This is a genomic window from Streptomyces sp. NPDC029138 (assembly GCF_055564375.1).
The window spans coordinates 1-56,627 of record NZ_JBVHWM010000049.1; the positions used below are offsets into that span (position 1 = coordinate 1).

The following is a 56,627-nucleotide window of genomic DNA, read 5'->3' on the forward strand; positions in this document are numbered from 1 at the left end:
AAACGCCCGGTTACATTCCGAACCCGGAAGCTAAGCCTCACAGCGCCGATGGTACTGCAGGGGGGACCCTGTGGGAGAGTAGGACACCGCCGAACAATCTTTGGAAGGACCCCTGGTCACCAGCGTTCAGCTGGGACCAGGGGTCCTTTTGTTTTTACAATGCTTGTAGTACCGAAGACAGGAGTCACCATGTCCACCAACTCGCCCGACGACCGACCGGAGCGCGACCCGCGGCGACGGGACAGTGGTGACCGGGGTGACCGTGGCGGCTTCCGCCGCGACAACGACCGGCGCGACAACGACCGCCGCAGTGGCGACCGCGGTGGCGACCGCGGTGGCTACGGCCGCCGTGACGATCGTCGTGATGACCGGCGCGACGACCGCCGTGGTGGTGGTTTCCGCCGCGAGGGCGACCAACGGGGCGCACGTCCCGGGTTCCAGCGGGATGACCGCGACCGGGGTGAGCGCGGCGGATTCCGTCGGGACGACCGGCGTGATGACAGGCGCGACGACCGCCGGGACGACCGTGGAGACCGCGGTTTCCGCCGTGACGACCGTGGTGACCGCCCCTCCTTCCGCCGTGACGACCGTGGCGACCGCCCCTCCTTCCGCCGTGACGACCGGCGTGACGACAACCGTGGCGGCTACGGCCGGCGCGACGAGAACCGCGGCGGTGGCTACGCGCGCCGTGACGACCGTCGGGATGACCGGCGCGACGACCGCGACCGTGGCGAGCGCGGCGGGTTCCGCCGCGATGACAGGCGCGACGACCGGCGCGACGACAGCCGTGGCGGCGGCTACCGCCGTGAGGGTGAGCGGGGTTCGCGCCCGGCCTTCCATCGGGACGACCGGCGTGATGACAGGCGCGACGACCGCCGGGACGACCGTGGAGACCGCGGCTTCCGCCGTGACGACCGTGGCGACCGTCCCTCCTTCCGCCGTGACGACCGCGGCGACCGCCCCTCCTTCCGCCGTGACGACGACCGTGGTGGCTTCCGCCGCGATGACCGCCGCGATGACGACCGTGGTGGCTTCCGCCGTGATGACCGCCGCGACGACCGCCGCGACGACCGCGACCGTGGTGAGCGCGGTGGGTTCCGGCGGGACGACAGCCGTGGTGACCGCGGTGGCTTCCGGGGCCGGGACAGCCGGGATGACCGCGGTGGCTTCCGGGGCCGGGACACCCGGGATGACCGTGGGAGCCGCGGGCCCCGTAGGGACGACCGCGGTGACCGTGGCGACCGCGGCGGTCGCCCCGGTGGCTTCCGGGGCCGGGACGGCCGGGACGGCCGTGACGACCGCCGTGGCGGTGGCCGGTTCCGCGATGAGCGGGACCGGGACCGGGACCGGGAGCCGATCAAGCGGCTGCCGATCCCCGAGGACGTCACCGGCGACGAGATCGACAGGGACGTCCGGCAGGAGCTCCAGAGCCTGCCCAAGACGCTCGCGGAGGACGTCGCCAAGAACCTGGTGATGGTCGCCCGGCTCATCGACGAGGATCCCGAGGGCGCCTACGGCTACTCCAGGGTGGCGCTGCGTCTGGCGTCCCGCGTGGCCGCCGTACGCGAGGCCGCCGGATTCGCCGCGTACGCGAACCAGAAGTACGGCGAGGCCCTCGCCGAGTTCCGGGCCGCCCGGCGGATGACCGGCAGCGTGGACCTGTGGCCGGTGATGGCCGACTGCGAGCGCGGGCTCGGCCGGCCGGAGAAGGCGCTGGACATGGCCGGCGCCCCGGAGGTGCACAAGCTGGACAAGGCCGGTCAGGTCGAGATGCGCCTCGTCGCCGCCGGTGCCCGGCGTGACATGGGCCAGCTGGACGCGGCCATCGTGACCCTTCAGAGCCCGGAGCTGGCCTCCAACTCGGTGCAGCCGTGGACCGCTCGCCTGCGCTACGCGTACGCGGACGCCCTGCTGGCGGCCGGCCGGGAGCGCGAGGCGCGGGAGTGGTTCGCGAAGGCCGTCGAGGCCGACCGGGACGGCAGCACGGACGCCTCCGACCGGCTCGCCGAGCTGGACGGCGTGGAGTTCGTCGACGCTCTGTCCGAGGAGGGTGAGGACGCGGCCGACGAGTCCACCGACGCCTCCCCGGAGGACGGCGACAAGGACTGACGTCAGTCACCGAGAAGAGGGCGGGTTCCCCCGGGAACCCGCCCTCTTTCGTGTGCTGTCGGCCCGTGCGGCGTCAGCCGCTGCGGCTCAGATCTCCAGTGCGCGGAGCACCAGCCCCGAGGCCGGTTTGGGGCCGAACGACGTCGACTTGCGGGGCATGGTCACGCCCTGCCGGGCCAGGTCGCGTACGACTTCCTCGCGGACCGGGTGCATCAGCACCGCCGTACCGCCGTCGCGTTCCGCCTTCTCTACGGTCGCGGCCGTGTCGTGGATGTAGGCGATGTGGGCCGGGGAGTCCTCGGGGATGTGCCAGACGTGGTCGAGCAGCGTGGCGTGCAGGACCGTGGCGTCCAGGGCGCGCCAGGCGGCCGGGCGGTCCGCCGGGACGGTCCGGGCCAGCAGGTCCGGGTCCGGGCGGTCGAGCAGGTGGAAGGCGCCGTCGCCGGCCAGCAGGAAGGCGTTGCCGGCGCAGGCCGCGTCCGCCAGTGTCTCCAGGGCCTCGGGGAGGGGTTTGTCGAGGTGTCGTACCCGGAACAGGCCGTTCACCGCCGCCAGCGCGTCCGCGACCGGCAGGCCGTGCAGCAGCCGGTGGATGGCGCGGACGCGCAGCGGGTAGCGGGCGGTGTCGACCAGGAGGACCAGGCCGTAGTCCCAGGGGCTGGGGGAGGGGTGTTCCAGGCGCAGCCGGCGGTAGGTGGCCCAGCGGTGGTGGCCGTCGGCGATCAGGGCCTGGCGGCCGGCGAGGTCGGTCTGGACGCGGGTCAGTTCGCCGGGGTCGGTGACGGACCAGAGGCGGTGCCGGAAGCCGTCCTCGGTGGTCGTGGCCAACAGGGGCGGGCGGTCCGCCGTACGCTCCACGACCTCGGCCGCGGCGCCGTCTCCCCGGTAGGTCAGCAGCAGCGGCTCGAGGTTCGCGCGCGTGGCCCGCATCAGGGCGGCGCGGTCGGCGACCACGGGCGGCATGACGTCCTCGTGCGGGAGCACCACGCCTTCGGCGGGCTCGGTGACCCGCAGGGTGCCGATGATGCCGCGCTGGAGCATGCCGTCGCCGTTGCGCTGCTCGTACACGTACAGGCCCGGCTCGGGGTCGGCGGTGAGGATGCCCTCGTCCAGCCAGCGGCGCAGGGTGTCGGCGGCCTGCTCGGTGCGGGCGCTGGGGGTGCCGGCCTGGGGCAGGATCAGCCGGACGATGTTGTACGGGTCGGCCGACTGGAGGTGGTGCAGGCCGTCGGGGCGTACGACGACGTCGTAGGGCGGGGAGGTGACGGAGGCGAGGCTGCCGACCCGGTCGGGGTCGTAACGAAGGCCTCGGAACGGGGTCAGTTCCAGGCCTCGACGCGCCGTTGCCTCCCAGTGACCGGCAGTGTTCATCCCGGCATCGTACGTGTGTCAGTGGCATGCGGGATGATCGGGGGAAAGGCGAGTGAACGAGGAGCGATGTGGACATGAGCCAGGGCGTCAGGACGAGGCCCGAGGGCAGTGGGCAGCCCCTGAGCGAGGCGTACGACACGGCGCTGCTCGATCTGGACGGGGTGGTGTACGCGGGCGGGAGCGCGATCGCGCACGCGGTCGACTCGCTGGCGGTGGCCCGGTCGGGCGGGATGCGTCTGGCGTACGTCACCAACAACGCGCTGCGGACCCCGGACGTGGTGGCCGAGCATCTGACGGAGCTGGGCATACCGACGGGCGCGGACGAGGTCATCACCTCAGCGCAGGCCGTCGCGCGGCTGATCAGCGAGCAGGTGCCGGCCGGGGCGCGGGTGCTGGTGATCGGTGGGGACGGGCTGCGGGTGGCGCTGCGCGAGCGGGGCCTGACGCCGGTGGAGTCGGCGGACGACGACCCGGCAGCGGTCGTGCAGGGCTACGGCGGGCCGGATCTGCCCTGGGGGCGGTTCGCCGAGGCGTCGTACGCGATCCGGCGTGGCGTGCCGTGGTTCGCGTCCAACACCGATCTGACGATTCCGAGCGGGCGGGGCATCGCGCCGGGCAACGGGGCGGCCGTGGAGGTCGTGCGGATCGCGACGGGTGCCGAGCCGCAGGTCGCGGGCAAGCCGCTGCCCCCGATGCACCGGGAGACGATCATCCGGACCGGGGCCGAGCGTCCGCTGGTGGTCGGGGACCGGCTGGACACGGACATCGAGGGCGCGTTCAACGGCGGGGTGGACTCGCTGCTGGTGCTGACCGGGGTCACCGACGGGGCGCAGCTGCTCGCCGCGCCGCCGCGGCACCGTCCGACGTATGTGGACGCCGATCTGCGCGGGCTGCTCACCGGGCAGCCGGAGATCACCCAGGAAGGTGACGGTTTCCGTTGCGGCGGGTGGACGGCGACGGCCGGGGCCGGTCGGCTGGAGCTGACGGGTGACGGCGAGGCGCTGGACGGGCTGCGGGCGCTGTGCGCGGCGGCGTGGACGGCGGCGGGGGAGGGTTCCTGCGCGCTGGACGGGGAGAAGGCGCTGGCCAGGCTGGGGCTCTGACGGTCCCCCAGCGGGACGCGGGCGGATGTCACAGGAACCGGGGATCGAGATCGAATGCGAGGGTAGGCTAACCTAACCTCGTGTTGGTCGACAGTCCTCCGGAACAGCGCGCGGAGACCGCCCCCGCGCCCCCAACCCGCCGGGCGGCGAGGACCCTTGGGCTCCTGCTCTCGGTCGTGCTCCTGGTGCTCGTCGCTCTGGCGAGCATCGCGATCGGGGCGAAAGCGCTGTCGCTGGACCAGGTCTGGCACGGCCTGTTCCACGACACGGGGACGTACGGCGACGTGGTCGTGGACGAGCGGCTCTCACGTACGGCCCTCGGTGTGCTGGCCGGCGCCGCCCTCGGGCTCTCGGGCGCGGTGCTCCAGGCGCTGACCCGCAACCCGCTGGCCGAGCCAGGGTTGCTCGGGATGAACGCGGGCGCCTCCGCCGCCGTCGTGACGGCCATGACCTACTTCGGCGTCACCAGCCTTGCCGGATATGTGTGGTTCGCGTTCCTCGGCGCGGCGGCGGTCGGCGCGCTGGTGTGGTTCCTCGGCGGCAGCCGGGGTGCCACCCCGGTGCGGCTCGCGCTCGCCGGTACGGCGATCAGCGCGGCCCTGTACGGCTACCTCCAGGCCGTGATGATCACGGACGGGGCGGCCCTGGGCAAGATGCGCTTCTGGACGGTGGGTTCGCTGGTGTCGGCCACCGACGCGACCATCGTGCAGGTCCTGCCGTTCCTCGCGGTCGGCACGGTCCTCGCGCTCGCCCTGGCCCGGCCGCTGAACGCCGTGGAGATGGGCGACGACACCGCCCGCGCCCTCGGCGCGAACCTCGACCGCACCCGGGCGCTGGCCATGCTGGCCGCCGTGGTGCTGTGCGGTGCCGCGACCGCCGCCTGCGGCCCGATCGTCTTCGTCGGCCTGATGGTCCCGCACGTCGTGCGCTCCTTCACGGGCCCCGACCTGCGCTGGATCCTGCCGTACGCCACGGTCCTGGCGCCCGTGCTGCTGCTCGGGGCCGATGTCATCGGCCGGGTCGTGGCCCGCCCCGCCGAGCTTCAGGTCGGCATCGTCACGGCGGTCATCGGCGGCCCGGTCTTCATCTTTCTCGTACGACGGCGGAGGACGGCCCAGCTGTGAAGACACACTCCAGGAGCCGTGCCGTACGCACCCCCGGCGGGCTCTCGCTGCGCCTGGACCCGCGTGCGCTGATCGTCGTCGTCCTGCTGCTGGCCGCCGCCTGCGCCGCCGGTGTGGCGCTGATCGGCACCGGCGACGCCAAGATCCCGGCGGCCGACGTGCTGCGGACGCTCGCCGGGAACGGCACCGCCTACCAGGACTTCATCGTCAACGAGCTGCGGCTGCCCCGGGTCCTCGTCGGCCTGCTGGTCGGCGCCTCGCTGGGCCTGGGCGGCGCGCTGTTCCAGTCCGTCTCCCGCAACCCGCTCGGCAGCCCGGACGTGCTCGGCCTGTCGCAGGGCTCGACGGCCGGCGCGCTCGTGGTGATCGTGCTGATGTCCGGCAGCGCCTCCCAGGTGACCCTGGGCGCGCTGGTCGGCGGCCTGGCGACCGGTCTCGCGATCTACGTGCTGGCCTGGAAACGGGGCGTGCACGGATACCGGCTGGTGCTGGTCGGCATTGGCGTCAACGCCATCATGACGGCGGTCAACGGCTATCTGCTCACCAAGGCGGACCTGGTCGACGCGACCCGGGCGGTGGTGTGGATGACCGGCTCCCTGGGCGGCCGGGACTGGGACCAGGTGGGGCCGCTGCTCGGGCTGTGCGCCGTCCTCGTCCCGCTGGTCCTCGCCAACGCGCGCGGCCTGCGGATGATGGAGATGGGCGACGACATCTCGAACGCGCTCGGCGTACGGGTGCAGCGCGTCCGGCTCCTGCTGATGGTCTGCGCCGTCCTGCTCGTCGCCGCCGCCACGGCCGCCGCGGGCCCCGTCAGCTTCGTCGCGCTCACCGCGCCGCAGCTCGCCCGGCGCCTGACCCGCTCGCCGGGGCCGAACCTGGTGCCCTCGCTGTGCATGGGGGCGACGCTGCTGGTCGCCGCCGACTGGGCCTCCCAGCGCGCCTTCGGCGCCGACCAGCTGCCCGTCGGCGTGGTCACCGGCGTCCTCGGCGGCGTCTACCTGCTGTGGCTGCTGGTCACCGAGCGCCGGGCGGGCCGGATATGAAGCGCGCGCAGGGCCCGGACGGGAGCGGCGCGCACCCGAACACCCCTAGGAGCACTGTGAACCGCCTGTCCGCCGAGAACGTCACCCTCGCCTACGACCAGCGGGTCATCGCCGAGCAGCTGTCGGTGGAGATCCCCGACAACTCCTTCACGGTGATCGTCGGCCCGAACGCGTGCGGCAAGTCGACGCTGCTGCGGGCGCTGTCACGGATGCTCAAGCCCAGCCACGGCCGGGTGCTGCTGGACGGGCAGGCCATCCAGTCGATGCCCGCGAAGAAGGTCGCGCGGACCCTCGGCCTGCTGCCGCAGTCGTCCGTCGCGCCCGACGGCATCACGGTCGCCGACCTGGTCGGCCGGGGCCGCTACCCGCACCAGGGCCTGCTGCGCCAGTGGTCGGCGGAGGACGAGCGGGTCGTGAGTGAGTCGATGCGGCAGACCGGGGTCGCGGAGCTGGCGGAGCGGTACGTGGACGAGCTGTCCGGCGGGCAGCGGCAGCGGGTGTGGATCGCCATGGCGCTCGCCCAGCAGACCCCGCTGCTGCTCCTGGACGAGCCGACCACGTACCTGGACATCCAGCACCAGATCGACGTCCTCGACCTGTGTGCCGAGCTGCACGAGGAGCAGGGCCGGACGCTGGTGGCGGTGCTGCACGACCTCAACCACGCCGCCCGCTACGCCACCCACCTCATCGCCCTGCGCGGCGGCACGGTGATCGCCGAGGGCTCCCCGAACGACATCGTCACGGCCGAGCTGGTGGAGGAGGTCTTCGGGCTGCGCTGCCAGGTCATCGAGGACCCGGAGACGGGGACCCCGCTGGTGGTCCCGGCGGCGCGGAAGGCGCGCGCGGAGAAGGTCACGGCGGCTTCCTGAGCAGGAGCGTCTACAGCAGCTTCCTGAGCCGGAACAGGTCCAGCAGGCTCGCCTCCAGCCGCACCCGGCCCGAGCCCCAGGCGGTCGCGAAGTTCAGCTCGCCGTCCACCAGGGCCACCAGGTCGTCCCCGGCCATGGTGAGCCGGATCTGCGCCTTCTCACGGGGTGGCCCCGGGTGGGTCTCGTCGACCTCGATCCGGCCGTCGGTCATCCGGCCCGCGAAGGTGACGTCGAGATCGGTGATGTGGCAGCTCACCGAGCGGTCGAGCGCGGCGGCCGCGCGGACGTCGCCCTCGGCCCCCTGCATGTTGTCCGAAAGCTTCCCCAGTGCGACGCGGCACTCCTCGATCGTGGCCATCGCCCACGACGGTACCCCAGCGGTTCGGGGTAGCGTCTGGGCATGAGCGAGTCCGTGTCCGAGGCCGACATCGACACCGAGGCGGCGCCCGCGTACGACCCCGCGGCGCCCGCCCCCCTGAACGTCCCGCGCACCCCCACCGGCAACGCCGAGGTCGACGCCCAGCTCGACCGACTCGCCGACGCCGACCACCTCGCCACCGACGGTCATGTCGAGGTGTACGAGGATGTGCACCGGGGGCTGCGCGACGCGCTCACCGCGCTCGACGCCCGCCCGGGACCTCCGGTGCCCCCGCCTTCGCACCCACAGGCGCCGTCACCGGCGTACCGACACAGGAGCTGAACCGAACGTGGCAGGAGTCGCACGCCGCCGTCTCGACGCGGAGCTGGTCCGCCGGAAGCTCGCCCGCTCGCGCGAGCACGCCAGCCAGCTGATCGCCGCCGGGCGGGTCACCGTCGGCAAGACCGTGGCGACCAAGCCGGCCACGCAGGTGGAGACCGCGGCGGCGATCGTCGTCCAGGCCGACGACAGCGATCCCGACTACGTCTCCCGGGGCGGGCACAAGCTCGCCGGCGCGCTGGAGGTCTTCGTGCCGCAGGGGCTCGTCGTCGAGGGCCGGCGCGCGCTGGACGCCGGGGCGTCCACCGGCGGCTTCACCGATGTCCTGCTGCGCGCGGGAGCCGCCCACGTCGTCGCGGTGGACGTCGGCTACGGACAACTCGCCTGGTCTCTCCAGAAGGATGAACGCGTCACCGTCAAGGACCGTACGAACGTACGCGAGTTGACGCTTGAGGCGATCGATGGGGAACCTGTGGATCTTGTCGTGGGCGATCTGTCCTTCATCCCGCTCGGGCTGGTGCTGCCCGCTCTGAAGCGGTGCGTGACGCCGGACGCCGACCTGGTGATGATGGTCAAGCCGCAGTTCGAGGTGGGGAAGGAGCGGCTCGGCAGCGGGGGTGTCGTACGGAGTCCGCAGCTGCGGGCGGAGGCCGTGCGCGCAGTGGCCGAGAAGGCGTGGGAGCTGGGGCTCGGGGTGCGGGGGGTCACCGCGAGCCCGCTGCCCGGCCCCTCGGGGAACGTGGAGTACTTTCTCTGGCTGCGGGCGGGGGCACCCCAGGTGGACCCGGCCGACGTCGACCGTGCAGTGGCGGAGGGGCCGCGTTGACACAGAACCTGGCGCGTACTGTTTTCCTGCTCGCCCACACCGGGCGGCCCGCGGCGATCCGCAGTGCGGAACTCGTCGTCAAGGGCCTGCTGCGGCATGGCATCGGGGTGCGGGTGCTGGAGGAGGAGGCGCGCGACCTGCCGCTCCCGGACGAGGTGGCCCTCGTCAAGGAGGCGACCGCGCAGTGCCTGGACGGGTGCGAGCTGTTGATCGTGCTGGGCGGCGACGGCACGCTGCTGCGCGGCGCCGAGTTCGCGCGGGCCTCCGGGGTGCCGATGCTGGGGGTCAACCTCGGGCGCGTCGGGTTCCTGGCGGAGGCCGAGCGGGACGACCTCGACCGGGTGGTGGACCGGGTGGTGGCGCGGTCCTACGAGGTCGAGGAGCGGATGACCGTCGACGTCGTGGTGCACCGCAACGGTGACATCGTGCACACCGACTGGGCGCTGAACGAGGCGGCCGTGCAGAAGGCCGGCGCCGAGAAGCTGCTGGAAGTCGTGCTGGAGATCGACGGGCGGCCGGTGACCGGGTTCGGGTGCGACGGCGTCGTGCTGTCCACGCCGACCGGGTCCACGGCGTACGCCTTCTCCGCCGGGGGACCGGTGGTGTGGCCGGAGGTGGAGGCACTGCTGATGGTGCCGATCAGCGCGCACGCGCTGTTCGCCAAGCCGCTGGTCACCTCGCCGGACTCCGTGCTGGCGGTGGAGGTGCTGCCGCACATCCCGCCCGGGGTCCTGTGGTGTGACGGGCGGCGGACCGTGGAGCTGCCGCCCGGGGCGCGGGTCGAGGTGCGGCGGGGGGCTGTGCCGGTACGGCTGGCCCGTCTGCACCATTCGTCCTTCACCGACCGGCTTGTCGCGAAATTCGCGTTGCCCACCACGGGATGGCGGGGAGCACCGCACCACCCCTCGGAGTGACATGGGCGGGCCATGTGCGCTCGCCGCCCCGGACCTCGTATGGTCTGTTCCGTGTTGGAGGAGATGCGGATACGGTCGCTCGGGGTCATCGACGATGCCGTTGTCGAGCTTTCGCCTGGGTTCACCGCCGTCACCGGTGAGACGGGTGCGGGCAAGACCATGGTGGTCACCAGCCTGGGGCTGCTGCTCGGTGGCCGGGCGGACCCGACGCTGGTGCGGATCGGGGCCGAGAAGGCGGTCGTGGAGGGGCGGGTCGCCGTACCCCCCGGCGCCGCGGCCGTCGTACGCGCCGAGGAGGCGGGGGCCGAGCTGGACGACGGGGCCCTGCTGATCAGCCGTACCGTTTCCGCCGAGGGCCGCTCCCGGGCGCATCTGGGCGGGCGCAGCGTGCCCGTCGGGCTGCTCGCCGAGCTGGCCGACGACCTGGTGGCCGTGCACGGGCAGACCGACCAGCAGGGGCTGCTGAAGCTGTCCCGGCAGCGGCAGGCGCTCGACCGGTACGCGGGCGACGCCGTCGCCGTGCCGCTCGCCAAGTACACCGAGGCGTACAAGCGGCTGCGGGCCGTCTCCACCGAGCTGGAGGAGATCACCACGCGCGCGCGTGAGCGGGCGCAGGAAGCCGACATGCTGCGGTACGGGCTCGACGAGATCGCCGCCGTGGAGCCCCGGGCCGGCGAGGACGTGGAGCTGGCCGAGGAGGCCGAGCGGCTGGGGCACGCCGAGGCGCTGTCGTCCGCCGCGACGGCCGCGCACGCCGCCCTCGCGGGCAATCCGGAGGACCCCGAGGGGATCGACGCCTCGACCCTCGTCGCGGGCGCGCACCGGGCCCTGGAGGCCGTGCGGTCGCACGATCCGGCGCTGGCCGCGCTCGCCGACCGGATCGGGGAGATCGGCATCCTGCTCGGTGACGTGGCCGGCGAGCTGGCGGGGTACGCCGACGATCTCGACGCCGACCCGCTGCGGCTGGCCGCCGTGGAGGAGCGCCGGGCCGCCCTGAACGCCCTGACCCGCAAGTACGGGGACGACATCGCGGCCGTCCTGGCCTGGGCCGAGCAGAGCGCCGCGCGGCTCACCGAGCTGGACGGCGACGACGAGCGGATCGAGGAGCTGACCGCCGAGCGGGACGCGCTCCGCGCCGAACTGGGCGGGCTCGCGCAGGCGCTGACGGACGCGCGCACGGAGGCCGCCGAGCGGTTCGCCGCCGCCGTGACCGCCGAGCTGGCCTCGCTGGCGATGCCCCACGCGCGCGTGTCCTTCGACATCCGGCAGACCGAGGACCCGGAGGGTGTCGAGGTCGGCGGCCGGACGGTCGCCTACGGCCCCTCGGGCGTGGACGAGGTCGAGCTGCTGCTCGCTCCGCACCCTGGCGCCCCGGCGCGGCCCATCGCCAAGGGCGCGTCCGGCGGTGAGCTGTCCCGCGTGATGCTGGCCGTGGAGGTGGTGTTCGCAGGGACCGACCCGGTGCCGACGTACCTCTTCGACGAGGTCGACGCGGGTGTCGGCGGCAAGGCGGCGGTCGAGATCGGCCGGCGGCTGGCGAAGCTCGCCAGGACCGCGCAGGTCGTCGTGGTCACCCACCTGCCCCAGGTCGCCGCGTTCGCCGACCGCCAGCTGCTGGTGGAGAAGACCAACGACGGCTCCGTCACCCGCTCCGGCGTGAAGGTCCTGGAGGGCGAGGAGCGCATCCGCGAGCTGTCCCGCATGCTGGCGGGCCAGGAGGACTCCGAAACGGCCCGCGCCCACGCGGAGGAACTCCTCGCGACCGCCAGGGCGGACCTGTAGGACCGCGCGCCCCGGGGCGGGCGCCGGCCAGGTGTCCGCCCCGGGCCCACGGGCGTCAGGCCGACGGCGCCGGTTCGGTCAGGCGCCGGCGGGCGATGTCGTAGGCCCACGCGTGCGTGGACACCTTCGTGTCGACGGCGAAGCCCTCGTCGCGCCGGCCGTCGAGCGAGCCGGCTCGGCACGACGAGGGCGCGCTGCACCGGCGTGCGCCCGCGGACGAGGCAGACGGCCCCGGCCATGCCCAGGTACTCGGCGATGGGCCGCCGCGAGGGCCGCGTCCGGCGCGCGTCCGGGGTGTGCTCGCGGGTCCTGATCCCGAGCGCGTGCAGGTCGTAGCCGTGGTCCCGGCGCCCAGCGAGAAGTCCGGGCGGCGCGTTCGACGTTGTCGTAGACGCTCAGGTCGTGGTGGATCGCCATCCCGCCCGCGCGAGCCTTCCGGGTCTGTCGCCGTGGCTTCCGCGTCATGTGCCCCTCCCGCCGTACGCCGTCCCCCCGACCCCCGCATCGTGGCAGGCGGCACTGACAACGGCCGGGCCCCGGCGGGGAGCAGTGCGCCCTTAGGGTGATGTGGTGATCGTATGTGCGGGCAGGGGGAGTGCCTTCGGGTCGGCGGCGTTGTTGGCGCGTGCGGCGTGTGCCGGGCTCCGGAAGGCCGCTCCCGGTGGGCGGGAGCGTTGGGAGCGGACGAATCATGCCGGGCGGGTCGTGGGGCTGTACGCCGGGCCGGCCGCGGTGCTGGGGGCGGCGGTCGCCGCGGGGCGGGTGCGTCCCGGGGCCGGGTTCGCGGTGCTGGCCGCCGGGGTCTGTGGGGCGTACGACGATGTCGCCGGGGATCACCGGCGGGGGTTCCGGGCACATCTGGGGGCCCTGCGGGACGGTGAGGTCACCAGTGGGGCCGTGAAGTTGTTCGGGATCTCGGCAGCGGCGCTGGTGGCGGGGGCGCTGATGAAGGAGCGTCCGCTCGACAAGCTGCTCGGCGGGGTCGTGATCGCCGGGACGGCCCACCTGGTCAACCTCCTCGACGTGCGGCCGGGGCGGGCCGCCGGCGCGGTGCTGGCGCTCGGGGCGCCGGGGCTCGTACGGAAGGGGCCGGCGGCCGAACTGGCCGCCGGGGCGATGGGGGCCGCCGCGGCTGTGCTGCCCGACGACCTCGGCGAGCGCGTGATGCTCGGGGACACGGGGGCGCACGCCCTCGGCGCCGCACTGGGGGCGGCCGTGGTGGCGGGAAACCGGCGCGCGGGGCTGCTCGCGCACGCCGTCGCTCTGGTGGCCGCCGCCCGGTACGGGGACCGGGTGAGCGCCTGGGCCCGCGCACTGTGAGCGGCTGACCTCGTCGTATGCCCGCGCACACCGTTCGGCCGTGGCGCGCCTTCCCTCACCCGTGTGGGTGATGTGCTCCGGCGCATTGCCCCGGCCCGCCGCAGGGTGCGCCCTCCCCGATGTCCCTGAACGGCCGTACGTCCTGGCATGCTTGGCAGGGAACGCGGGGCGGGCAGCGGGTCCGGACGGTCCGCCCGGGAGGCGCGCGGGGTGCGTCCTTCCGCCCCCCTGAGCCCGCTACCTTCTGTACGTTTCCTCGTGACCACCCCACGTGAACCTCGTGCCCGTCCCCCGTGAACCAGGAGCCCGGCCCCGTGAGCCCCCTGAGCAGCAACGCACCGCACGGCCAGTCGCCGCTGCGCACCGTGCAGGTGCTCGGCGGAGGCAACGCCGGCAGCAGCGCGCATGTGCGCTCCCTGGCCGAGGGGCTGGTGGCGAGGGGCGTGCGGGTCACCGTATGCGCCCCCTTCGAGGCCGATCACGCCTTCGACTTCACCGGGGTCGGTGCCGAGCACGTGCACGTGCCGCGCAGCAGCGACCCCGTCTCCGTGGCCGCGCTCCGGACGGCGTGCGCGAACGCCGACCTCGTGCACGCGCACGGCCTGCACGCCTCCTTCCGGACCGTCCTCGCGCTCAGCGGGCGCACCACCCCACTGGTGGTCACCTGGCACAACCGTGCCCACGCGGAGGGCCCGCGGGCCCATCTGCTGCGGTTGCTGGAGCGGCGCGTGATGAGGACCGCGGCCGTGGTCCTCGGCACCAGCCCCGACCTGGTCGACCGGGCCCGGCGGACCGGCGCGCGCGACGCCCGGCTCGCGGCCGTCGCCCTGCCGGGTCGGCGCCTGCCCGGCGGCCTCCTCGACGCCGACGCCCTCGACCCCCTCGACCGCGAGGACCCCGACCGGATGCGGCCCAAGACCCGGGCCGAACTCGGTGCCACGGGCCGTCCGTTGCTCATCGCGGTCGGCTCCCTGGACCGGCACCGCGGCTACGACGTCCTGCTCGACGCGGCCCGCGCGTGGCGTGACCTCGACCCGGTGCCGCTGGTGGTCGTCGCGGGGGAGGGGCCGCTGCGGCCGGTGCTGCAACGGCGGATCGAGGACGAGGAGCTGCCGGTGCGGCTCATCGGGCACCGCGAGGACGTGCCCGAGCTGCTCGCCGCCGCCGATCTGGCCCTGCTGACCAGCAGTTGGGAGTCGCGGTCCGTTCTCGCCCAGGAGGCGCTGCACGCGCGCGTGCCGCTCGTCGCCACCCGGGTCGGCGGCATCCCGGACCTCGTCGGCGACGCGGCCGAACTCGTCCCGTACGGAGATCCGGAAGCCCTCGCCGACACCGTCGTACGGCTCCTCGCGGACCCGGAGCGGTGCGCGGTGCTGCGCGAGCGCGGGACGCGGCAGGCCGCCACCTGGCCGACCGAGGACGAGACCGTCGCCCAAGTCCTCACCGTCTACGACGAGTTGACCCAGCCGAGACCACTGGCCTGACCGGCCTCAGGGCACGTGCCGGCGCGCCCGCAGGGCCAGGCTCAACGCCAGTACCGTCTGCGGGTCGTCCAGGTCGGTACCCAGCAACTCCCCGATCCGGGCGAGCCGGTTGTAGAGCGTCTGCCGGTTGAGATGCAGTTCGCGGGCCGTCTCCGCCTTGCGGCCGGCGTGCGCCAGATACGTCTCCAGGGTCGGCAGCAGCGGCGGCCTGGAGCGGTGGTCGTGGTCGCGCAGCGGGCCGATCGCCCGGTCCACGAAGGCCGCCAGATCCGGGTGGTCGCGCAGCCGCCACAGCAACAGGTCGATGTCGAGGCGCCGGGCGTCGTACCAGGGCCGGTCGGTCAGGCCCTGGGCCGCCGTCGCGGTCTCCGCCGCGTGCCGCAGCCCCGCCGAGGCCGCGGCCCAGCCGCCCGCCACCCCGACGACCACCACCGGCGGCGGCGAGCCCGGCCGGAGCATCCCGGCCCGCTCCGCCCCGGCCCGCAGCGCCGCCGCCACCCGGTCCGCGACCGCCGCCCGCTCCGACTCCGAGCGCAGCCCCAGCAACACCAGCACCCGGCCCTCCACCGGCCGCACCCCGAGCAGCACCGGCACCCCCACCGCGGCCAGCTCCTCGGAGACCGCCCGGGCCAGCACCGCCCAGCCCCCGCCGGGGGAGAGGCTGTCCCCGATCCGCATCACCACCGGCAGCAGCGGGCTGTCACCGGGCTTGAAGCCGAGCACCCGGGCCTGCGCCGGGGCGTCCTCCGCCGCGATCCGGCCCTCGGCGAGATCGGTGAGGAAGTCACCGCGCCCGCGCGCCGCCAGCTCTTCTTCCTGCCGGGCCTGCATCAGCACCACGGCCAGGATGCCCGCGGCCCGCTCGGCGGCGATCCGGTGCACCGGGGCCAGCGGTGAGCGGACCGGCAGCAGGACCAGGCGGGCGCGCACGGAACCGGCGGTGCCGGGTCCGCCGCCGGGCACGTCGACCAGTACCGACCCGGCGGGCGGCGGGGCCTCCTTGTGCGGGCCGCGCAGCCCCTCCCACACCTGGAGCGGGTCCGCGCCCTCGGGCCCGGCCCCGGCGGCGTACAGCAGCCGTCCGTCGGCGGTCTCCAGGAACACCGGGTTGCCGCTGAAGTCGGCCAGGATGTCCAGCACCTGCGGCACCCCGCCGCCGCCCAGCAGGGCCTCGGTGCAGCGCCGGTGCACCTCCTCCGCTCGCTGGAGCAGCGCGTAGTGGCCGTTGACGATCTCGGTGTGGATCTCCTCGGTGACCGTCACGAACGGCACCTCGCGGTGCAGCTGGACCAGCGGCAGCCCGGCCGCGCGGGCCGTGTCCACCAGGGCGGCGGGCAGCCGGGCGAAGCGCGGGCCCAGCTCCACCACCAGGGCGGCGATCCCGCGCTCGGCGAGGGTGCGCACGAACGCCCGCTGCTCGGCCGGCCGGGTGCCGAGGCCGTATCCGGTGGTCAGCAGCAGCTCGCCGCCCTTGAGCAGTGAGGCGATGTTCGGGACCTCCCCCGCGTGCACCCAGCGCACGGTGCGGCCGAGCCGGTCGCCGCCCGCCAGCACCTCCGGCAGCCCGCTGCGCAGTCCGGGCAGCTCCAGCGCCCGCTGCACGGTGATTCCGGCGCCCTGGGTGTCGGATCGGTGGTCCGTACGGCTGTCCATGCGGCGACGCTACCTGCGGGAACGCCCTCAGGACAGCTCCCCCTGGGACAGCCGGCCCAGGACAGCGGGCGCAGGACGGCCGGTGCAGGACAGCTCGTGTCTAGACCGGCCGGATGTTGTGGTTGAACCGGAACACGTTGTCCGGGTCGTACCGCCGCTTCACCTTCGCCAGGCGCAGGGTGTTCCCGGCGCCCAGGCCCGCGCGGACCCGCTCGGGGCCCTCGTCGCCGATGAAGTTGAGGTACACGGCACCCGTGCTCCACCGCCGCAGGCCGGCGCGCACGTCCCGCACCCAGGTGATCGACCGCTCGTCGTCGGCCGGGTCCGCCCAGATCGCGAACGGGTGCGCCGCCCAGGGCGCGTCCCGGTACGGCACCGGGTACTCGTGCGGACCGGCCGCGACGGCCCCGCCCTGCGGGAAGAGCAGATGCTGGGTGGGGGTCGGCACCGGCATGCCGTCCGCGCGGGCGCAGAAGACGTCCACCGCCTCGTCCGGCAGCCCGGTCAGATACTCCGCCGACCAGTAGTTCCGCAGCCCCGCCGGCTGGTCGAGCATGCACTGCGCATCGGCGTACGGCATGTCACCGGCCAGCTCCACCTCGTGCGGCAGCGCGAGCAGCGGCTCGGCGAGCTTGCGCAGCTCGTCCTCGCCGCCGGTGTAGGTCAGCAGGGCCGCGCACAGCGGCGTGCCCGCCAGCTCCGGGGGTGTGAACTCCTCGGGCGGGCCGGCGAGGTACAGCGCCGCGCCGCCCATCTCGTCCGGCCCGGTGCGGATGACCTCCCGGAAGGTGCGGAGCACGTCCGGTCCGAGATCCGGCAGGTACAGCAGCAGGACGATCGAGAACTCCGGCAGCTCGTGCAGCCGCAGGGTGAGCGCGGTGGCGACGCCGAAGTTGCCGCCCCCGCCGTGCAGCGCCCAGAACAGCTCGGGGTTCTCGTCGGCGCTCGCGTGCAGCCGCTCGGCGTCGGCGGTCACCAGCTCCACGGCGATGAGGTTGTCGACGGCGAGGCCGAAGGCGCGGTCCAGCCAGCCGGTGCCGCCGCCGAGGACGAAGCCGCCGACGCCGGTGGTGGAGGCCCGCCCGCCGGTGGTCGCGAGACGGTACGGCTCGGTGGCCCGGTCGAGATGGCTCATCGTGGCACCGCCCTCGATGCGGACCGCCTCGGCCGCCGGGTCGACGGTCACCCGGTGCATCCGGCGCAGGTCCACCACGAGCGCGCCGTCGCCCAGTGCGGTACCGGCCACGCTGTGGCCGCCGCCGCGCACCGCGATGTGCAGGTCCAGCTCCCTGGCGAAGCGCACGGCCCGCACCACATCGGTCGCGTCCGCGCACTGCGCGATCACCGCCGGCCGCCGGTCGACCCTCGCGTTGAAGACCGCACGGGCCTCCTCGTAGCCCAGGTCCCCCGGCGCGAGAACCTCTCCGACCAGATCCTCGCGCAGCGCGGCGAGGGCCGCGCCCGCCTTCGAGAGGGAAGCCATGGCCGCCCCCTTCCGGAAAAGGGGCATCTGTCCGGTTCCAGGGTAGGCAGGTCGCGCCCCGAAGGGGCGCGGGGACCTGCGTGACCAGCCACGACGGACCCGCGGACGGGCGAAGAGCAGGCACGGCGCCCCTGGCGGAGCGTCTAGCCTCCGTAGGCGCCCGACGCGGTCAGCCGCAGGGCCGTGTCGATCAGCGGGACGTGGCTGAACGCCTGCGGGAAGTTGCCCACCTGGCGCTTCAGGCGCGGGTCCCACTCCTCGGCGAGCAGACCGAGGTCGTTGCGCAGCGCGAGGAGCTTCTCGAACAGCTTGCGGGCCTCGTCCACCCGGCCGATCATCGCCAGGTCGTCCGCCATCCAGAACGAGCAGGCCAGGAACGCGCCCTCGTCGCCGGGCAGGCCGTCGACGCCCTTGCGGTCGCCCTCCGTCGGGTAGCGCAGGATGAAGCCGTCCGGGGTGGACAGCTCGCGCTGGATGGCCTCGATGGTGCCGATCACCCGCTTGTCGTCCGGCGGCAGGAAGCCCATCTGCGGGATGAGCAGCAGTGAGGCGTCCAGCTCCTGTGAGCCGTAGGACTGGGTGAAGGTGTTGCGCTCCTTGTCGTAGCCCTTCTCGCACACGTCCCGGTGGATGTCGTCGCGCAGTTCCTTCCAGCGCTCCAGCGGGCCGTCCGCGTCGCCGGACTCGATCAGCTTGATCGTGCGGTCGACGGCGACCCAGGCCATCACCTTCGAGTGCACGAAGTGCCGGCGCGGGCCGCGCACCTCCCAGATGCCCTCGTCCGGCTCCTGCCAGTGGTCCTCCAGGTAGCGGATCAGCTTCAGCTGGAGCAGGGAGGCGTAGTCGTGGCGGGCCAGACCGGTCATGTGCGCCAGGTGCAGGGCCTCGGTGACCTCGCCGTACACGTCCAGCTGGAGCTGGTGGGCCGCGCCGTTGCCGACCCGGACCGGGGCGGAGCCCTCGTACCCCGGCAGCCAGTCCAGCTCGGCCTCGCCCAGCTCCCGCTCACCGGCGAGGCCGTACATGATCTGGAGGTTCTCCGGGTCGCCGGCGACCGCGCGCAGCAGCCACTCGCGCCAGGCGCGGGCCTCCTCTCGGTAGCCCGTGCGCAGCAGCGAGGACAGGGTGATCGCCGCGTCCCGCAGCCAGGTGTAGCGGTAGTCCCAGTTGCGCACGCCCCCGATGTCCTCCGGCAGGGAGGTCGTCGGGGCCGCGACGATGCCGCCCGTGGGGGCGTACGTCAGCGCCTTCAGGGTGATCAGCGAGCGGATCACCGCCTCGCGGTACGGCCCGTGGTACGTACAGTGCTCGACCCACTCGCGCCAGAAGTCCTCCGTCGCCTCCAGCGAGGCCTCCGGCTCCGGCAGGGGCGGCGGCTGCTTGTGCGAGGGCTGCCAGGAGATGGTGAACGTGATCCGGTCACCCGGGGCGACCGTGAAGTCGGCGTACGTGGTGAGCGCCTTGCCGTAGGTCTCGGCCTCGGTGTCGAACCACACCGAGTCCGGTCCGGCGACGGCCACCGTGCGGCCCTCGTGCTTGTGCACCCACGGCACCACCCGGCCGTAGGAGAACCGCATCCGCAGGGCCGAGCGCATCGGGACCCGGCCGGTGACGCCCTCCACGATCCGGATCAGCTGCGGGGCGCCGTCACGCGGGGGCATGAAATCGGTCACACGGACCGTGCCGCGCGGGGTGTCCCACTCCGATTCCAGGATCAGCGAGTCGCCGCGGTAGCCGCGCCGGGCGGCCGTGGGCGGCTTGGCGTCGGCGGCGTGCGCCGGGCCGAGGCGCCAGAAGCCGTGCTCCTCGGTGCCCAGCAGGCCGGCGAAGATGGCATGCGAGTCGAAGCGGGGCAGGCACAGCCAGTCCACCGTGCCATCCCGGCAGACCAGCGCCGCGGTCTGCATGTCTCCGATGAGTGCGTAGTCTTCGATACGCCCGGCCACGTGCAACTCCAGTCGAACGGCCACGTCACACCCCCGCGCAGGGGGCTGTCGCTAGTGCGGTCAAGGGTTCGTTGTTGTGCGTCGTTGAGCGGTGAAGCAAAGCAGTCCGCCGAGCCCTGAGGCAATACGACAGTCTTTGCTCAACGAACTGCCGCGCTCTCGTTGTTCCGGGTGATGTTGGCGGGGGTGTGCCGTCGTTCCGGCCGGGCTCGGCAGCGAATGTCCGAGCAGGATACGACGCACGTAGATGGTCTGCGTGCCGCTCCGGGCAACCCGTGTGGGCCGAACGAGTGAGCACTGGGTGAGAACGGTGTGTCCCGAGTATGACCTGAGTGACACCAGTGACATGTGTGGCGGCCCGCTGTGCCCGGGCGACCGCGAAGAGTGGTCGGGAGCCATCTCGCCCAGGCGCTGATACGCTGGTAGCCCGTGGACCGGTGGGAGAAAAACCCCCGAACCGCAGCGACGGCACCTCCGGAACACTCGGGAGGGTCGCCGTATCGCACCCCCAGACCGCGACCACGGGAGCCCCCTCTTGGCCATGCCGCCCAACACCACGACGACCAAGCACATCTTCGTGACCGGGGGTGTCGCCTCCTCGCTCGGCAAGGGTCTGACCGCCTCCAGCCTGGGCATGCTGCTCAAGGCGCGGGGCCTGCGTGTCGTGATGCAGAAGCTGGACCCGTACCTGAACGTCGACCCGGGCACGATGAACCCCTTCCAGCACGGTGAGGTGTTCGTCACCAACGACGGCGCCGAGACCGACCTGGACATCGGCCACTACGAGCGGTTCCTCGACCGCGACCTGGACGGAACCGCCAACGTCACCACCGGCCAGGTCTACTCGACCGTGATCGCCAAGGAGCGGCGCGGCGAGTACCTGGGCGACACGGTGCAGGTCATCCCGCACATCACCAACGAGATCAAGCACCGCATCCGGCGCATGGCCACCGACGAGGTCGACGTGGTCATCACCGAGGTCGGCGGCACGGTCGGCGACATCGAGTCGCTGCCGTTCCTGGAGACCGTCCGCCAGGTCCGCCACGAGGTCGGCCGGGACAACGTCTTCGTCGTGCACATCTCGCTGCTGCCCTACATCGGCCCGTCCGGTGAGCTGAAGACCAAGCCGACCCAGCACTCGGTGGCCGCGCTCCGGAACATCGGTATCCAGCCGGACGCGATCGTGCTGCGCTGCGACCGGGAGGTGCCCACCGCGATCAAGCGGAAGATCTCCCTGATGTGCGACGTCGACGAGGCCGCCGTGGTGGCCTGCCCCGACGCCCGCTCGATCTACGACATCCCCAAGGTCGTGCACGCCGAGGGCCTGGACGCCTACGTGGTGCGCAAGCTCGACCTTTCCTTCCGCGACGTGGACTGGACGACCTGGGACGACCTGCTCGACCGCGTCCACAACCCCGACCACGAGGTCACCCTGGCGCTGGTCGGCAAGTACATCGACCTGCCCGACGCCTACCTGTCGGTCACCGAGGCGCTGCGCGCGGGCGGCTTCGCCAACAAGGCCCGCGTGAAGATCAAGTGGGTCACCTCGGACGACTGCAAGACCCCGGCCGGCGCCAAGGCCCAGCTCGCGGACGTGGACGGCGTCTGCATCCCCGGCGGCTTCGGCGACCGGGGTGTGCTCGGCAAGGTCGGCGCGATCCGCTACGCCCGGGAGAACAAGATCCCGCTGCTCGGCCTGTGCCTGGGCCTCCAGTGCATCGTGATCGAGGCCGCCCGCAACCTGGCCGACATCCCGGACGCCAACTCCACCGAGTTCGACCCGGCCACCGCCCACCCGGTCATCTCCACCATGGCCGAGCAGCTCGACATCGTCGCCGGTGAGGGTGACATGGGCGGCACCATGCGGCTGGGCATGTACCCGGCCAAGCTCGCCGAGGGCTCCATCGTCCGTGAGGTCTACGACGGCAAGGAGTACGTCGAGGAGCGCCACCGGCACCGCTACGAGGTCAACAACGCCTACCGCGCGGAGCTGGAGAAGAAGGCCGGCATCGTCTTCTCCGGCACCTCGCCGGACGGCAAGCTCGTGGAGTACGTGGAGTACCCGCGTGACGTCCACCCGTACCTGGTCGCCACCCAGGCGCACCCGGAGCTGCGCTCGCGGCCGACCCGCGCGAACCCGCTCTTCGCCGGCCTGGTGAAGGCCGCGGTCGAGCGGAAGAACTCGAAGTAACACACCAGTTGTACGGTGGCCGGGGTGCGAACCTTCAAGGGTGAGCGCCCCGGCTTTCTTTTGGGGGCCGGCTTTTCGGAAAGCGTGTGGAAGGACAGGGCATGACGATCAAGGACACCCCCGAGGAGTGGGAGATCCGGGCCACGGACACCCCCTTCGTGGGCAACAAGACCTCCGTCCGCACGGACGACGTGGTCATGCCCGACGGGTCGGTGGCCCGCCGTGACTACCAGGTCCACCCCGGCTCCGTGGCCGTCCTCGCCCTGGACGAGGAGGACCGGGTGCTGCTGATCAACCAGTACCGGCACCCGGTGCGGCACAAGCTGTGGGAGATCCCGGCCGGGCTGCTGGACGTGCCCGGCGAGAACCCGCTGCACGCGGCCCAGCGGGAGCTGTACGAGGAGGCGCACGTCAAGGCCGAGAACTGGCGGGTGCTGACCGACGTGTACACCACGCCCGGCGGCTGCGACGAGGCCGTACGGATCTTCCTGGCCCGCGGCCTGTCCGACGCCGAGGGCGAGCGCTTCGCGGCGGAGCACGAGGAGACCGACATGCAGCACGCGCGCGTGCCGGTCGAGGAGCTGGTGCGCCGCGTCCTGGCCGGGGACGTGCACAACAACTGCCTCGTGGTGGGCGTGCTCTCCCTGGTCGCCGCCCGTGGCGGGGACGGTCTGGACGCGCTGCGTCCCGCCGACGCGCCGTGGCCCGCGCGCCCCTTCGAGAACTGACCCGACCCGTCCGGGACCTGACCGCACCCGTCCGGCCCACCGGTGTGACGATCGCCTGATCCGATCGGGCGATACCCGCGCCGCGCTCCTCCGGGAACGTCGCAGAGCGTGAACTAGGCTCTTCAACGCCCGCACCGGAAGACACCGGCGGGCTTGCGCGTGCGGTGGGACGGGAGTGTGGCCCGTGACGGATCAGGCGGTGGACCCAGACGGTGCGGAGCGGTCCGCGCACCCGGCCAGGGAGGACCGTTTCCTGGGCCGCGCACGGGAGTTGAAGGAGCTGCGCGCCGACATCGAGCGCGCCGGACTGGACACCCTCTCCGGCCGCAAGGCCCCCCGCGCGCGCGTGCTGCTCATCGCCGGCCGCCCCGGCTCCGGCCGGACCCGCCTCGCCGAGCAACTCGTCCGGCAGGTCGCCGGCCGTTACCCCGACGGAGTGCTGCGGGCCCGGCTCAGCGAGCCCGGCGGCACCCCGGTGCCCGTCGAACAGGCCGCCCGCGACCTGCTCGCCGCGCTGGAGCTGCCCGCCCCCGCCGGAGCCGCCGAGGACGACCTGGCCGCGGCCCTGCGCGCCGCCCTCGCCGGCCGGCGGATGCTGCTCCTGCTGGACGACGCGGCCGGCGCCGACCAGGTCGACGCGCTGCTCCCGGACGCCCCGGACTGCCTGGTGGTGGCCGTCTCCGGGGGCCCCCTCACCGGCATCGCGGACGTCCGCCCCTGCACGCTCGGCGGCCTGGACACCAAGTCCGCGCTGGAGCTGCTCACCGGTTACGCCGGCTCGGTCCGCGTCACCGTCGACCCGCGCTCCGCGGAGAGCCTGGTCGAGGCCTGCCAGGGCCACCCGGCCGCGCTGGTGCTGGCCGGCGGCTGGCTCGCCGCCCGCCCCCAGGCCGCCGTCTCCGACCTCGCCAAGCGGCTGCACGCCGACGCCGGCGCGGACGGCACCCCGCTGTCCCGCGTCTTCCGGGTCGTCCACGACCAGCTGCCCGGCCCGGCCGCCCGCATGCTGCGACTGCTGTGCCTCGCGCCGGCCGGCCTGGCCGACCCGCACACCGCCTCGGCGCTGGCCGGCTGCTCGGTCGACGCGGCCCGCGCCACCCTGGACGACCTCGTCGCCCTCGGCCTGCTGCGCGCGCTGGGCACCCCGCTGCCCCAGTACGAGGTCCCCGGCTGTCTGCACCCGCTGCTGCGCGCCCTGGCCGAGACCCAGGAGCGGCCCACGGAGCTGCAACTGGCCCGGGCCCGGATGCTGGAACGGACGGTACGGCTGCTCCAGTCCTGCCGGGCGATCACCGAGACCGACAGCCCGCAGGCCCGGGAGAAGCTGAGCGGCCTGCCCCCGGCGCTGCGCTTCCCGAACCCGCGGGCCGCCGCCGACTGGCTGCGCATCCGGCGGCCCGCCCTGCTGGCCTCCGCCCGCCTCGCGGTGGCCGACGGCGAGCTGGACACCCTGGCCCGCCGGCTGATGTCCCAGCTGGTCAGGGCCCTGGCGGCGCATGTCGGCACCCAGGCCGCCGCCCCCGACCTGTACGGCCTGCACGGCCTCGTCCTGGACGTCGCCGAGCGGCGCGGGCTGCCCCGGGAGAAGGCCGCGGCCCTGCTGAACCTGGGCGATCTGGACGCGCAGACCGGCCGGACCCGGGAGGCACTGGTCCGTTTCCGGGCCGCACTGGACGCCGGACGCGAGGCGAACGACCCGTACGCGACCGGCCGCGCGATGGAATCCGTAGGCGGTGCCTACCAGGAGCTGGGGGATCATGACCGGGCCGCCGACTGGTTCGGCCGGGCGCTGGCCGAGCGGCTGGCCCGGGGGGAGCACCCGGAGGCGGCCCGGCTGTACGGCCGTATCGGCACCGCCCACACCTACGCCGGCCGCTACGGCGAGGCGCTGCGGAACTGGCGGGCGGCCCTCGCCGGCTACCGCAGGAGCGGCGATGTCGCCGCCAGCGCGCGGGCGTTGAGCGAGATCGCCCGGGTGCAGGAGTACGCGGGGCGGCCCGAGGAGTCGCTGCGCACCTGCCAGGAGGCCGTGGAGTGGGCGCGGCGCGCCGAGGACGCGCGGTTGCAGGCCGCACTCCAGCTGCGGCTCGCCGACACCCTGGACCGGCTCGGCGACCCCGCGTCGGCCCGCCTGCACCGCGCAGCGGCGGAGCGCATGCTGGGTGAGGAGCCACCGGAAGAGGACGCAGGGCCGGAACACGACGCTAACGCCTGCGAAATCCGTAGTGCATCCAGCGAAGATTGATGCAATGAAAGGCTAGACAGTCGGAACACCTTCATTAAACTGGCTCTGCCGCTCGTTCTCCTGCGGTGTCTCCCGGTATGCCCCCGCATGTCTGGGTACGTCTTTAATGCACCCCCATACCCTCTGAGCCAAGGACCGTGATCGACGTGAAGGTCGGCATCCCCCGCGAGGTCAAGAACAACGAGTTCCGGGTGGCCATCACCCCCGCCGGTGTGCATGAGCTGGTGCGCAACGGCCACCAGGTCGTCGTCGAGCGGGGCGCCGGTCTCGGCTCCTCGATCACGGACGAGGAGTACGTCTCCGCCGGTGCCGCCATCCTCGACACCGCGGACGAGGTCTGGGCCGGCGCCGACCTGCTGCTGAAGGTCAAGGAGCCCATCGCGGAGGAGTACCACCGTCTCCGCAAGGACCAGACCCTCTTCACCTACCTGCACCTGGCCGCCTCCAAGGAGTGCACGGACGCGCTCCTGGAGTCCGGCACCACGGCCATCGCCTACGAGACCGTCGAGCTGCCGAACCGCGCCCTGCCGCTGCTCGCCCCGATGTCCGAGGTCGCGGGCCGGCTGGCCCCGCAGGTCGGCGCCTACCAGCTGATGCGCGCGGCCGGCGGCCGCGGCGTGCTGCCGGGCGGCGTCCCGGGCGTGACCCCGGCCAAGGCCGTCGTCATCGGCGGCGGCGTCTCCGGCTGGAACGCCACCCAGATCGCCATCGGCATGGGCTTCGAGGTGATCCTGCTCGACCGCGACATCAACAAGCTGCGCGAGGCCGACCGGATCTTCGGCACCAAGGTCAAGGCGATCATGTCCAACGCCTTCGAGCTGGAGAAGGCCGTCCTCGACGCCGACCTCGTCATCGGCGCGGTCCTCATCCCGGGCGCCAAGGCCCCGAAGCTGGTCACCAACGAGATGGTGTCCCGCATGAAGCCGGGAAGTGTCCTTGTCGACATCGCGATCGACCAGGGCGGCTGCTTCGAGGACTCCCGTCCCACCACGCACGCCGAGCCGACCTTCCGCGTCCACAACTCGGTCTTCTACTGCGTCGCCAACATGCCGGGCGCGGTGCCGAACACCTCCACCAACGCCCTCACCAACGCGACGCTGCCGTACATCGTCTCGCTGGCCAACAACGGCTGGGTGGAGGCGCTGCGCCGCGACCCCGCGCTCGCCAAGGGTCTCAACACCCATGACGGCAAGGTCGTTTACAAGGAGGTCGCCGAGGCCCACGGCCTGGACCACGTCGAGCTGGAGAGCCTTCTCGGCTGACCCAAAAGGCGATTCGTCAACACGGCTCGTCAACCCCGCGCACCCGGCCGGACCTTGCCCGACAAGGTCCGGCCGGGTGTGTGTATGGTCACTTTGCGACTCTCGGTCAACTCGCCTCGAACGTAACCCTTCGACCGATTCGCACACCGGTGAAACCTGCCGTGCGACGGCCGTACGCCCTTGACAGCGAGATGTTTCATTGCCGACACATCCTGCCGGGTCCGGCGGATTGTGTTGCTGCGGACCGCCGACACGCCATAGAGTCGCCAACCGTCGGCATGGTGCCACGCTGACCTTGTCTAGAAGTTTCCTGGTCACCAAGGAGGTAAGACGACTTGTGAATGAGTCGACATTTTCTCCCGGGGGTGGTCAACCAGGAATGCCTGCACGGGGCCAGGGCTCCGCGGGATTCGAGGCTGTCGGCTCCGTAGCTGTGCGCACCTTCGCAGCCCACCAGAGTTCCGGCCCGAAAGCGGTCGGGACAGCACACCAGAGCATGGATGGCCATCACGTGAACGCCATGGCCGGCGACGGAAGTGGCGCGCCCCACAACCACTTCGCCGACTACGACGAACTGCCCGAGGGGCACTTCTACGACCCCGACGCCGAGTACGAGCCCGATCCCGAGTACGCGGCCACGCTCGCGCCCGACGCGGCCCGCCAGCGCCGTGAGCGCATCGGCCCGACCGGACGCCCGCTGCCGTACTTCCCGATCCCGGGCCCGCTGACCGACCACGGCCCCGCGACGATCATCGCGATGTGCAACCAGAAGGGCGGCGTCGGCAAGACGACGTCGACCATCAACCTGGGTGCCGCGCTCGCGGAGTACGGCCGGCGCGTGCTGCTCGTGGACTTCGACCCGCAGGGCGCGCTGTCGGTCGGTCTCGGCGTCAACCCGATGGAGCTGGACCTCACCGTCTACAACCTGCTCATGGAGCGGGGCATGTCCGCGGACGAGGTCCTGCTGAAGACGGCGGTCCCCAACATGGACCTGCTGCCGTCCAACATCGACCTGTCGGCCGCCGAGGTCCAGCTGGTCTCCGAGGTCGCGCGCGAGTCGACGCTCCAGCGGGCCCTGAAGCCGCTGCTGCCCGACTACGACTACATCGTGATCGACTGTCAGCCCTCGCTCGGCCTGCTCACCGTCAACGCGCTGACGGCCGCGCACAAGGTGATCGTGCCGCTGGAGTGCGAGTTCTTCGCCCTGCGCGGTGTGGCCCTGCTGACCGAGACCATCGAGAAGGTCCAGGAACGGCTCAACCCCGAGCTGGAACTCGACGGCATCCTCGCCACGATGTACGACTCGCGCACGGTCCACAGCCGCGAGGTGCTGGCCCGCGTGGTCGAGGCCTTCGACGACCACGTCTACCACACGGTCATCGGCCGCACGGTCCGCTTCCCGGAGACCACGGTCGCCGGTGAGCCGATCACCACGTACGCCTCCAACTCCGTCGGTGCCGCCGCCTACCGCCAGCTCGCCAGGGAGGTGCTCGCCCGGTGTCACGCCGAGTGAGTCTGCCCGGGGCCGACGAACTGTTCCGCACGACCGGGGGGATGGCGCTCCAGCCGTCCACGCCCCGCCGCGCGGCCAACGGCGAGGCCCGGGTGCCGGCTCCCGCGGGGGAGAGCGACGAGGTGGCCGCCGCCGAGGACGCACCGCAGTCGGTGCCCGTCCAGAGCGGTGACGGAGAGGGCGCGGAGCATGTGGCGGCGGAGGCCGAGCCGGCCGAGGCCGGCGAGTCCCGCACCCGCCCGGCGCGCCGGCAGACCGCGCAGGAAGGTTCTGCCGCCGCGCAGCCGCGCAAGCGCGGACGGTCGGCGGCCCGGCGGCCCAGCGGGCGCGAGCGGCACGACGAGAAGATCACCGTCTACGTCTCCGCCGAGGAGCTGATGGACCTGGAGCACGCGCGGCTGGTGCTCCGCGGCGAGCACGGGCTCGCGGTGGACCGCGGGCGGATCGTCCGCGAGGCGGTGGCCGTGGTCCTGGCCGACCTGGAGTCCCGCGGGGACGCGAGCATCCTCGTACGACGGCTGCGCGGGCGGTAGCGGTAGCCTGCGGGGGCTATGACCTCGAACGACGTTCCCGTCCCCGGCGCCGGTGCCGGCCGTCGGCGTGCGCTGGGACGGGGTCCGGGAGCTTCGCCGGCCGAGCCGGTCGCGGCACCCGTGGAGGTTCCGGATCGGGCGCTGCCCGAGCCGGGACCGGAAGGACCGGGGCCGGCGGAATCCGCATCGGCTGAACCGGAATCCGCAGAACCGGCCCGCGTGGAGCCCGAACCCGCGGAACCGGCCCGCCCGGAACCGGAACCCGCTTCCGACGGCGTCTTCAAGGTCCGCCTCGCGAACTTCGAGGGCCCCTTCGACCTGCTCCTCCAGCTGATCTCCAAGCACAAGCTGGACGTCACCGAGGTCGCCCTGTCGAAGGTCACCGACGAGTTCATGGCGCACATCCGGGCCATGGGACCCGACTGGGACCTGGACCAGACCACGGAGTTCCTGGTGGTCGCGGCCACGCTGCTCGACCTCAAGGCCGCCCGGCTCCTGCCCGCCGCCGAGGTGGAGGACGAGGCCGACCTGGCCCTGCTGGAGGCCCGCGACCTGCTGTTCGCCCGGCTGCTCCAGTACCGCGCCTACAAGCAGATCGCCGACATCTTCGACCAGCGGCTCGACGACGAGGCCCGGCGTCATCCCCGTACCGTCGGCCTCGAACCGCAGCACGCCGAGCTGCTGCCCGAGGTCGTCATCAGCATCGGCCCCGAGGGCTTCGCGAGACTCGCGGTCAAGGCGATGCAGCCCAAGCCCAAGCCGCAGGTCTACGTCGACCACATCCACGCCCCGCTGGTCAGCGTGCAGGAGCAGGCCGGGATCGTGGTCGCCCGGCTGCGCGAGCTGGGCGAGGCCAGCTTCCGGGCGCTGATCGAGGACACCGACGACACCCTCACCGTCGTAGCCAGATTCCTCGCGCTGCTGGAGCTGTACCGCGAGAAGGCCGTCGCCTTGGACCAGGAGACCGCCCTCGGCGAGCTGCTGGTGCGCTGGACGGGCGGGGACGGGGACGAGAGGCCGATGGTCACGGACGAGTTCGACCGGCCGCCGGAGGCGCCCGAGGAGGAGAAGAAGGCATGAGCGAGACCGCCGACCTCGATCTCAAGCCCGCCCTGGAGGCGATGCTCATGGTCGTGGACGAGCCCGCGACCGAGGAGCACCTGGCGAAGATCCTGGAGCGGCCCAGGCGGCAGATCGCGGACGCCCTGCGCGAGCTGGCCGACGAGTACACCGTGCAGGGCCGTGGCTTCGAGTTGCGGTTCGTCGCGGGCGGCTGGCGCTTCTACACCCGCGCCGCCTACGCGCCCGCCGTCGAGCGGCTGGTCCTGGACGGCCAGACGGCCCGGCTCACCCAGGCCGCGCTGGAGACCCTGGCGGTCGTCGCCTACCGCCAGCCGGTCAGCCGCAGCCGGGTCTCCGCCGTGCGCGGGGTGAACTGCGACGGCGTGATGCGCACCCTCCTCCAGCGCGGTCTGGTCGAGGAGGCGGGCACGGAACCCGAAACAGGTGCGATCCTGTACAGGACGACGAACTACTTCCTGGAGCGGATGGGCCTGCGTGGCCTGGACGAGCTTCCGGAGCTCGCGCCCTTCCTCCCGGAGGCGGAGGCGATCGAGGCCGAGACCCAGGAGGGAGTCCCGTCGTTCGACCCGGACGCGCCCGACGCGCCCGGTGGTCAGGACGCAGACGACTAAGACGGAAACCTTGATGCGAAGCAGCGGCAGCGGCAAGAGCGGCGGGCGCGGTAACTACCGCGGTGCCGGCAACGACAGGGACCAGAAGCAGGGGCAGGGACGTCCCCGCAAGCCCCGCCCCGAGGAACGCCGCTACGACGTGGGCCCCGGGGCCACCAAGGACGGCCCCAAGGCCGGACGCGGCGGTGCCGCGCGGGGCGGCGCCAAGGGCGGCCCCAAGAAGCCCCAGCAGGGCAGCCGTACGGCCCCCGCGCGCTCCCGCGAGTACGAGACGCGGGTCGAGGAGCGCAACCGGGAGCGGTACGCGGGCAAGAAGGACGTCAAGCTGCCCAAGACCTTCCCGGGCGCCGAGCAGGAGGGCGAGCGGTTGCAGAAGGTCCTCGCGCGTGCCGGTTACGGCTCCCGGCGCGCCTGCGAGGAACTGATCGAGCAGGCCCGCGTGGAGGTCAACGGCGAGATCGTGCTCGAGCAGGGCCGCCGCGTGGACCCGGAGAAGGACGAGGTGAAGGTCGACGGCCTGACGGTCGCGACCCAGTCGTACCAGTTCTTCTCGCTGAACAAGCCCGCCGGCGTCGTCTCCACCATGGAGGACCCGGAGGGCCGGCAGTGCCTCGGTGACTACGTCACCAACCGCGAGACGCGGCTCTTCCACGTCGGCCGGCTGGACACCGAGACCGAGGGCGTCATCCTGCTCACCAACCACGGCGAGCTGGCACACCGCCTCACGCACCCCAAGTACGGCGTGAAGAAGACCTACCTCGCGCACATCGTGGGCCCGATCCCGCGCGACCTCGGCAAGCGTCTGAAGGACGGCATCCAGCTGGAGGACGGCTACGCGCGCGCGGACCACTTCCGGGTGGTCGAGCAGACCGGCAAGAACTACCTGGTCGAGGTGACCCTGCACGAGGGCCGCAAGCACATCGTGCGCCGCATGCTGGCCGAGGCGGGCTTCCCGGTCGACAAGCTGGTGCGCACGGCCTTCGGCCCGATCACCCTGGGCGACCAGAAGTCGGGCTGGCTACGCCGCCTGTCGAACACCGAGGTCGGCATGCTGATGAAGGAAGTCGACCTCTAAAGCGCCTTGCCGTGATCACCGTCCCCCTTTATTGTCATGGTGACGATAAAGGGGGATGACGCATATGCCCAAGCAGCCGGCGACCGGAGCACTCCTCGGCCTCGCCCTCGGGGACGCCCTCGGCTTCCCGACCGAGTTCAACGACGTGCCCTCGATCCTCGCCAAGTGCGGGCCCTGGCGGGAGATGGAGCTGCCGAAGCGGGCCTTCGTCTCCGACGACACCCAGATGACCCTCGCCCTCGGGCGAGCCCTGCGCACGGCCATGGAGCGCGGACACCTCGCCCCCAAGCGGCTGGAGCGGCCCCTGCGCGAGGAGTTCGTTGACTGGTACCAGTCGCCCGAGAACAACCGCGCCCCCGGCACCACCTGTCTGCGGGCCTGCGAGCTGCTCAAGGCGGAGGGCCGGGCCTGGCAGGACGCCAGCCGGATCGGCTCCAAGGGCTGCGGCGCCAACATGCGGGTCGCCCCGGTCGGCCTAGCCCCCGGCCTCAGCGACGAACAGCGGGCCGGAGCCGCCCAGTTGCAGGCCGCGCTCACCCACGGCCACCCCACCGCGCTGGCCGCCTCCGACCTCACCGCCCAGGCCGTCCACCTGCTCGCCCGGGGCACCGACCCGGCCGGACTGGTCGGGCACCTGCGCTCCTACGCCCTGGACAACCGCACCCGCTATGACCACACCTGGCTCGGCGACCTGTGGACCCGCTCGCAGGACCCCGGCCCCGAGCACTTCATCGCGCGCGGCTGGGACGAGTGCCTGGAGATCCTCGGCCGGCTCCAGGAAGCCGCGCGTACCGTCTCCCCGGAGACCGACCCCTGCCTGGCCACCGGCGAGGGCTGGATCGCGGAGGAGGCCCTCGCGACCGGGCTGCTGTGTTTTCTGCTCTTCCCCGACGAGCCCGTCACCGCCCTGCGCCGGGCCGCCTGCACCGCCGGCGACTCCGACTCCATCGCCTGCCTCACCGGCGCCTTCGCGGGCGCCTGGCTGGGCGCGGACGCCTGGCCCGCCGACTGGGCGGAGCGGATCGAGTACCGAGGCGACCTGTTGGCCCTGGGAGCGCTCTGGGACGCTTAGGTCCATGATCGACGACCTCGACATAGACCTGGCCCCGGTGGTCGCGGAACAACCCGACCCGCTGCTGTTCGCCACCGTCTCGGGAGCCCACCTGTACGGCTTCCCCTCGCAGGACTCCGACGTGGACCTGCGGGGCGTCCATCTGCTCCCCGCCGCCGACCTCGTCGGCCTGCGCGAGCCGGAGGAGACCCGCTCGCGGACCTGGGTCCGCTACGGCGTCGAGCTGGACCTCGTCACCCACGACCTGCGCAAGTTCGTACGGCTGATGCTCCGCCGCAACGGCTATGTGCTGGAGCAGCTGCTCTCGCCCCTGGTCGTGCACACCTCCGACGCCCACCGGGAGCTGGCCGCCCTGGCCCCCGGTGTCCTCACCAGCCACCACGCCCACCACTACCGGGGGTTCGCGGTGACCCAGTGGCGGCTGTTCGAGAAGACCGGCGAACTCAAGCCGCTGCTCTACACGTTCCGCGTGCTGCTCACCGGGGTCCACCTCATGCGCAGCGGCGAGGTCCAGGCCCATCTGCCCACGCTGCTGGACGAGGTCGGCGGGCCCGGCTATCTGCCCGAGCTGATCGCCGCCAAGCGGGAACGGGAGCACGGCAAGGCCGACGTCGACCACGCGCGCGTGGAGGCCGACGTGGAGCGGCTGCACACCGTGCTGGACGAGGCGCAGGCCGGCTCAGCGCTGCCCGACGCGGCCGGTGCCCACGACGCCCTGCACGACCTGGTGGTCCGGCTCCGCCTGGAGGGCTGAGGCCCGGCGCACCCGGTGCAGGAAGGCGGCCACGCGCGCGTGGTCCGGCTCCGGCGGCAGCGGGCCGCCCCGCAGGGCCTCCTCGGCCTCGGCCGCCAGCCGGACCATCCACGCCTCCACCTCCGCCCACGGCACCTCGCCGCGCTTCACCGCCAGCAGGGGCTCGCGCTGCTCACCGACGTCGATCCGCAGCTCACCGCTGCGCAGCAGGTCCCGGGCGCTCATCAGCAGCCGCAGCAGATGCATCGCGTGCTTCCAGCGCGGGGCTCCCGTCGCGCGGACGTCGGCCTCGAGCCGCTTGCGCTGGCCGAGGGCGTAGCGGGTGAAGGTGTCGTGGGCCTGCCGGGACAGGAAGGCGCCGCGCAGGGACAGCAGCTCGCGGCCGGTGTCGTCCACGTGCTCCACCAGCGGGGAGTGCAGGCACTCCAGGATGTTCGGGTTGCCGCGCAGCGCCAGCTCGCAGAACCGTTCCAGCTCCCAGGAGAACCGCTCCTCGCCCGGCCCCTCGACATGCGTCGGCGGCTTCTCGAACCGCCAGAACAGCGGGGTCGGGGCGAGGAACACCCCGCGCCGGTCGGTGTCGCTGGCGTCCGTCGCCAGGCCGAAGGCGCGGGAGCCCATGACACAGGCGTAGACCGTGTGGTCGCGTACGAGATCCTGCGGCTGCATCCCCGGAGCGTACGCGGCCCCCTCAGGCCAGGCGGATCGAATTTCCGTCCACCGTGATCGACCGCTGGGCCAGCGGCCTGGTCGCGGGACCCTGCGCCACCGAGCCGTCGGCGACGCGGAACCTGCTGCCGTGGCACGGACAGTCGATGGTGCCGTCCGCCACCTCGTCCACCACGCAGCCCTGGTGCGTGCAGATCGCCGAGAAGGCCTTGAAGTCACCCTTCTTCGGCTGGGTGACCACCACCTTCTCCTTCTTGAACACCTTGCCGCCGCCCTCCGGGATGTCGCTCGTCCTCGCCAGCGCCTTCCCGTCCGTGGCCGCCGCCTCCTTCCCGGCCGGGGACGCCGATGCCGACGCCGACGACGCCGTGGCGCCGTCTCCGCTCTCGCCGCCGCACCCCACGCATCCCAGGGCGAGCGCACCGGCCCCCGTGGCGAGAACTGTCCGCCGTGTCGCTGGCTGGGGCATGTCAGACCTCCGTACAGATGTGCATATCGGTGGATACCGGAACTTTCGCATCGTCTCAGCGAGCGGGCGGCCCGCGCCCGTCCCGCGCGGGCTGACTACGCTGGACGGACCAAGAACGGAACACGCATGTCAGCGAGGAGCAGCGCCGTGGCGGTACGAGCGGTCCGGGGGGCCGTCCAACTGGAGCGGGACGAGGCCGGTCACATGGAGGAGCGGGTCGGGGCCCTGCTCACCGCCGTCCTGGAGCGGAACGGGCTGACCGCCGACGACCTGATCAGCATCTGGTTCACGGCCACCCCCGACCTGCACAGCGACTTCCCGGCCGCCGCCGCCCGCAAGCTCGGCATCGCGGACGTCCCCCTCATCTGCGCCCAGGAACTGGACATCGAGGGCGCCATGCCCCGTGTCGTGCGCGTCCTCGCGCACATCGAGTCGGACCAGCCCCGCGCCGACATCGCCCACGTCTACCTCGGCGCCGCCGCGGCCCTGCGCAAGGACATCGCCCAGTGAGAACCGCACTCGTCATCGGAACCGGCCTCATCGGCACCTCCGCCGCCCTGGCCCTCACCCAGCGCGGCGTCACCGTCCACCTCGCCGACCACGACCCCGAGCAGGCCCGCACGGCCGCCGCGCTGGGCGCCGGCACCGACCAGGCCCCCCAGGGCCCGGTCGACCTGGCGATCGTGGCCGCCCCGCCCGCCCACGTGGCCCGGACCCTCGCCGACGCGATGCGCCGGGGCGTGGCCCGTGGCTACCTGGACGTCGCCAGCGTCAAGGGCGGCCCCCGCCGCGAGCTGGAGGCGCTCGGCCTGGACCTCACCGCGTACATCGGCACGCACCCCATGTCCGGCCGGGAGAAGTCCGGCCCGCTGGCGGCCACCGGCGACCTCTTCGAGGGCCGCCCCTGGGTGCTCACCCCGACCCGGGACACCGACACCGAGGTGCTCAACCTCGCCCTGGAGCTGGTCTCGCACTGCCGGGCCGTCCCGGTCGTCATGGACGCCGACGCCCACGACCGCGCCGTCGCCCTCGTCTCCCACATGCCCCACCTGGTCTCCAGCATGGTCGCCGCGCGCCTGGAGCACGCCGAGGAGGCCGCCGTACGGCTGTGCGGGCAGGGCATCCGGGACGTGACCCGGATCGCCGCCTCCGACCCGCGCATGTGGATCGACATCCTGTCCGCGAACCCGGAACCGGTCGCCGACCTGCTCTCCGACGTCGCCGCCGACCTGGACGAGACCGTCCGGGCGCTGCGCGCGCTGCAATCCTCCGACGAGGCCAAGCGGGGCAAGGGCGCCGCCGGCATCGAGGACGTGCTGCGCCGCGGGAACGCGGGCCAGGTGCGGGTACCCGGCAAGCACGGCAGCGCCCCGCGCGTGTACGAGACCGTCGTCGTCCTCATCGACGACCAGCCCGGCCAGCTGGCCCGCATCTTCGCCGACGCGGGCCGGGCCGGGGTCAACATCGAGGACGTCCGGATCGAGCACGCGACCGGACAGCAGGCCGGTCTGGTCCAGCTGAGCGTGGAACCGAAGGCGGTGCCCGTGCTGGAAGAGGCTCTGCGCGAGCGGGGCTGGGCGCTGCGCCGGTAACACCCGGTGAGGGCGCCTCCCGCGAGCCAGTAACCTTGTGCGGGGCGCCCTCGCGCCCCGGACCCCGCTCACCACCCTTCACCAGGAAGGTGCCCTCCCGTGGAAAACGGCGCCGCCCCGACCGCCAAGCCCGTGATCGTCGCGATCGACGGTCCCTCCGGCACGGGCAAGTCGAGCACGTCGAAGGCCGTGGCCGCGCAGCTCGGCCTCAGCTACCTGGACACCGGTGCCCAGTACCGGGCGATCACCTGGTGGATGGTGACCAACGGCATCGACCTGGAGGACCCGAGCGCCGTCGCCGCCGTCGCCGGCAAGCCGGAGATCGTCTCCGGCACCGACCCGGCCGCCCCGACCATCACGGTCGACGGCGTCGACGTGGCCGGCCCGATCCGCACCCAGGAGGTCACCTCCAAGGTCAGCGCCGTCAGCGCGGTGCCCGAGGTGCGCGCCCGGATCACCGAGTTGCAGCGCTCCCTGGCCGCCGCGGCGGAGAACGGCATCGTGGTCGAGGGCCGGGACATCGGTACGACCGTCCTGCCGGACGCCGACCTGAAGATCTTCCTCACCGCCTCCCCTGAGGCCCGCGCGGCCCGCCGCAGCGGCGAGCTGAAGGGCGCCGACGTCCACGCCACCCGCGAGGCCCTGATCAAGCGGGACGCGGCCGACTCCAGCCGCAAGACCTCGCCGCTCGCCAAGGCCGACGACGCGGTCGAGGTGGACACCACCGAGCTGACCCTCGCCCAGGTCATCGAGTGCGTCGTCACCCTGGTCGAGGAGAAGCGGGCCGGGAAGTGAGCCGTCTGCCGGTCGGGTCGGAGCGGGGCGCCGAGGTCGGGCGGCGCATCGGCGTAGGCCTGATGTACGGGCTGTGGCGGCCGCGCGTGCTCGGCGCCTGGAAGGTGCCGGCCACCGGCCCGGTGATCCTCGCGGTGAACCACTCCCACAACATCGACGGCCCGATGGTCATGGGCGTGGCACCCCGGCCGACGCACTTCCTGATCAAGAAGGAAGCCTTCATCGGTCCGCTGGACCCCTTCCTGACCGGCATCGGCCAGCTGAAGGTGGACCGCGCCGCCGCCGACCGCACCGCGATCGGCCAGGCCCTCGGCGTGCTGGCGGCCGGGGGAGTGCTGGGCATCTTCCCGGAGGGCACCCGGGGCGAGGGCGACTTCGCCTCGCTGCGCGCCGGGCTGGCCTACTTCGCGGTCCGCAGCGGGGCGCCGATCGTCCCCGTGGCCGTCCTGGGAAGCGCGGAGCGGCCCGGCCGGTTGATAAAGGCGCTGCCTCCGCTGCGCTCCCGCGTCGACGTCGTCTTCGGCGACCCGTTCGAGGCGGGCGACGGCAGCGGGCGGCGTACGCGCAAGGCGCTGGACGAGGCGACCGAGCGCATCCAGAAGCAGCTCACCCGCCATCTGGAAAACGCCAGGCGCCTGACCGGGCGCTAGGCGACACTTGAGTAGTGGATCAGCCGTTTTGTGCGGCGGTCCACCGATCACCACGAACGAACGAGGTACGGACTTCATGAACGACGACATCCAGCCCGACGGCTCGGACGTGTACGACAACGCGCACGAGTACGAGCACGGGGCTCTCGGCGACGCCGAGTACGCGGAGTTCATGGAGCTCGCCGCGGAAGAGGGCTTCGACATCGAGGACGTCGAGGGCGCCATCGAGGCGGCGGGCCACGGTCCGCTGCCGGTGCTCGCGGTCGTCGGCCGCCCCAATGTCGGCAAGTCGACACTGGTGAACCGGATGATCGGCCGCCGTGAGGCGGTCGTGGAGGACCGGCCGGGCGTCACCCGCGACCGGGTCACCTACGAGGCCGAGTGGGCCGGCCGCCGCTTCAAGGTCGTCGACACCGGCGGCTGGGAGCAGGACGTCCTCGGCATCGACGCCTCCGTGGCCGCGCAGGCCGAGTACGCGATCGAGGCGGCCGACGCGGTCGTCTTCGTGGTCGACGCCAAGGTCGGCGCGACCGACACCGACGAGGCGGTCGTCCGGCTGCTGCGCAAGGCCGGCAAGCCGGTCGTGCTGTGCGCCAACAAGGTCGACGGCCCGAGCGGCGAGGCCGACGCGGCGTACCTGTGGAACCTGGGCCTCGGCGAGCCGCACCCGGTCTCGGCCCTGCACGGCCGCGGCACCGGCGACATGCTCGACGCCGTCCTGGAGGTCCTGCCGAACGCCCCCGAGCAGTCCTTCGGCACCGCGATCGGCGGCCCCCGCCGGGTGGCCCTGATCGGCCGCCCGAACGTCGGCAAGTCCTCGCTGCTGAACAAGGTGGCCGGCGAGGAGCGCGTCGTCGTCAACGAGCTGGCGGGCACCACCCGTGACCCGGTCGACGAGATCATCGAACTCGGCGGCAAGACCTGGAAGTTCGTGGACACCGCCGGCATCCGCAAGCGTGTCCACCTCCAGCAGGGCGCCGACTACTACGCCTCGCTGCGCACGGCCGCCGCCGTGGAGAAGGCCGAGGTCGCCGTCGTCCTGATCGACGCCTCGGAGTCCATCTCCGTGCAGGACCAGCGGATCATCAGCATGGCGGTCGAGGCGGGCCGCGCGATGGTCATCGCGTTCAACAAGTGGGACACGCTGGACGAGGAGCGCCGCTACTACCTGGAGCGCGAGATCGAGACCGAGCTGGGCCAGGTCGCCTGGGCGCCCCGGGTCAACGTCTCGGCGCGCACCGGCCGGCACATGGAGAAGCTGGTCCCGGCGATCGAGACGGCGCTGGCGGGCTGGGAGACGCGCGTCCCCACGGGCCGGCTGAACGCCTTCCTCGGCGAGCTGGTCTCGGCCCACCCGCACCCGGTCCGGGGCGGCAAGCAGCCGCGCATCCTGTTCGGCACCCAGGCCGGCACCAAGCCCCCGCGGTTCGTGCTCTTCGCCTCCGGCTTCATCGAGGCGGGCTACCGGCGCTTCATCGAGCGCCGCCTGCGCGAGGAGTTCGGCTTCGAGGGCACCCCGATCCACATCTCGGTGCGGGTGCGCGAGAAGCGCGGCGCGAAGAAGAAGTAGAAGAAGAAGCAGAAGAAGTAACGGCGGTACGACGAGGAGGGCGGCCCTGGGGTTCCGGGGCCGCCCTCCTCGTCCGTGTGCCCGTCACGCACCCCGGCGCGGCCCCGGCGGCAGGGCGGCCGCGGCCGGCACGTGCTGCATCCCCGTCTCCTGATGCCTGCCCAGCGTGCCGACCCGCTGCCACTGCGACTGCTGCCGGGCGCTGTAGGCCCCCGCGCTGTAGGCGCTGTAGGAGCTGCTGAACGACCCCGCCCGGTGCCCGCCGTACGCGCCCGTACCGTCCGGGAAGTCCCCGAAGGCGCTGAACCTCAGCTCCTCCTCACCGCTGCGGTCCCCCGGCAGTGTGCGGAAGGTCCTGACCCACTCCGCGTAGAGCGAGTCGTAGATCGGCGTGGCCGAGGGCCCGCCGGACGGCTCGTGCGCCGCCCGGGCGGACGGCACGGAGGAGAAGGACCGGCGGGGAGGAGTGTCGTATGCGTGCACGTATGTCCAAACGACCGGAACCTCAAAGAGATGCGGCCGGACGGCTCACCGGGGCTCAGGTGCCCGCGAGCGGAAGCGCCGCGGCGACCAGCTTGCCGCGAGCGGCGGCCTGGTCCAGCGCGCCCCGCAGCAGGTCCTCCCGGGGCTGACGCCCGATGGACCCGACCGGCGCGGCGAACATCAGCACCTGCTGGTGCTTGTTCGCGGCGGCCCGCCAGCTGTCGGTCACCTGGAGCGGCTGATGCGCCTGCCACCAGGCCACCGGCTGCCCGCCGGCCGCCGACGGTTGCAGCACCGCGTGCAGCTGGCCCACGGCCAGCAGGACGGACCAGCCGTGCAGCACCGGAGGGACGGACGCCAGGTCGGTCACCGGCATGAAGCCCTGCTCGATGAGCAGCGGCAGGAAGTCGTCGCCCGCCCCGGTGGTGCCCGGACGGACGATCGGCGAGGTCGGCTCGACGACGAGCGCGGGGTGCAACTCCCCGTCGACCAGGACGAGTCCGCTGGTCACGCCGAGCACCGCCTGCTCGGGCACGGAGTTGTGCGGCGCACCCTCGGCCAGGTCACCGCCGCCCGCGCCGATGGACCGGACGGCGCCCTGCAACTGCTCCTCCGTCACCTGGACGACCTGCGAGGGCAGACAGCTGGCGTGGGCGAAGGCGAGGACGGCGGTCTCGTCGCCGACGAACAGAACGGTGCTGGTGCGCTCCTGCTCGGAGTCGCCCGGGGTGCGACAGGACGTGCAGTCGTAACTGCCCGGGGCGTTCTCTCCGGCGAGCAGCCGGTCGGCTTCTTCGTCGCCGATCTCGGCGCGTACGGCGTCGCTGACGTCGAGCATGCGCGGCACGGGTGGCTCCCTCGGGATGCGGTGCTGGGTCGGCCGGGTGGCTCCCGGCCGATGAGCCCCGGGGTTCCGGGCTCATGAAGAAGACAACGGGCGTCCTGTGGTGGGGGTCACGCCCCGGGGCCGACCGGTTCGCACCTTCCACCGCGCAGGGTCACCTGGGGTGCGGAATCGAACACTCACCGTCAACTCGTCCTGGCGTCAAGGAACTTGTACGGGTGAGGTGGGTCACAGGTCGCGTCGGCTGGCGGTCGACAAATCAGGAAATCAGCGCATGTAGTGGGTGGCCGAAAATCGCCGATACCGGCAGTAACAGGCAACTGGCCTGGAGCGACGGTGACTTGGTTGATTCCCGCCGCTCGCCCTCCTTACATTCCTCCGCCGTGTGCAACGAGCACCGCTCGGGTACGTCCGCCGGCCGGCACCAGGCAGAGCTGAACCGCCGACACCGGCCGCGGCGGGCGGGGCGGGCGCGAGGAACCGCGGTCCACGCGGTGAGGCGCGCTCCGCCTTGGGGGAGCCCGGGTTCGTGGAGAGGGAACTACATGTCCGATTGTGCCGATACCACCCGCGACACCGCCCGTCCCGACGGCGCCCGTCCTGACGGCGCCCGCAAGGGCCGTACGACGGCCGCGCTCGCCGGAGCCGCCCTGCTGGCCCCGCTGGGACTGCTGGCCGCGACCGGCAACGCCGCTGCGGCGGACAACGGGGTGTGGGACCGCATCGCCCAGTGCGAGAGCGGCGGCAACTGGCACATCAACACCGGCAACGGCTACTACGGCGGACTCCAGTTCTCCGCCTCGACCTGGCGCGCGTACGGCGGCTCCGCCTACGCCCCGACGGCCGACCAGGCCTCCAGGAGCGCTCAGATCGCCGTCGCCACCAAGGTCCAGCAGGCCCAGGGCTGGGGCGCCTGGCCGGTCTGCTCGGCCCGGGCCGGGGCCTCCGGCGCGGCTCCGGCGGCGGCCCACACCGGCTCCTCCGGTAGGGCGACCCGCGACAGCGGCGCGACGACGCAGTCCGCGCCCAGGCGGTCCACCCCGGCGAAGGCGCCGGAACGCCCCGCGGCCACCACCCACCGCGGCGCCTCGCACGGCGACTACACCGTCCGCGAGGGCGACACCCTGAGCACCATCGCGGCCCGGCACGGCACCACCTGGCAGCGGATCTACGCCGCCAACAAGGCCGTCATCGGCGACGACCCGAACCTGATCGTCCCCGGCCAGCGCCTCGCGCTCTGACCCCGGCACGCCACAGCAGGCAGCCGCTGCCCCGACGAGGACAGCGGCTGTCCGCGTCCCCTGAGCCCGCCGAGCCGGCCGGTGGCGTCAGGACGCTTCGGGGCCGGCCTGATGGCGCTTCGGTTCGGGCTGCGGGGCCTGGGCCGCGTACTGCGGGTGGTGCAGGTCGAACGCCGGGGACTCCGAGCGGACCCGGGGCAGGGTGACGAAGTTGTGCCGGGGCGGCGGGCAGGACGTCGCCCACTCCAGGGAGCGGCCGTAGCCCCAGGGGTCGTCCGTCTCCACCTTCTCCCCGTACACGGCGGTCCTCCAGACGTTGTAGAGGAACGGCAGCGTCGACAGGCCCAGCAGGAAGGAGCCGATCGTCGAGACCGTGTTGAGCGTGGTGAAGCCGTCGGCCGCCAGATAGTCGGCGTACCGGCGGGGCATGCCCTCGGCGCCCAGCCAGTGCTGCACCAGGAACGTGGCGTGGAAGCCCACGAACAAGGTCCAGAACTGGATCTTCCCGAGCCGCTCGTCCAGCATCTTGCCGGTGAACTTCGGCCACCAGAAGTAGAAGCCGCCGAAGACCGCGAAGACGACCGTGCCGAAGACCACGTAGTGGAAGTGGGCGACGACGAAGTACGAGTCCGTGACGTGGAAGTCCATCGGCGGGGACGCCAGGATCACCCCGGTCAGCCCGCCGAGCAGGAACGTCGCCAGGAAGCCCATCGCCCACAGCATCGGCGTCTCGAAGGACAGCGAGCCCTTGATCATCGTGCCGGTCCAGTTGAAGAACTTCACGCCCGTCGGCACCGCGATCAGGAACGACATGAAGGAGAAGAACGGCAGCAGCACCGCGCCCGTGGCGAACATGTGGTGCGCCCACACCACCATCGACAGCCCGGTGATCGCCATCGTCGCGCCGATCAGCGTCAGATAGCCGAAGATCGGCTTGCGGCTGAACACCGGGATGATCTCGGTGATGATCCCGAAGAACGGCAGCGCGATGATGTACACCTCGGGATGCCCGAAGAACCAGAACAGGTGCTGCCACAGCAGCGCCCCGCCGTTCGCCGCCTGGAACACCTGCGAGCCGAAGCGCCGGTCCGACTCCAGCACCAGCAGCGCCGCCGCCAGCACCGGGAACGCCATCAGGATCATGATCGACGTGAACAGCGTGTTCCAGGTGAAGATCGGCAGCCGGAACATCGTCATGCCCGGCGCGCGCATCCCGATGATGGTGGCGATGAAGTTGACCGCGCCGAGGATCGTCCCGAAGCCGGCCAGCGCCAGGCCCATGATCCACAGGTCGGGGCCGACACCGGGGGAGTGCCGGGCGTCGTTGAGCGGCGCGTAGGCGAACCAGCCGAAGGCGGCCGGCCCGGTGGGCACCAGCAGCGAGCCCAGCACGATCAGCCCGCCGAACGCGAAGAGCCAGTACGACAGCATGTTCAGCCGGGGGAAGGCCACATCCGGGGAACCGATCTGCAACGGCATCAGCTCGTTGGCGAAGCCCGCGAAGCTCGGGGTGGCGAACAGCAGCAGCATGATCGTGCCGTGCAGCGTGAACAACTGGTTGTACTGGTTGTTGTCCATGAGCTGAAGCCCCGGCCGGGCGAGTTCCGCGCGCATCAGCAGTGCCATGACCCCGCCCACCAGGAAGAACCCGAAGCCCGTGATCAGGTAGAGGTGGCCGATCTTCTTGTGGTCGGTGGTGGTGAGCCAGTCCACCACCAGCCGGCCGGCCCTGGCGCGCCGCACCGGTCGTGCCGTCGCCCCTACGGTCTCGGTCCCCATCGCTCGCTTGCCCCTTCGCATCGCCGCGCCCGGACCCGCCGCAGCCCGCGGCACGCGTACCCGCGAGCTGCCGTCGTGATGCTCGCCGGGCATGCGCTCCGACAGAGGGCCTCCGGCGGTTGTGTGCTGAATCCGTGAAATTCCTATGTGACGTCAGCTGCCGTGCCGCCACTGCGGATTGCGCGGGGAATCGCGCCCCGGGCCCGCCCCGATCCCCACTGCGGCACTTTCCGCCGGGTAATTCGGAGTGGCCCTCCGACACGCGTGAATTCTGTTCGATTACCCCGGTAAGCCGAACGGAAACCCTCGTTCGTGTGACGCCCGCCGCGGCAGCGGATGAGGTGACCGCGGCCGAAACGGGATCGGAGTGGCTGTGACAGAAGTGTGACGGGAGCCGGATACGGCCCTTACCCGGTTGTGCCCGGCTTCCGTCACCGCCGGTCGCGGCCTAGCGTGGCCGCATGGCACCGATTCCCACTCCGTCAGCGGAGCCCCAGGACAGCCCGGACGGGTACGTCGGCCTCGACGCGGCGCACGCCGAGCGGCTCGCGCGGCAGCGCGGCTGGTCGACGGTACGGTCGCTGCCGCCGGGCGCGATCATCACCATGGAGTACCGGGCCGGACGGCTCAACTTCGAGGTACGGGACGGCCGGGTGGCCCGCGCCTGGAAGGGCTGACCGCCGGCTCGCCCCGGGTGGACACGCACAAGGCCCCGCTCCTGTTTCCGGGAGCGGGGCCTTCGTGGTGCGGGGTGGTGGTGCGTACCGAACCCCGTGGCCGTGCGAGCCGTCAGCCGCCGGTCAGCGGGCGGGCCGGCTGGGACGTGCCGCGCGGGAGGCGGTCGGCGTGCGGCGGGCGGCGGCTGCCCGCCGGGGTGACCGGGGTGCGTTCCGAACGGGCCGTGTGCGGTCCGGGCGCCAGGTGCGCCAGGCCCCGGGAGGTCCGGGTGGAGGCCACCGGCTCGCGGACCGGCGTCGGCTGCTCGGCCGCCAGGCCACGCGGCTTGAGCAGCACCGGCGCGACCGGCACGGCCGGTTCGGGCGCGGGCAGGCCGCGGCGGGCGCGCCAGCGGTCGCGCAGGTCGAAGAGCCACAGCTCGGCCTTGGCGATCAGCGGCTCGAACCAGGGCAGGGCGAGCAGGATCAGCAGACCGGCGGCCCAGCCCAGCAGCACGTCGCTCAGCCAGTGCGTACCGAGGTAGACGGTGGTGAGGCCGACGCCGAGCGAGGTGACCGCGGAGAGGGCCGACAGCCAGCGGCGCGCTCTCGGGGTGGAGGCCAGATACGCCAGAATTCCCCAGGTCACCACCGCGTTGGCGGTGTGGCCGCTGGGGAATATATCGCCGCCCAGGCCCATCTCGTTCGAGCCGATGACGGTCGCGTAGTGCGGACCGAGCCGCCCCATGCCGAGCTTGGCGGCGCCGACCGTGATGTTCAGCAGCAGCAGCGAGGTGGCCAGGGTGAGCAGCGGGCGCAGGGTGTGCTGCCGCCAGGAGCGCCAGCCGAGCCAGGCCGCGACCATCACGGCGGTGGGGCCGCGCTGGCCCAGCACCACGTAGTAGTCGAGGAACGCGTGGATCTCCGGCCACTGCTGGTACGGCCGGAAGAACATGACCTGCCAGTCCAGCCGGACCAGCCAGGAGCTGATCACGACGGCCCACACGATCGCGAGGTAGAAAGCCAGGGTCGCGGTGAACAGGACGACCCGGTGCCGGCTCATCCTCGGCACATCGATGTGGGCCGGTCGTTCCGGCTCACGGTCCAGTCTGGCGAACACCCGGTCCAGACGCCGGGTGAGGTTTCGTTCGGTACGCACCCAATCGACGTTACAGCGAGTGAGCGGTGTTCCCGGTCGAAACAGCGTCTTTGTGATGACGATGTGATGTGGGAAACCTCTCAAGGGCGGCCCGAATTCCCGGGATTCCGCAATCCTGTGAGTCCGATCGGGCCAATTCCTTTGATCATGCCGGGTGTTGTTTATATGGCGCTTATGAATGTGTTAACCCGGTCCTGGTGCGGAATTCTCCGGGGCGTCATCGGACGGACCGGTCGATCATGGCGGGCCGGAACCGTTCAGCCAGAACGCCCCGTAGACCGCCGCCGCGACCGCCAACCCCGCCGTGAGCAGGGCCGATCGGGACGTGCGCGGCCGGGCCAGGGCGCGGGCGAGCGGCAGCAGCAGCGGGAAGGCGGGCATCAGCAGCCGCGGCTTGGAGCCGAAGTAGCTCGACGCGCACAGGGCGAGGGCGAGCACGATGCCCGTGTACACCAGCAGTTCGACCGGCTGGCGCGCGCGGACGCCGGTGACGTACAGCCAGATCAGCAGGCCCACCCCGGCGATCAGGCCGAGGCCGGCGAGAGCGGACGGAAATGACGTGAACTTGTCGGCCACGAAGCGGGCGAAGGCGTGGCCGCCGTCGAACCCGTTGCGCCATCCGGCCTGCACGTCCAGATACCCGAGCGGGCCCCCGCCGGTGCGATGGCCGACCCACAGGACATACCCGGCGGCCCCGAGCGGAGCGAGCAGCATGCCGAGCGCGCGCCGCCAGACAGGGGCGCACGGGGTGACGGACGCGCCGAGGGCAGGCGCGGGAGCGCGTTCGTCGTGGTGCGAGCCCGGCGCGTGCTTCACGCCACGCTCTCGCACGAACGAGACCACGCCCGCGACCCACACCGCCGCGACCACCGCCACCCCCACCGGCCGGGTCAGCCCGGCCAGCGCCGCCAGCGCGCCCGCGCTCACCCACCGCCCGGTCAGCACCGCGTACAGCGACCAGGCCGCCAGCGCCGTGAACAGCGACTCGCTGTACGCCATCGACTGCACGATCCCGACCGGCAGCACCGCCCACAGCAGCACCGCGCACACCCCGACCCGGGGCCCGTACACCCGGTCCGCGACCGCGAAGATCCCGGCCGCGGCGGCGAGCGAGGCCACCAGGCTCACCGCGAACCCGGCGCCCGCGTACGACAGCGGGGTGACCGCGTGCAGCAGCCGCTCCAGCCACGGCAGCAACGGGAAGAACGCGAGGTTGGAATGGACGTCCCCGTTCGGCAGCCGCACCTCGTAGCCGTACCCCAGCTCGGCGACCCGCGTGTACCACAGCGAGTCCCAGCGCGCGGTCAGCAAGGTGAACGCGCTCTTGCCGCGCGCGGCGCTCCACACCGCCAGCACCACCAGCCCCAGGGCGCGGACCGCCGCATAGCCCAGGAGGGCCGGGGCCGCCCGGCGCGGAAGAGAGGCGTGGGGCGGGGCCACGCGCGTTTCAAGATCGGTCACGGGCTCGATTATCGACCGCGCGCCCCACCGGACCGGTCGCCGGGTCATGGTCAAGAGGGACTGACGTGGCGTACGCCACACGGGTTCCCTCCGGTGGGTGAGAGGTCCGCCACGTGACCGCGCGGCGGACTCGCGTACGCTGACGAGTCACTCGCATGGGTTCGCGCGGGCCGGAGACACCGCTCCTCTCCGGCCGTACGACGGGGAGTCCCCACCCCGTCGGTCCGCCCCGCACGAGGGATCATCTGGGAGGTACGTACATGTCCGGGACGACCACGGCTGCCGTACGGCCGCGCCGTCGGGTGCCCGGGGCAGGTGCCAACCGCTGGGTCGTCCTCGTCGTGCTCTGTGTCAGCCTGCTGCTCGTCGCGCTCGACGCGACCGTGCTGCACGTGGCGGTCCCCGCCGTCACCGAGGACCTCAAGCCCGGCGCCATCGAACTGCTCTGGATCGTCGACGTCTACCCGCTGGTCTGCGCCTCGCTGCTGATCCTCTTCGGCACGCTCGGCGACCGGGTCGGCCGCAGACGCGTCCTGCTGCTCGGCTACGCCCTCTTCGGGGTCGCCTCCGCCGTGGCCGCGTTCGCGCCGACCGCCGCGATGCTCATCGCGGCCCGCGCGCTGCTCGGCGTCGGCGGCGCCATGATCATGCCGGCCACCCTGTCGATCCTGCGCCAGGTCTTCCCCGACCGGCGCGAGCGGGCCCTCGCCATCGGCGTCTGGAGCGCGGTCGCGGCGGTCGGCGCGGCGGTCGGACCGCTGCTCGGCGGCTTCCTGCTGGAGCACTTCTGGTGGGGCGCCGTCTTCCTGGTCAACATCCCGCTGATGCTGGTGAGCCTCCCGGTGGGCCGGGTGCTGCTGCCCGAGTCCCGGGGCGAGGGCGACGGTCCCTGGGACGTGACCGGCGCGCTGATGGCGGCGGCCGGGCTCTTCGGCGTGGTCTTCGGTGTGAAACGGCTCGGTGGCGGGGAGGCGGTCGCGAGTCCTTTCACCGTGCTGCCCCTGCTGACCGGTGCCGCTCTCCTCCTCTTCTTCGTACGGCGCCAGCGACGGCTCCCGCATCCGCTGGTGGACCTGCGGATGTTCCGCCGGCCCGCGTTCAGCACCTCGGTGGGCTGCATCGTGCTGGCCATGCTCGCGCTGGTCGGCCTGGAGCTGATCGCCGCCCAGTACCTGCAACTGGTGCTCGGGTTGTCCCCGCTGCAAACCGGCCTGAGGCTGCTGCCCCTCACCCTCGCCGCGATGGCGGCCGGGCTCGCGGGCGCGCGCATGCTGCGCCGTTTCGGACCGCGCCGCATGGTGTGCTTCGGCTTCTGTCTGACGGCGGCGGCGGTGCTGACGCTGACGGGGATGGGCGGCACCGACAACCCGACGCTGCTGCTGGCCGGCTTCGTGCTGCTGGGCTTCGGCCTGGAGACCACGCTCTTCGGGGCGTACGAGTCGATGCTCAGCGAGGCCCCGGCCGACCAGGCCGGCGGCGCGGCGGCGATCGGCGAGACGTCGTACCAGCTCGGGGCCGGTATCGGCATCGCCCTGCTGGGCAGCGTGATGAACGCGGCCTACGCGCCGGGGCTGCGGTCGGTGCCGGGCGTGCCGCGGCCCGCGTCGGACGCGGCGGGCCACTCGCTCGGCGAGGCCTACGAGGTGGCCGGACGGCTCGGCGGCACGGCCGGGGCCGCGCTGCGCCACGCCGCGCGGGGCTCCTTCGTGCACGGGCTGCATGTGACGTTGCTGGTGAGCGCGGCTCTGTTGCTGCTGGGCGCGCTGATGGCGCTGCGGCTGCCGTGGCTCATGCAGTGCGGCGAGGAGCCGGCAGGCGGGGAGTCGGCGGCCGGGGAGCCGGGGATCAGGGAGTCGGCCGGCGGCGAACCGGCCGCCGGTGAACCCGCGCTGCCGTCGCCGCGCGAGGCTGAGGCCGCGGCCGGGAAGCCGCGGGTCACCGCCTGACCTCCTCTGGACGTGGGGGACACTGCACCGTAACGTCGGCCGGAGAGCCGTAACTAGCGGTGCTAGTTTTGCCGATGTCCCGTGTCCGGAGGGTGTTCCATGTCCGCGTCCGCGAAGCTGCCCCCGTTCGATGCCGCCGACCCGCTCGGGATCGACGACCTGCTGGAACCGGAGGATCTGGCCGTCCGGGACACCGTCCGCAGTTGGGCGGCCGATCGCGTGCTGCCGTACGTCGCCGACTGGTACGAGAAGGGGGAACTGCCCGGAATCCGGGACCTCGCCCGCGAACTCGGCTCGATCGGCGCCCTCGGCATGTCCCTCACCGGGTACGGCTGCGCGGGCGCGAGTGCGGTCCAGTACGGCCTGGCCTGTCTTGAACTGGAGGCGGCCGACTCGGGCATCCGGTCGCTGGTCTCCGTGCAGGGCTCCCTCGCGATGTACGCCATCCACCGGCTCGGCAGCGAGGAGCAGAAGCTTCAGTGGCTGCCCCGCATGGCGGCCGGCGAGGTGATCGGCTGCTTCGGGCTGACCGAGCCCGACCACGGCTCCGACCCGGCCTCCATGCGCACCCACGCCAAGCGGGACGGTGGGGGAGACTGGGTGCTCAACGGTCGCAAGATGTGGATCACCAACGGCTCGGTCGCCGGGGTGGCCGTCGTCTGGGCGCAGACCGAGGAGGGCATCCGCGGCTTCGTCGTCCCCACCGACACCCCCGGTTTCTCCGCGCCGGAGATCAAGCACAAGTGGTCCCTGCGCGCCTCGGTCACCAGCGAACTCGTCCTCGACGACGTACGGCTGCCCGCCACGGCCGTGCTGCCGGAGGTCACCGGGCTGCGCGGACCGCTGAGCTGTCTGTCGCACGCCCGGTACGGCATCGTCTGGGGCGCGATGGGCGCCGCGCGCAGCAGCTTCGAGGCGGCCCTCGACTACGCCAGGTCACGGGAGCAGTTCGGGCGGCCGATCGGCGGCTTCCAGCTCACCCAGGCCAAGCTCGCCGACATGGCGGTGGAACTGCACAAGGGGATTCTGCTCGCCCACCATCTGGGGCGGCGGATGGACGCCGGCCGCCTGCGTCCCGAGCAGGTCAGCTTCGGCAAGCTCAACAACGTCCGCGAGGCCATCGAGATCTGCCGTACGGCGCGGACGATCCTCGGTGCCAACGGGATCTCCCTGGAGTACCCGGTGATGCGGCACGCGACCAACCTGGAGTCGGTGCTCACCTACGAGGGCACCGTCGAGATGCACCAGCTCGTGCTGGGCAAGGCGCTCACCGGGCTCGACGCCTTCCGGTGAGCCCCGGTGGAGAGGCGGGGCCGGTGCGGCGGCCCTGCCTCAGCTCTGGTTGAAGAAGCCGTCCGAGCGGTGGGCGGACGCCTCGCCGCTGATGATCTCGGTGTCGGCCGGAGTGAGCAGGAACACCCGGTTCGAGACGCGGTCGATCGAGCCGCGCAGCCCGAAGATGAGCCCCGCCGCGAAGTCCACGACCCGCTTGGCGTCGCCGGGCTCCATGTTGGTGAGGTTCATGATGACCGGGACACCGTCCCGGAACAGCTCGCCGATGGCGCGGGCGTCCCGGAAGCTGTCCGGGGTGACCGTGCCGATCCGGCGGCCCTTGTCCTCGGCCGTGTCCGTGGCCACCTTCACCCGAGGGTCGGTGACCCAGGCGTCCCCGGACTCGGTGCCCTCGGAGTAGTCGTCGTCGTAGTAGCGCTCGTCATCGTTGTCGTCGACGAGGCCGAGCCACGCACTCGCCTTGCGTACCGATCCCATGGACGCCTCCTCTCACAGCGGTCTTTCTTGCTTTCCGCATCCCTATGGTCATCCATGATGCGGACGGCGCGCCAAGTGGATAGACGCCGCGCGGGGGGTTTGTGACGGTACTGGTGCACAGCCGATCCGTCGAGAGTCCTTGTGCCCCAAGGGGCGAGACTCATACGGCTGCTGACTGAGAGTGAAATATGATTGTCTGCGGCGGACGGGTGATGCGCGGTGCGTACGGGTGAACGCCAACGTCGTATCACAGTACGGGGGGATGTTGTGTTCGGAATCGTCAGGCCTTGCGCCCACCGGCTCGGTGAGCGGTTCAAGGCCGACTGGATGGCGCACTTGTGCGGGTTGTGCCTGGCCCTGCGCCGCGATCACGGTCAGTTCGCACGGATCGTGACAAATTATGATGGTCTTCTTGTATCGGTTCTGACGGAGGCTCAGACCGGCGCATCGAGCGGCACCCGCCGTACGGCCGGACCGTGCGCGCTGCGGGGCATGCGGACCGCGTCCGTCGCACAGGGTGAGGGCGCACGGCTCGCCGCGGCCGTCTCCCTCGTGCTCGCCTCCGCGAAGGTGCGCGACCACGTCGTCGACCGGGACGGACTGCTGGCCCGCGCGCCGGTCGCCGCCGCCGCGCGCCGGGTCGCCGCGAACTGGGGCCGGGCCGGGGAGCGCGGCGGGGCGGCGGTCGGGTTCGACACCGGCGTCCTGGTCGACGCCGTCGGCCGGCAGCCCGGCGTCGAGGCGCTGGCCGGTCTCGGCACTCCCATCCTGACGGTCACCGAGCCGACCGAGACCGCGACCGCCGCCTTCGCGCACACCGCGGTGCTGGCCGGGCGGCCGGACAACGCCGGGCCCCTGGCCGAGGCCGGGCGGCTCTTCGGCCGGCTCGCGCACCTGCTGGACGCCGTGGAGGACCGGCGAGCTGACGCCCTGTCGGGTGCCTGGAACCCGCTCACCGCCACCGGCACGCCCCTCGCCGAGGCGCGCCGGCTCGCCGACGACGCCCTGCACGGCATCCGGCTCGCCCTGCGCGAGGCCGACTTCCGCGACGGCCGGCTCGTCCACCTCCTCCTCGTGCACGAACTGCGCCGCTCGGTGGACCGCGCCTTCGGCACGGCACCGGTGTGCGCGGCCGATCGGCACGGGGGGCCGCGGGGGTCCTACGGTGCGGGGGCGCGGCCGGGGCCGTACGGTGCCGGAGTGCCGCAACAGCCGTACGGCGGTGGGATGCCGCACGGGCCGTACGGCGGTGGGATGCCGCAGGGCGCCGGTGCTCCCGCTCCGGGGAATCCGTATGCCGGCGGCGGTTCTCCCGGCGGAGGCGGCGGCCACGGCGGGGGCGGTTTCGGGGGTGGTGGTTTCGGGGGTGGTGGTTTCGGGCCGCCGCCCGAGCCCGCCGCCAAGGGCCGACGCGGTTTCTGGGCGGGCTGCGGGATGTTCTTCGCGCTGTGCTGCACCTGCAAGATGTGCTGCGCCGATGAATACGAGGGACCGTGGACCCGGAAGAAGCGCAGCGGCTGCTGCCAGTCATGCGACTGTTCCTGCCCCGGTGGCTGCGACGGCTGCGACTGCTGCTGTCCCTGCGACGGCTGTTGATTCAGTTCTTCAGTTCCGGCGGGCTGATCCGCGACTTCTTGATCGCTGAACCTGTGGTGCCCCACTTCTTCAGAATCCTGTCGTAGGTGCCGTCGGACAGCAGTTTGTTCACCGCCGCCTGGAACGCGGGCGCCAGCTTCGTGCCCTTCTTGAAGGCGAAACCGACGTCCAGGCGGTGGTATTCGTTGAGGAACTTCAGGCCCTGCTGGTGGGCCACGGCATACCGCAGGCCGTTGATCGTGGACATCACGACGTCGCTGCGGCCCTGCTGGAGCGAGGACCAGATCGCGCTCGACTCGGCGTACGTCTGCACCCGGTACGCCTTCTTGCCCGCGTCGGCGCACACCTGCTTGTCGGCCTCCAGCGTGGCCTCGAACGTCGTGCCGGCGCTGGTCGCGACGTTCAGGCCGCACAGCTGCTTCAGATCGGTGATCTTCGAGAGCGTGCTGTCCGCACGAGTGGCGAAGCCCTGGCCGTCGTTGATGTAGGTGACGAAGTCGATGGTCTCGCGGCGCTCGTCCGTGACGCCGAAGTTGCTCGCGCCGAAGTCGTACTTGCCGCTGTCCAGGGCGGGCAGGATCGCCTCGAAGCTCGCCTGCTCGACCTTCAGCTTGATGCCGAGCACCCGGGCGACCGCCTTGGTGAAGTCGACGTCCTGGCCGGTCAGGGTCGTGCCGTCGGCGAGGTAGGTGGTGCCGGGCGGGGTGCCGCCGACGCTGACCGCGACGGTGAGGCTCGTGGTGCCGGCGGGCAGCAGCTTCGCCGCGGCGTCGTCCTTCCGCACGGCGGAGACGACGTCGGTGGTGGGCACCTCGTCGGCCTTGGCCGCCACCCCGGAGGCGTCCGTGCCGCCCGAGCCACCGGACCCGGAGCCGCAGGCCGTGAGGAGCAGCGCGGCCGAAGTTATGGTGACAAAGGGCATGAAATGGCGATAAGCGGGCGTACGCATCGGATAGCGGTCTCCTGAAGCGGAAGGGTGTGCGGAAACGCGAGGGGAGGGGTGCGCGTGTGAAGGCGGAGGACAGGCCGGGAATCAGCGAGAGAACGCGAGCAGGCCCGCCCGGAGGGCAGGCGGGAAGCAGGGGGTCAGCTCAACAGGAGGAGGACCACACGCGACCGAAGTCGATGTGGGAGCGGGTGACCAGCCACTGCTGTGGATGCATGGGCCAAGTGGAACAGGCATCCGGTTCCGCGTCAACCGACTTGAGATGTACGGCTCACACTCTGGACAACCTTGACAGCGGACGGAAACGCCCCCGTACTCTCGACGCACGGCCCTGCTGAGGGGCTCGGCCGTATCCGCGCCGCGTGGCGCGCCCCCGTGTGAAGGCACCACCCGTTCTGACGACTCAGCGCGCCCTCGACGACGCGCGTCACGGAGCCTTCGCATGTCATCCGACACCCTCGCCAAAGTCCCCACCGCCTCGGGCACACCCGAGCCCGCGGGCGTCCCGCGGATCGTCCCCCAGCGCCGGTACGGCCAGTGGGCCGCGGCCGTCGTCGTCCTCGCGCTGCTCGGGTTCGCCGTCAACTCCGTCGTCCGCAACAAGGCGTTCCAATGGGAGGTCGTCGGCGACTACTTCACCTCGGACTCCGTCCTGCGCGGGCTGTGGCTCACGCTGTGGATGACCGCGGTCGTGATGGTCCTCGGCTTCGCCCTCGGCACCCTGCTCGCCGCGTTCCGGCTGTCCGCCAACCCCGTGCTGCGGGCGGCCAGTTGGGGATACGTGTGGCTGTTCAGGTCCATCCCGATCCTGGTGCAGCTGCTGCTGTGGTTCAACATCGGGGCGCTGTACCCGCAGGTGTTCGGCGTGAAGACCGTCAACCTGCTCACCCCGGTCGCCGTCGCGATCATCGGCCTCACCCTGCACGAGGCCGCCTACGCCGCCGAGGTCGTCCGTGGCGGCATCCTCTCCGTCGACCGCGGGCAGATCGAGGCCGCCCAGGCGCTCGGCCTGAGCCGGTGGCGGCGCTGGCGGCGGATCGTGCTGCCGCAGGCGATGCGCGCCATCGTGCCGACCGCCGGCAACATGCTGATCGGCACCCTCAAGGGCACCTCGATCGTCAGCGTCATCGCCGTCAACGACCTGCTGTTCTCAGCCCAGTTGATCTACCACCGCACCTATCAGGTGATCCCGCTGCTGATGGTCGCCACCCTCTGGTACGCCGTCGTCACCTCCCTGCTGGGCATCGCCCAGTACTACGTGGAGAAGCACTACGCGCGCGGCACGGAGAACGCCCGATGAGGCAGCAGCTGGTGATCGTCGGAGCCGGGCCGCGGGGGACCGGCCTCCTGGAACGCCTCGCCGCCAACGCGCCCGAGCTGTACGCCGGTCCGGGCCTCGACATCCACCTGGTCGACCCCCATCCGCCCGGCGGCGGGCGGATCTGGCGGCAGGCGCAGTCGCCGCTGCTGTGGATGAACTCGCAGGCCGAGGACGTCACCATGTTCACCGACGACACGGTGACCATGGCCGGCCCGGTGCGCGAGGGCCCCACCCTGCACGAGTGGGCCCGGCTGGACGGCCGTACCTTCCCCGACCGGCAGCTCCAGGGCCGCTATCTGCGCTGGGTGTACGAACGGGCCGTCGCCGACCTGCCCCCGAACGTCACCGTCCACCATCACCCCCATCGCGCCCTGCGGGTCGCCGGCCCCCGCGAAGGCCGCCAGCAGGTGTGGCTGGAGGGCCGTCCGCGCCCGCTCCCGGCCGACCTGGTGATCCTCGCCATGGGCCATCTGGACAGCGAACTCGACGCGGAACAGGCCGAGTTGGCTGCGTACGCCCATGAGCACGGCCTGGTGCACCTGCCGCCCGACTTCACCGCCGACAGCGACCTGTCCGCACTGGCGCCCGGCGCACCCGTCCTCGTCCGAGGCTTCGGGCTGGCCTTCGTCGACCTGATGGTGCTGCTGACCGAGGGGCGCGGCGGGCGGTACGAGGGCGAGACGTATCGTCCCTCGGGGCGGGAGCCGGTGCTGTACGTCGGCTCGCGGCGCGGAGTGCCGTACCACTCGAAGATCGGCTACGACTGGACCGGCGACCGGCCCCCGCTGCCCCGCTTCCTCGGCCCCGCCGAGGTGGCGGAGCTGCTGGCCCGGCCCGGAGGCTTCGACTTCCGGCGCGATGTGTGGCCCCTGGTCGAGAAGGAGCTGGGCTTCGCCCACTACCACCGGCTGTTCACCGCCCACCCCGGACGTACGGCGATGGCCTGGGCCGACTTCGAGGAGAAGTACGCGGCGGCCGGCGACCCCGCCGAGACCCGGGCGCTCGTCGCCGCCGCCGTACCGGATCCGGCCGACCGGCTCGACCTCACCGCGCTCGACCACCCGCTGGACGGCGTGCGGTACGCCTCGCACGACGACTTCCAGGAAGGGCTCAGGAGCTACATCGAGGGCGACCTGCGACGCCGCCACGATCCCGCACACAGCCCCGACCTGGCGGTGTTCCTCGGGCTGCTCTCCGTCTACGGGCAACTGGTGCGGCTCGGGGACATCGGGTCCTGGTGGCACGGGTTCTTCAGCTACCTGGCGTCCGGGCCGCCCGGGCCCCGGCTGCGGCAGATGCTCGCGCTGTCCCGGGCCGGACTGCTCCGGTTCGTCGGGGCCGGCATGGCCGTCACCGCGGAGGACGGGGTGTTCCGGGCCACCAGCCCGACCGTGCCGGGCTTCTCCGTCGAGGCCCGGGCGCTGGTGGAGGCCCGGCTGCCCGCGCCCACCGTCCGGCGCGCCCGCGACAGCCTGCTGCGCGAACTGCACGCCGACGGCGCCGCCGAGACCCCCGACGGGCTGCTCCGGGTCGACCCCGGCGACGGCCGTGTCCTCGACCGTGCCGGGCGCCCGCACCCCCGGCGTTTCGCGCTCGGCCCGTACACCGACACCCGCGCCCCCGGCGCCTTCACCCGCCCCCGCACCGGCGGACCCGCGTTCCGCCAGAACGACGCGACCGCCCGGGCGGTGCTGGCCTTTCTCAGCGGCTCACTCGTAAAGGAACTCGCGCGATGAGTGTCATGGACGGCGCGCTGACGGCGTACCGGCGGGCCGGGGGCAAGCGTCCTGGACAACGTCGTCGAGGCGCCGGTGTCCGCGCTGAAGCGGCCCCGGAAGGCGGCGGTGGAGAGCGCCCACCGGCTGCTGGAGCGGGTGGGGCTCGCGGACAAGGCCGACGCCTGTCCACGGCAGCTGTCCGGCGGGCAGCAGCTGGGGGTGCCCCTGGGCCGTTCAGGCACCGGGGGAGGGTGGCCATCGCGCGGGTGCTCGCGCTGGAGCCGAAGCTGTTGCTGTTCGACGAGCCGACGTCGGCGCTCGATCCCGAGTTGGTGGGGGAAGTGCTCGATGTCGCGAGATCGCGTTCGCGCGGGCGTTCCTGGCGAAGGTGCTGTGAGGGTGGGGGCCGTGGTCGTCGGGCGCGGCGGGTTCGGCACCGCCGGCCCGCGCCGTCGTGTGTCTCGCCGTTGCGGCGGGGACGAGGGGTGCCGTGGGGACGAGGGCTGCTGTGGCGACAAGGGGTGCGGAGGGGGCCGGTATGAGCAGTCTGTTGCATCTTGCCGCCGCTCTTGATCTGGCAGGGGTTCTCGACGCCGGGGCCTACGTCGAGCTGGCCCGGCTCGCCGAGCGCGGGGGGCTGGACTTCGTGACGCTGGACGACTCCTTCGCGTGGCCGGGATCCGACGCGCTCGGCGTGCTGTGCCGGGTGGCGCCCGCTACCCGGCGGATCGGGCTCGTGCCGACGGTCACCACCACGCACACCGAGCCCTTTCAGGTGCAGGCCGCCGTGGCCGCCCTGGACCGGGTCAGCCGGGGGCGGGCCGGCTGGCGGATCGACGTGTCCACCGCCGAGCAGGAGGCCCGGCTGTTCGGCCGCCGCCACCCCGCACCGGCCGAGACGCTCTGGCAGCAGGCCGGTGAAGTCGCCGACGTGGCGGCCAGGTTGTGGGACGGCTGGGAGGACGGCGCCGAGATCCTGGACGTGGCCACCGGCCGCTTCCTCGACCGGGACCGGCCGCCCCGCGTCGACTTCGCGGGCACCGCCTTCTCGGTCCGGCGCCCGTCCACCGTGCCCCGGCCGCAGCAGGGCCACCCCGTCCGCGTGGTCGACGCCACCGACGGCCCCGCCCGTGCGGTCGCCGCCCGGTACGCGGACGTGGCTCTGGTGCGC

Annotated in this window: 50 protein-coding genes, 1 rRNA gene and 1 pseudogene (1 of these 52 running past the window's edge); 37 read left to right on the forward strand and 15 right to left on the reverse strand. The window is 72.5% G+C overall.

Annotation, left to right across the window (positions count from 1 at the left end; genetic code table 11):
• A 5S ribosomal RNA gene (gene rrf, locus ACZ4WH_RS30175) occupies window positions 1–95 on the forward strand; the annotation flags it as partial.
• A 31-nt stretch (window positions 96–126) separates the two neighbouring features.
• Here rrf and ACZ4WH_RS30180 read toward each other — a convergent pair.
• Window positions 127–840, reverse strand: coding sequence for a hypothetical protein (locus ACZ4WH_RS30180; RefSeq protein ID WP_468186770.1), 714 nt, complete (start codon window positions 838–840; stop codon window positions 127–129).
• Window positions 841–1,365: 525 nt separating this feature from the next.
• On the opposite strand from ACZ4WH_RS30180, the gene ACZ4WH_RS30185 reads away from it, so the two are divergent.
• Complete coding sequence (locus ACZ4WH_RS30185; RefSeq protein ID WP_468186767.1) at window positions 1,366–2,109, forward strand: tetratricopeptide repeat protein; 744 nt, start codon at window positions 1,366–1,368, stop codon at window positions 2,107–2,109.
• Between the two features lie 87 nt (window positions 2,110–2,196).
• On the opposite strand, the gene ACZ4WH_RS30190 is transcribed toward ACZ4WH_RS30185, so the two are convergent.
• Window positions 2,197–3,480 carry a DUF1015 domain-containing protein gene (locus ACZ4WH_RS30190; RefSeq protein ID WP_468186594.1) on the reverse strand — a complete coding sequence of 428 codons (1,284 nt, stop codon included), beginning with the start codon at window positions 3,478–3,480 and terminating at the stop codon, window positions 2,197–2,199.
• Between the two features lie 74 nt (window positions 3,481–3,554).
• On the opposite strand from ACZ4WH_RS30190, the gene ACZ4WH_RS30195 reads away from it, so the two are divergent.
• The 4 genes from ACZ4WH_RS30195 (at window position 3,555) to ACZ4WH_RS30210 (ending at window position 7,619) form a co-directional block, all read left to right on the forward strand.
• Window positions 3,555–4,583, forward strand: a complete 1,029-nt coding sequence (locus ACZ4WH_RS30195; RefSeq protein WP_468186597.1) for an HAD-IIA family hydrolase — start codon at window positions 3,555–3,557, stop codon at window positions 4,581–4,583.
• An 80-nt stretch (window positions 4,584–4,663) separates the two neighbouring features.
• Complete coding sequence (locus ACZ4WH_RS30200) at window positions 4,664–5,707, forward strand: FecCD family ABC transporter permease (RefSeq protein ID WP_468186600.1); 1,044 nt, start codon at window positions 4,664–4,666, stop codon at window positions 5,705–5,707.
• A complete protein-coding gene (locus ACZ4WH_RS30205; RefSeq protein WP_468186602.1) occupies window positions 5,704–6,750 on the forward strand; it encodes a FecCD family ABC transporter permease in 1,047 nt (348 codons plus the stop codon). The genes ACZ4WH_RS30200 and ACZ4WH_RS30205 overlap by 4 nt, the downstream gene beginning before the upstream one ends.
• Window positions 6,747–7,619 (forward strand): ABC transporter ATP-binding protein, encoded by an 873-nt coding sequence (locus ACZ4WH_RS30210; RefSeq protein WP_468186605.1) that lies wholly within the window; start codon window positions 6,747–6,749, stop codon window positions 7,617–7,619. Before ACZ4WH_RS30205 ends, ACZ4WH_RS30210 begins: the two co-directional genes overlap by 4 nt.
• A 10-nt stretch (window positions 7,620–7,629) precedes the next feature.
• On the opposite strand, the gene ACZ4WH_RS30215 is transcribed toward ACZ4WH_RS30210, so the two are convergent.
• Window positions 7,630–7,977, reverse strand: a complete 348-nt coding sequence (locus ACZ4WH_RS30215; protein ID WP_468186608.1) for an SCP2 sterol-binding domain-containing protein — start codon at window positions 7,975–7,977, stop codon at window positions 7,630–7,632.
• A gap of 42 nt (window positions 7,978–8,019) precedes the next feature.
• Here ACZ4WH_RS30215 and ACZ4WH_RS30220 point away from each other — a divergent pair, with 42 nt between their 5' ends.
• The 6 genes from ACZ4WH_RS30220 to ACZ4WH_RS30245 all read left to right on the forward strand — a co-directional run bounded on the left by ACZ4WH_RS30220 (window position 8,020) and on the right by ACZ4WH_RS30245 (window position 14,642).
• Complete coding sequence (locus tag ACZ4WH_RS30220) at window positions 8,020–8,319, forward strand: hypothetical protein (RefSeq protein WP_468186610.1); 300 nt, start codon at window positions 8,020–8,022, stop codon at window positions 8,317–8,319.
• Between the two features lie 7 nt (window positions 8,320–8,326).
• Entirely contained in the window at window positions 8,327–9,142 is an 816-nt protein-coding gene (locus ACZ4WH_RS30225) for a TlyA family RNA methyltransferase (protein ID WP_468186613.1), read from the forward strand.
• Complete coding sequence (locus tag ACZ4WH_RS30230; RefSeq protein ID WP_468186616.1) at window positions 9,139–10,056, forward strand: NAD kinase; 918 nt, start codon at window positions 9,139–9,141, stop codon at window positions 10,054–10,056. The genes ACZ4WH_RS30225 and ACZ4WH_RS30230 overlap by 4 nt, the downstream gene beginning before the upstream one ends.
• Window positions 10,057–10,095: 39 nt before the next feature.
• Window positions 10,096–11,838: a DNA repair protein RecN gene (recN, locus tag ACZ4WH_RS30235; protein WP_468186619.1), complete on the forward strand. Its 1,743-nt coding sequence runs from the start codon at window positions 10,096–10,098 to the stop codon at window positions 11,836–11,838.
• A gap of 570 nt (window positions 11,839–12,408) precedes the next feature.
• Window positions 12,409–13,158 carry a hypothetical protein gene (locus tag ACZ4WH_RS30240; protein ID WP_468186621.1) on the forward strand — a complete coding sequence of 250 codons (750 nt, stop codon included), beginning with the start codon at window positions 12,409–12,411 and terminating at the stop codon, window positions 13,156–13,158.
• A 314-nt stretch (window positions 13,159–13,472) separates the two neighbouring features.
• Window positions 13,473–14,642: a glycosyltransferase family 4 protein gene (locus ACZ4WH_RS30245; RefSeq protein ID WP_468186624.1), complete on the forward strand. Its 1,170-nt coding sequence runs from the start codon at window positions 13,473–13,475 to the stop codon at window positions 14,640–14,642.
• A gap of 6 nt (window positions 14,643–14,648) precedes the next feature.
• Here the strand turns inward: ACZ4WH_RS30245 and ACZ4WH_RS30250 are convergent, their stop codons facing one another.
• The 3 genes from ACZ4WH_RS30250 to ACZ4WH_RS30260 all read right to left on the reverse strand — a co-directional run bounded on the left by ACZ4WH_RS30250 (window position 14,649) and on the right by ACZ4WH_RS30260 (window position 19,724).
• The gene (locus ACZ4WH_RS30250; RefSeq protein ID WP_468186627.1) at window positions 14,649–16,295 is read right to left on the reverse strand and encodes a PucR family transcriptional regulator; all 1,647 of its coding nucleotides are present in this window, start codon (window positions 16,293–16,295) and stop codon (window positions 14,649–14,651) included.
• A 100-nt stretch (window positions 16,296–16,395) separates the two neighbouring features.
• Window positions 16,396–17,778, reverse strand: a complete 1,383-nt coding sequence (locus ACZ4WH_RS30255) for an FAD-binding protein (protein ID WP_468186630.1) — start codon at window positions 17,776–17,778, stop codon at window positions 16,396–16,398.
• 143 nt (window positions 17,779–17,921) lie between these two features.
• Window positions 17,922–19,724, reverse strand: a complete 1,803-nt coding sequence (locus tag ACZ4WH_RS30260; protein WP_468186633.1) for a glycoside hydrolase family 15 protein — start codon at window positions 19,722–19,724, stop codon at window positions 17,922–17,924.
• A 541-nt stretch (window positions 19,725–20,265) separates the two neighbouring features.
• Between ACZ4WH_RS30260 and ACZ4WH_RS30265 the strand changes: the two genes are divergently transcribed.
• From ACZ4WH_RS30265 to ACZ4WH_RS30315, 11 genes are all read left to right on the forward strand, one after another.
• Entirely contained in the window at window positions 20,266–21,915 is a 1,650-nt protein-coding gene (locus ACZ4WH_RS30265; protein ID WP_468186635.1) for a CTP synthase, read from the forward strand.
• A 101-nt stretch (window positions 21,916–22,016) separates the two neighbouring features.
• Window positions 22,017–22,643 (forward strand): NUDIX domain-containing protein, encoded by a 627-nt coding sequence (locus ACZ4WH_RS30270; protein WP_468186638.1) that lies wholly within the window; start codon window positions 22,017–22,019, stop codon window positions 22,641–22,643.
• A gap of 184 nt (window positions 22,644–22,827) precedes the next feature.
• Entirely contained in the window at window positions 22,828–24,888 is a 2,061-nt protein-coding gene (locus ACZ4WH_RS30275) for a tetratricopeptide repeat protein (protein WP_468186641.1), read from the forward strand.
• Between the two features lie 137 nt (window positions 24,889–25,025).
• The gene (ald, locus tag ACZ4WH_RS30280; RefSeq protein WP_468186644.1) at window positions 25,026–26,150 is read left to right on the forward strand and encodes an alanine dehydrogenase; all 1,125 of its coding nucleotides are present in this window, start codon (window positions 25,026–25,028) and stop codon (window positions 26,148–26,150) included.
• Between the two features lie 379 nt (window positions 26,151–26,529).
• Complete coding sequence (locus tag ACZ4WH_RS30285; protein WP_468186647.1) at window positions 26,530–27,663, forward strand: ParA family protein; 1,134 nt, start codon at window positions 26,530–26,532, stop codon at window positions 27,661–27,663.
• Window positions 27,648–28,196 (forward strand): hypothetical protein, encoded by a 549-nt coding sequence (locus tag ACZ4WH_RS30290; protein ID WP_468186650.1) that lies wholly within the window; start codon window positions 27,648–27,650, stop codon window positions 28,194–28,196. The genes ACZ4WH_RS30285 and ACZ4WH_RS30290 overlap by 16 nt, the downstream gene beginning before the upstream one ends.
• Before the next feature lie 18 nt (window positions 28,197–28,214).
• Entirely contained in the window at window positions 28,215–29,276 is a 1,062-nt protein-coding gene (locus ACZ4WH_RS30295) for a segregation and condensation protein A (protein ID WP_468186653.1), read from the forward strand.
• A complete protein-coding gene (gene scpB / locus ACZ4WH_RS30300) occupies window positions 29,273–29,890 on the forward strand; it encodes an SMC-Scp complex subunit ScpB (protein ID WP_468186656.1) in 618 nt (205 codons plus the stop codon). The genes ACZ4WH_RS30295 and scpB overlap by 4 nt, the downstream gene beginning before the upstream one ends.
• 13 nt (window positions 29,891–29,903) lie before the next feature.
• A complete protein-coding gene (locus ACZ4WH_RS30305; protein WP_468186659.1) occupies window positions 29,904–30,965 on the forward strand; it encodes a pseudouridine synthase in 1,062 nt (353 codons plus the stop codon).
• Between the two features lie 64 nt (window positions 30,966–31,029).
• Window positions 31,030–32,037, forward strand: a complete 1,008-nt coding sequence (locus ACZ4WH_RS30310) for an ADP-ribosylglycohydrolase family protein (RefSeq protein ID WP_468186663.1) — start codon at window positions 31,030–31,032, stop codon at window positions 32,035–32,037.
• Between the two features lie 4 nt (window positions 32,038–32,041).
• Window positions 32,042–32,791 carry a nucleotidyltransferase domain-containing protein gene (locus ACZ4WH_RS30315; RefSeq protein WP_468186666.1) on the forward strand — a complete coding sequence of 250 codons (750 nt, stop codon included), beginning with the start codon at window positions 32,042–32,044 and terminating at the stop codon, window positions 32,789–32,791.
• Here ACZ4WH_RS30315 and ACZ4WH_RS30320 read toward each other — a convergent pair.
• Window positions 32,717–33,460 carry a nucleotidyltransferase domain-containing protein gene (locus tag ACZ4WH_RS30320; RefSeq protein WP_468186669.1) on the reverse strand — a complete coding sequence of 248 codons (744 nt, stop codon included), beginning with the start codon at window positions 33,458–33,460 and terminating at the stop codon, window positions 32,717–32,719. The two genes, ACZ4WH_RS30315 and ACZ4WH_RS30320, sit on opposite strands and share 75 nt — an antisense overlap.
• Before the next feature lie 22 nt (window positions 33,461–33,482).
• Window positions 33,483–33,929: a Rieske (2Fe-2S) protein gene (locus tag ACZ4WH_RS30325; RefSeq protein WP_468186672.1), complete on the reverse strand. Its 447-nt coding sequence runs from the start codon at window positions 33,927–33,929 to the stop codon at window positions 33,483–33,485.
• Between the two features lie 147 nt (window positions 33,930–34,076).
• On the opposite strand from ACZ4WH_RS30325, the gene aroH reads away from it, so the two are divergent.
• The 5 genes from aroH to der all read left to right on the forward strand — a co-directional run bounded on the left by aroH (window position 34,077) and on the right by der (window position 38,536).
• On the forward strand, window positions 34,077–34,439 hold the full coding sequence (gene aroH / locus ACZ4WH_RS30330; RefSeq protein ID WP_468186675.1) for a chorismate mutase: 363 nt from the start codon (window positions 34,077–34,079) through the stop codon (window positions 34,437–34,439).
• Entirely contained in the window at window positions 34,436–35,521 is a 1,086-nt protein-coding gene (locus tag ACZ4WH_RS30335) for a prephenate dehydrogenase (RefSeq protein ID WP_468186678.1), read from the forward strand. The genes aroH and ACZ4WH_RS30335 overlap by 4 nt, the downstream gene beginning before the upstream one ends.
• 99 nt (window positions 35,522–35,620) lie before the next feature.
• Window positions 35,621–36,316, forward strand: coding sequence for a (d)CMP kinase (cmk, locus tag ACZ4WH_RS30340; protein WP_468186680.1), 696 nt, complete (start codon window positions 35,621–35,623; stop codon window positions 36,314–36,316).
• A complete protein-coding gene (locus ACZ4WH_RS30345) occupies window positions 36,313–36,966 on the forward strand; it encodes a lysophospholipid acyltransferase family protein (protein ID WP_468186683.1) in 654 nt (217 codons plus the stop codon). The genes cmk and ACZ4WH_RS30345 overlap by 4 nt, the downstream gene beginning before the upstream one ends.
• A 76-nt stretch (window positions 36,967–37,042) precedes the next feature.
• The gene (gene der, locus ACZ4WH_RS30350) at window positions 37,043–38,536 is read left to right on the forward strand and encodes a ribosome biogenesis GTPase Der (RefSeq protein ID WP_468186686.1); all 1,494 of its coding nucleotides are present in this window, start codon (window positions 37,043–37,045) and stop codon (window positions 38,534–38,536) included.
• 84 nt (window positions 38,537–38,620) lie between these two features.
• Here der and ACZ4WH_RS30355 read toward each other — a convergent pair whose 3' ends face one another.
• The gene (locus tag ACZ4WH_RS30355) at window positions 38,621–39,019 is read right to left on the reverse strand and encodes a hypothetical protein (protein ID WP_468186687.1); all 399 of its coding nucleotides are present in this window, start codon (window positions 39,017–39,019) and stop codon (window positions 38,621–38,623) included.
• 55 nt (window positions 39,020–39,074) lie between these two features.
• The gene (locus ACZ4WH_RS30360) at window positions 39,075–39,866 is read right to left on the reverse strand and encodes a hypothetical protein (protein WP_468186690.1); all 792 of its coding nucleotides are present in this window, start codon (window positions 39,864–39,866) and stop codon (window positions 39,075–39,077) included.
• 542 nt (window positions 39,867–40,408) lie between these two features.
• Here ACZ4WH_RS30360 and ACZ4WH_RS30365 point away from each other — a divergent pair.
• Entirely contained in the window at window positions 40,409–41,104 is a 696-nt protein-coding gene (locus ACZ4WH_RS30365) for a LysM peptidoglycan-binding domain-containing protein (protein ID WP_468186693.1), read from the forward strand.
• A gap of 87 nt (window positions 41,105–41,191) precedes the next feature.
• On the opposite strand, the gene ctaD is transcribed toward ACZ4WH_RS30365, so the two are convergent.
• Window positions 41,192–42,883, reverse strand: a complete 1,692-nt coding sequence (ctaD, locus tag ACZ4WH_RS30370) for an aa3-type cytochrome oxidase subunit I (protein ID WP_468186696.1) — start codon at window positions 42,881–42,883, stop codon at window positions 41,192–41,194.
• A gap of 461 nt (window positions 42,884–43,344) precedes the next feature.
• Between ctaD and ACZ4WH_RS30375 the strand changes: the two genes are divergently transcribed.
• Complete coding sequence (locus ACZ4WH_RS30375; protein WP_014671811.1) at window positions 43,345–43,560, forward strand: I78 family peptidase inhibitor; 216 nt, start codon at window positions 43,345–43,347, stop codon at window positions 43,558–43,560.
• A 112-nt stretch (window positions 43,561–43,672) separates the two neighbouring features.
• Here the strand turns inward: ACZ4WH_RS30375 and ACZ4WH_RS30380 are convergent, their stop codons facing one another.
• Both ACZ4WH_RS30380 and ACZ4WH_RS30385 read right to left on the reverse strand, forming a co-directional pair.
• Window positions 43,673–44,698 carry a phosphatase PAP2 family protein gene (locus ACZ4WH_RS30380; RefSeq protein WP_468186699.1) on the reverse strand — a complete coding sequence of 342 codons (1,026 nt, stop codon included), beginning with the start codon at window positions 44,696–44,698 and terminating at the stop codon, window positions 43,673–43,675.
• A gap of 237 nt (window positions 44,699–44,935) precedes the next feature.
• Window positions 44,936–46,159 (reverse strand): glycosyltransferase family 39 protein, encoded by a 1,224-nt coding sequence (locus ACZ4WH_RS30385; RefSeq protein ID WP_468186701.1) that lies wholly within the window; start codon window positions 46,157–46,159, stop codon window positions 44,936–44,938.
• Between the two features lie 260 nt (window positions 46,160–46,419).
• On the opposite strand from ACZ4WH_RS30385, the gene ACZ4WH_RS30390 reads away from it, so the two are divergent.
• Entirely contained in the window at window positions 46,420–48,105 is a 1,686-nt protein-coding gene (locus ACZ4WH_RS30390) for an MFS transporter (RefSeq protein ID WP_468186704.1), read from the forward strand.
• Window positions 48,106–48,204: 99 nt separating this feature from the next.
• Window positions 48,205–49,398 (forward strand): acyl-CoA dehydrogenase family protein, encoded by a 1,194-nt coding sequence (locus tag ACZ4WH_RS30395; protein ID WP_468186707.1) that lies wholly within the window; start codon window positions 48,205–48,207, stop codon window positions 49,396–49,398.
• Window positions 49,399–49,437: 39 nt separating this feature from the next.
• Here the strand turns inward: ACZ4WH_RS30395 and ACZ4WH_RS30400 are convergent, their stop codons facing one another.
• Window positions 49,438–49,875, reverse strand: coding sequence for a cell division protein SepF (locus ACZ4WH_RS30400; protein WP_103812297.1), 438 nt, complete (start codon window positions 49,873–49,875; stop codon window positions 49,438–49,440).
• Between the two features lie 267 nt (window positions 49,876–50,142).
• Between ACZ4WH_RS30400 and ACZ4WH_RS30405 the strand changes: the two genes are divergently transcribed.
• Window positions 50,143–51,471, forward strand: coding sequence for a DUF5685 family protein (locus ACZ4WH_RS30405; protein ID WP_468186710.1), 1,329 nt, complete (start codon window positions 50,143–50,145; stop codon window positions 51,469–51,471).
• 1 nt (window position 51,472) lies between these two features.
• Here the strand turns inward: ACZ4WH_RS30405 and ACZ4WH_RS30410 are convergent, their stop codons facing one another.
• Complete coding sequence (locus ACZ4WH_RS30410) at window positions 51,473–52,393, reverse strand: ABC transporter substrate-binding protein (RefSeq protein WP_468186713.1); 921 nt, start codon at window positions 52,391–52,393, stop codon at window positions 51,473–51,475.
• 466 nt (window positions 52,394–52,859) lie between these two features.
• Here ACZ4WH_RS30410 and ACZ4WH_RS30415 point away from each other — a divergent pair, with 466 nt between their 5' ends.
• From ACZ4WH_RS30415 to ACZ4WH_RS30430, 4 genes and pseudogenes are all read left to right on the forward strand, one after another.
• The gene (locus tag ACZ4WH_RS30415; protein ID WP_468186715.1) at window positions 52,860–53,717 is read left to right on the forward strand and encodes an amino acid ABC transporter permease; all 858 of its coding nucleotides are present in this window, start codon (window positions 52,860–52,862) and stop codon (window positions 53,715–53,717) included.
• A complete protein-coding gene (locus tag ACZ4WH_RS30420) occupies window positions 53,714–55,474 on the forward strand; it encodes an FAD/NAD(P)-binding protein (protein ID WP_468186718.1) in 1,761 nt (586 codons plus the stop codon). The genes ACZ4WH_RS30415 and ACZ4WH_RS30420 overlap by 4 nt, the downstream gene beginning before the upstream one ends.
• A gap of 36 nt (window positions 55,475–55,510) precedes the next feature.
• Window positions 55,511–55,815, forward strand: a pseudogene (locus ACZ4WH_RS30425) (ATP-binding cassette domain-containing protein); the annotation flags it as partial.
• A 179-nt stretch (window positions 55,816–55,994) separates the two neighbouring features.
• A protein-coding gene (locus tag ACZ4WH_RS30430) for an LLM class flavin-dependent oxidoreductase (RefSeq protein WP_468186721.1) crosses the window boundary here: on the forward strand, window positions 55,995–56,627 show its 5' portion. The gene runs 462 nt beyond the window's last position; 633 of the gene's 1,095 nt are visible here — the first part of the coding sequence; it begins with the start codon at window positions 55,995–55,997; the stop codon falls past the right edge of the window.

Excerpts from the sequence above, each read along its gene's own strand:
- ACZ4WH_RS30390 (WP_468186704.1), top strand. The coding sequence starts at position 46,420 with ATGTCCGGGACGACCACGGCTGCCGTACGGCCGCGCCGTCGGGTGCCC.
- ACZ4WH_RS30375 (WP_014671811.1), top strand. The coding sequence starts at position 43,345 with ATGGCACCGATTCCCACTCCGTCAGCGGAGCCCCAGGACAGCCCGGAC.
- ACZ4WH_RS30250 (WP_468186627.1), bottom strand. The coding sequence starts at position 16,295 with ATGGACAGCCGTACGGACCACCGATCCGACACCCAGGGCGCCGGAATC.
- ACZ4WH_RS30265 (WP_468186635.1), top strand. The coding sequence starts at position 20,266 with ATGCCGCCCAACACCACGACGACCAAGCACATCTTCGTGACCGGGGGT.
- ACZ4WH_RS30400 (WP_103812297.1), bottom strand. The coding sequence starts at position 49,875 with ATGGGATCGGTACGCAAGGCGAGTGCGTGGCTCGGCCTCGTCGACGAC.
- ACZ4WH_RS30220 (WP_468186610.1), top strand. The coding sequence starts at position 8,020 with ATGAGCGAGTCCGTGTCCGAGGCCGACATCGACACCGAGGCGGCGCCC.
- ACZ4WH_RS30180 (WP_468186770.1), bottom strand. The coding sequence starts at position 840 with ATGGAAGGCCGGGCGCGAACCCCGCTCACCCTCACGGCGGTAGCCGCC.
- ACZ4WH_RS30420 (WP_468186718.1), top strand. The coding sequence starts at position 53,714 with ATGAGGCAGCAGCTGGTGATCGTCGGAGCCGGGCCGCGGGGGACCGGC.
- ACZ4WH_RS30255 (WP_468186630.1), bottom strand. The coding sequence starts at position 17,778 with ATGGCTTCCCTCTCGAAGGCGGGCGCGGCCCTCGCCGCGCTGCGCGAG.
- ACZ4WH_RS30310 (WP_468186663.1), top strand. The coding sequence starts at position 31,030 with ATGCCCAAGCAGCCGGCGACCGGAGCACTCCTCGGCCTCGCCCTCGGG.
- ACZ4WH_RS30325 (WP_468186672.1), bottom strand. The coding sequence starts at position 33,929 with ATGCCCCAGCCAGCGACACGGCGGACAGTTCTCGCCACGGGGGCCGGT.
- ACZ4WH_RS30320 (WP_468186669.1), bottom strand. The coding sequence starts at position 33,460 with ATGCAGCCGCAGGATCTCGTACGCGACCACACGGTCTACGCCTGTGTC.
- ACZ4WH_RS30365 (WP_468186693.1), top strand. The coding sequence starts at position 40,409 with ATGTCCGATTGTGCCGATACCACCCGCGACACCGCCCGTCCCGACGGC.
- ACZ4WH_RS30210 (WP_468186605.1), top strand. The coding sequence starts at position 6,747 with ATGAAGCGCGCGCAGGGCCCGGACGGGAGCGGCGCGCACCCGAACACC.
- scpB (WP_468186656.1), top strand. The coding sequence starts at position 29,273 with ATGAGCGAGACCGCCGACCTCGATCTCAAGCCCGCCCTGGAGGCGATG.
- ACZ4WH_RS30415 (WP_468186715.1), top strand. The coding sequence starts at position 52,860 with ATGTCATCCGACACCCTCGCCAAAGTCCCCACCGCCTCGGGCACACCC.
- ACZ4WH_RS30190 (WP_468186594.1), bottom strand. The coding sequence starts at position 3,480 with ATGAACACTGCCGGTCACTGGGAGGCAACGGCGCGTCGAGGCCTGGAA.
- ACZ4WH_RS30305 (WP_468186659.1), top strand. The coding sequence starts at position 29,904 with ATGCGAAGCAGCGGCAGCGGCAAGAGCGGCGGGCGCGGTAACTACCGC.
- ACZ4WH_RS30315 (WP_468186666.1), top strand. The coding sequence starts at position 32,042 with ATGATCGACGACCTCGACATAGACCTGGCCCCGGTGGTCGCGGAACAA.
- ACZ4WH_RS30195 (WP_468186597.1), top strand. The coding sequence starts at position 3,555 with ATGAGCCAGGGCGTCAGGACGAGGCCCGAGGGCAGTGGGCAGCCCCTG.
- ctaD (WP_468186696.1), bottom strand. The coding sequence starts at position 42,883 with ATGGGGACCGAGACCGTAGGGGCGACGGCACGACCGGTGCGGCGCGCC.
- recN (WP_468186619.1), top strand. The coding sequence starts at position 10,096 with ATGGTCTGTTCCGTGTTGGAGGAGATGCGGATACGGTCGCTCGGGGTC.
- der (WP_468186686.1), top strand. The coding sequence starts at position 37,043 with ATGAACGACGACATCCAGCCCGACGGCTCGGACGTGTACGACAACGCG.
- ACZ4WH_RS30285 (WP_468186647.1), top strand. The coding sequence starts at position 26,530 with ATGCCTGCACGGGGCCAGGGCTCCGCGGGATTCGAGGCTGTCGGCTCC.
- ACZ4WH_RS30395 (WP_468186707.1), top strand. The coding sequence starts at position 48,205 with ATGTCCGCGTCCGCGAAGCTGCCCCCGTTCGATGCCGCCGACCCGCTC.
- ACZ4WH_RS30270 (WP_468186638.1), top strand. The coding sequence starts at position 22,017 with ATGACGATCAAGGACACCCCCGAGGAGTGGGAGATCCGGGCCACGGAC.
- ACZ4WH_RS30410 (WP_468186713.1), bottom strand. The coding sequence starts at position 52,393 with ATGCCCTTTGTCACCATAACTTCGGCCGCGCTGCTCCTCACGGCCTGC.
- ACZ4WH_RS30215 (WP_468186608.1), bottom strand. The coding sequence starts at position 7,977 with ATGGCCACGATCGAGGAGTGCCGCGTCGCACTGGGGAAGCTTTCGGAC.
- ACZ4WH_RS30295 (WP_468186653.1), top strand. The coding sequence starts at position 28,215 with ATGACCTCGAACGACGTTCCCGTCCCCGGCGCCGGTGCCGGCCGTCGG.